Source organism: Caballeronia sp. GAWG1-5s-s (assembly GCF_023631445.1).
Lineage (GTDB): Bacteria > Pseudomonadota > Gammaproteobacteria > Burkholderiales > Burkholderiaceae > Caballeronia.
Window position 1 is genome coordinate 1 of the sequence record NZ_JALQDC010000045.1, and the last position, 57671, is coordinate 57671.

Below are 57671 nucleotides of genomic sequence, written 5' to 3' on the forward strand. Positions count from 1 at the left end.
ACTTCGCGATCTGTCCAAGCCCGATGTTCCGGTACTCGGGCCTTGGTTTTTTTACGGCTTCAGCCATGCTAGACCCCTTCTTTCTCTGAATCCCGATGAACGCAGACGCTGCCCTCACGCGTGGGTCGCGATTCGTCGCGTGCCTCTCTGCGGGCCGGCTGACGATGTTCGCGGGCGCATGACGGGCGCGTAACAGACGCGCGGACTGCGCGACAGCGGTATTTTGTCGCGCGATTGTTATACTGTCCAATATCTATCTCCTCTATCTGAAATACGTTTGGCATATATCGAATGGAACTGCGTCATATCCGGTATTTCCTGGCCGTTGCGGAAGAGCGGAACGTCACGCGCGCAGCCGAACGCCTCGGCATCGGCCAGCCGCCGCTGAGCCAGCAGATTCACGCGCTCGAAGACGAAATCGGCGTGCGGCTTTTTCGCCGCACGGGGCACGGCGTCGTGCTCACGGAAGCTGGCGAAGCGTTCGCCACCGACGCGCGGCGCATTCTGGAAGATGCCCGCGCCGCCGTCGAGAACGCGCAAAGCGCGGGGCGCGGCGAGATGGGGCAACTGAACATCGGCTTCACGGGTTCGGCCGCGTTCAATCCGGTCGTGTCGAAGCTCATTCGCGCGTATCGCCAGTCGTATCCGAACGTCGTGTTGACGCTCGCCGAAGGCAACACGGCGCAGTTGCTCGCGTGGCTCGATGCAGGCACCGTCGACGTCGCGTTCGTGCGACTCGGCAGTCAGTCGCCAGCGGGCGTCGAGTTCAATCACATCGCCATCGAGCCGATGCGGGCCGTGCTGCCCAGCACGCACCCGCTCGCGCAGAAGAAAAAGATCGCGCTGTCCGCGCTCGCGGACGACCCGTTCGTGATGCTCCCGCGCGTGGCGAGTCCGACGCTGCATGACGTGATCGTCGGCGCATGCAGGGAGGCCGGGTTCGAGCCGATTGCGGGCCAGCAGGCGCCGCAGCTTTCGTCGGTCGTGAATCTGGTGGCGGCGGGCTTCGGCGTGTCGCTCGTGCCCGCGTCCGTCTGCCAGATTCAGGTGGAAGGCGTCGCGTACCGCGAGGTGTCGGGCAAGGTCATTTCGATCCGGCTCGCGCTGGCTTCGCGGATAGAAGCGACGCGCGCCAAGACCGCGAACTTCATCGAGACGGCGCGCGCGTTCGCTTCATCCGTCGATGCGCTCTAACGCGCTGCTGCGCTGCAATGGCATGCGCATTGCGGGCGTCAAAGGCAGTCAAGGGCAGTCGAACGGAGAACGCAGATGACGAACGTATCCAGAACACTGATCGCAGCCGCGATCGTGTCGCTTTCCAGCGCGGCATTCGCCGCAGGCAGCGCCGGCCTCGGCGGCATGGGCGACGCGAAACATACAGGCGGCGTCAGCGCGGGTGAATCGACGGGCGGCAACGGCGGAACCAGCGCCGCGGCCACTGGCGCGACAGGCGGCCCCGGCGGGACCACAGGCGGCGTCGGCGGAACGGGCAATAGCGGCGGAACGGGCGGCGGCCGAACCGCCGCGACGCCGGGCAGCGGCAATGGCGGCACGCCGACCGGCCGAGAGTCATCGACAGGATCGACGAGAAACGGCGGCACGGGCCAGTAGCAAAGCAGCGCATCGCACGAAGCCGCGCGATGCGCCGCTATGCCACGATCAGTCGTAAAGCACAGCCGCGATCTTCGGATCGCTCATGTTGCTCTTGTCGTACCAGTAGAAGCCGGTATCGATCTTCTTCGGCAGCTTCTCGCCCTTGAGCGCCTTCACCGCCGAATCGACCACGCATCTGCCGATGCCGATCGGGTTCTGCGTGATCGCGCCGTACATCAGCCCCGAAGTGATGTCCTCCTTCTGCTCCTTGCCCGAGTCGTAGCCGATCAGCACGAGCTTCTTTCCCGACTCCTTGATGCCGATGGCCGCGCCTGCCGCCGAGCCCTCGTTCGCGCCGAAAATGCCCTTGATGTTCGGGTTCGCCTGAATCATCGCCTTCGCGATTTCAGCCGACTTCAGGTGATCGCCGCCGCCGTACTGCACGGACACGATCTTGATGTTCGGGTGCTTCGACTTCATCTCGTTCAGAAAACCGTCTCGGCGGTCGATGCCCGTGCGGCTCGTCTGGTCGTGCACGATCACGCCGACTTCGCCGGAATTGCCGATGGCGTCGGCCATCTTGTCGGCGGCGAGCGCGGCGGCGGCGAGGTTATCGGTCGTGCAGGTCGTGAGCGGAATGTCGCTATCGACGCCCGAGTCGAATGCGATGACCGGAATCTTGTTGTTCTGCGCGCGCCTCAGCAGCGGAACGGACGCCTTGCTGTCCAGCGCCGCGATGCCGATAGCCTGCGGCTTCTTCGAAAGCGCGGCCGAGAGCATGTCGATCTGCTTGTCTACCATGGCTTCGGTTTCGGGGCCTTCGAACGTCACCCTGACGTTATGCTCCTTCGCCGACTGCTCCGCGCCCGACTTCACCGCTTGCCAGAACTGATGCTGAAACCCCTTGGAAATGAGCGGAATGTACGCTTCGTCCGCGTAGGCCGTGCTGGCCGCCGTGGCGATCGCGCCGAAACCGATCAGGACACCGATGATTCTTCTTTTGAACATGAAGGTTCTCCTCCTGGATAGACTGTCTCTTTGATTTGCTGTTACGTCTTCTTTGCGCGCCTGATGCTCAACGCTTCCTGCGACGCAGAATATCCCCATACACCGCGAGAATGATGATGAGTCCGGTCACGACGATCTGCCATTCCTGCGCGACCGACATGATGCGCAGACCGTTGGTCAGCACGCTCATGATGAACGCGCCGATGATGGTTCCGAGGATCGTGCCCGAGCCGCCGCTCAACGACGTGCCGCCGATCACGACGGCCGCGATGGCATCGAGCTCATAGCCTTGTCCGAGCGCAGGCTGCGCCGAGTTCAGACGCGAAGCGATCAGCAGGCCCGCGATGCCGCAAATTGCGCCGCCGAGCCCGTAGATGGCGATCTTCCAGCGATCCACATTCACGCCCGACAGACGCACCGCTTCCTCGTTGCTGCCGAGCGCGAACGTATAACGGCCGAGCGCCGTGCGGTTCAACGCGATGGAACTCACGATCGCCACGACGAACAGGATCAGCACCGCATTCGGAATCGGCACGCTCGGCAGAAAGTAGCCGATGAGCGAGTCCTGCGAGATCATGTAGAAGTTCTCGGTATCGGTGAAGTAGATCGGCTTGTCCGACGACACCACGAGCGAAAGACCTTTGAGCAGCATCATCATGCCGAGCGTCGCGATGAAGGGCGGAATCTTCATCTTGGCCGTGAGCGTGCCGGAAATAGTGCCGCACACCGCGCCCGTCACAATGGCCGCGATGATGCCTACCCACATCGGCATGTGCCAGTAGGTGAGGAACACGCCGCAGATCACGGCGGTAAATGTCATGAGCGTGCCTACGGACAAGTCGATGCCGCCCGTCACGATCACGAATGTCGATGCAATGGCGAGCACGCCGTTCACGGCCGTCGCCTGCAAGATGCCGAGGATGTTATCCATCTGCATGAAGGCGGGCGACGCGAAGCTGAAAAACACGAGCAGCACGATCAGGCTCGCGAATGCAAGGAGCTTCTGCAGCGCGGTCGGCGAGAACACGCGCGAGCGCAGGCCGTTGGCGGGTTTGTCGCTGGCGAGCGCGGCGGTATCGGTAGGCTGTGTCATCTTAAGTCCTTGGCGGCTCATGCCGCTTGTAGAGTCGGGCGTTGCGTCGCAAGCTGCATGATGCGTTCTTGCGTCGCTTCACTTGCGGAAAGTTCTCCCGTGATGCGCCCTTCGCACATCACGACGATGCGATCACTCATGCGCAGGACCTCGGGCAGCTCGGACGAGATCATGACGATGGCCTTGCCCTGTTCGGCGAGCGAGCGCAACAAGCGATAGATCTCGCTCTTCGCGCCGACGTCGATGCCGCGCGTGGGCTCGTCGAAGAACAGCACGTCGCAGTCGCGTTCGAGCCACTTCGCAATGACGATCTTCTGCTGGTTGCCGCCGGATAGCAGGCGCACGGGCTGCGTCGCGGAAGGCGTGCGAATGCCGAGCAGCTTGATGAAATGCGTTGCCGTCTTGCGGATCTTCGAGCGCCGCAGAAACACGCGCCCTGAAAGAAACTTGCCGAGATTGGACATGACGATGTTCGATTCCACGTCCATGCCCGTCGCGAGCCCGAACCGCTTGCGGTCTTCGGACAGATAGCCGATGCCGCGCGCCACTGCGTCGCTCGGCTTCTTGATGGTCGCCTTCGCGCCCTTCACGATGATCTCGCCGGACTCCACCGGGTCCGCGCCGAACACCGCGCGCGCCACTTCCGTGCGGCCCGCGCCCATGAGTCCCGCGAAGCCAAGTATCTCGCCCTTGCGCAGCGTGAAGCTCACGTCTCGCACGAGCGGCCCGGCGTTCAGATGCTGCACTTCTAGCGCCACTTCGCCCTGATGCGCGCCGCCGAGGAACGAGGTGAGGTCGGTCAGCGTTCTGCCGACCATCATGCCGATGATGCTCTCGACGCTCGTCTCCCGCGCGCTGACGGTGGCGACGTATTCGCCGTCGCGCAACACCGTGACGCGATCCGCGATCTGCTTGAGCTCGTCCATCTTGTGCGAGATATAGACGATGCCGACGCCGCGCTCCTTCAGCTGGCGAATGATGCGGAATAGCTCGGCGATCTCGGCGTCGTTCAGCGCCGACGTGGGCTCGTCCATGATGAGCACGCGCGATTCGAACGACAACGCCTTCGCGATTTCCACCATCTGCTGGCTCGCGACGGTCAGCGTATCGACCACCGCGCGCGGATCGAGCTTCACATGCATGCGATCGAGTATTTCGCGGGCTTGCGCGTTGAGCTTGTCTTCGTCGAGCAGCAGGCCCATGAGCTTGCGCGGCTCGCGTCCGATGAAGATGTTCTGCGCGACCGTCAGATGGTTCATCAGATGCAGTTCCTGATGAATGATGCCGATGCCGAGCGCCTGCGCCTCGCGCGGACTCGTGAATTCGACGGGCTTTCCATCGACGAGCATCTCGCCCGAATCGCGGTTATAGACGCCCGCGAGAATCTTCATGAGCGTGGACTTGCCTGCGCCGTTTTCGCCCATGAGCGCGTGGACTTCGCCCGGCATGAGTTCGAACTGCACTTCATGCAGCGCGCGTACACCGGGAAAACGCTTGCTGAGATTGCTGACGGAAATGAGCGGAGTCATGGAGTCGTCGTGGATGAGCGTTCATAGTGCGACCGGGGAGCCCACATGCGGGTCATGGCTCGAAGAGGTCCGGCCTGTCCTTCGCCGAGCGGTGCAATTCGGCGACGACCTGATCCAGATGGTCGTGCATCGCTTTGGCGGCGGCATCGGCCTTGCCTTTCTTGAGCGCGTCGAAGATGCGTTCGTGTTCGTCGAGCGTATGCACGAGGCGCTCGGGGCTCGCGAGCAACTGCCGCGCGCGGTCGAGCGCATTGCGCGACACCGCGACGATCTCTTTCACGCGCGGCAGCGCAATGGCGTCGAGCAGAATCTCGTGAAACGCCAGATCGAGTGCATGAAACGCGAGGCGCGCGCCGTTCACCATGGCTTCGCGTTGTTGCGTGAGGTTGGTTTCAAGCGCCTCGAGTATGGCGGGGTCATGCATGGCAGCGACGCCGCGCACGGTCTCCACTTCGAGCGCGCTGCGAATGAACAAATGCTGACGGATATCGCGCAGCGCGATGGGCTTCACGCGCGTGCCGCGCTGCGGCAAGACTTCGACGAGACCGGCGTGCTCCAGCCTCGCCAGCGCGGCCGATACGGGAAAACGCGAGACGCCCATGCGCTCGCAAACCGCTATCTTGTCGATCATCATTCCCGGTTCGAGCGCCAGCGTGACGATGGCTTCCCGCAATGCCTCTTCCACCGCGCCGGTCAGACTGCCGCGTTGGCCGGCGGCAATCTTGTGCAGCGCATCATACGGACTACTCACGATGACCGCATCGGATGAAGGGCTCACGGCGGGCTTGATTTCCGTTGAAGATGCTAGCATGCTAGAAAGCAGATTCGACGTTGTCAACGCGTGCAAACGCCTAAGAACGCACAAAGCTGCCTGCATCGCCTTGCTGCGTCGAAGCTCATCAGTGTTTTCCCGCAGAGCGTAGTCGATCGCACATTGCCCCGGAGGCATACCCATGACAACGATCACCAAGCTGTCCGTTCGGGACATCCGCTTTCCCACTTCGCGTTCGCTCGACGGTTCAGATGCAATGAACGCCGCGCCCGACTATTCCGCCACATACGTCACGCTCGACACCGATTCATCGGCCGGAACCAGCGGACACGGACTCACGTTCACCATCGGACGCGGCAACGAAATCTGCGTGGCCGCCGTCGAGGCGCTGAGTCATCTCGTCGTCGGCAAGAAGCTCGAAGACATCGCGGCGAACATGGGCGCGTTCTGGCGCGAGATCACCTCCGACAGTCAGCTACGCTGGATCGGTCCGGACAAGGGCGCGATTCATCTCGCGACGGCGGCCGTCGTGAATGCGGTATGGGACCTGTGGGCGAAGGCCGAAGGCAAGCCGGTGTGGAAGCTGCTCGTCGACATGACGCCGGAAGAACTCGTGCGTTGTCTCGACTTCCGTTATGTGACGGATGCAATCACGCCTCACGAAGCCATTGCGCTGCTGCGCCGCCACGCCAGCACGCGGAGCGAGCGCGAGAAGGAGATGCTCGCGCAAGGCTATCCGGCCTATACGACATCGGCAGGATGGCTCGGCTATGACGACGAGAAGATCCGCCGCCTGGCCCGGGAAGGCGTCGCGCAAGGGTGGACGCACTTCAAGCAGAAAGTGGGCGGCAATCTCGAAGAGGACGTGCGCCGCGCCCGCATTCTGCGCGAAGAAATCGGCGCAGACGCGAAGCTGATGATGGATGCGAATCAGGTATGGGAAGTCGATGAAGCCGTCGCGAACATGCGGCGTCTCGCCGAGTTCGACCCGTGGTGGATCGAGGAACCGACGAGCCCCGACGACATACTCGGGCACGCGGCCATTCGGCGCCGGCTCGGTTCCATCGGCGTGGCGACGGGCGAGCATTGCCAGAATCGCGTCATGTTCAAGCAGTTGCTGCAGGCGGAGGCCATCGACTTCTGTCAGATCGACAGTTGCCGTCTCGGTGGTCTCAACGAAGTGATCGTCGTGCTGTTGATGGCGGCGAAGTTCGGCGTGCCGGTGTGTCCGCATGCAGGCGGCGTCGGATTGTGCGAGTACGTGCAGCATATTTCGCTGTTCGACTACATCTGCGTATCGGCGTCGCTCGAAAATCGCGTGCTCGAATATGTGGATCACCTGCACGAGCATTTCATCGATCCGGTGGTGATCCGCAATGGCCGCTATATGCCGCCGCAGCGGCCGGGCTACAGCATCGAAATGCACGCGCCGTCGCTGGACAAGCATCACTTTCCGGACGGAGAAGCGTGGCGCACGAAGTGACTGACGCTGGAACGAAATCTGCGCGTTCGGGTGATTCGTTTAACGAGGAACCATCACCATGAACGCTTCCACGCAGTCTTCCCGCTTCGCTTCGAAAGTCGTCATCGTGACAGGCGCGGGCTCCGGCATCGGCGAAGGCACCGCGCGCCGCTTCGCGGCCGAGGGCGCCTCCGTGGTGCTCGCCGGCCGCACGCAGGACAAGCTCGAACGCGTGGCGCGCGATCTCGATGCCTCGCGCACGCTCGTCCACGCGTGCGACGTCTCGCGCTTCGAAGACGCGCAGCAGTTGATCGACGCCACCATCGCGCGCTTCGGGCGCATCGACGTGCTTGTGAACAATGCGGGCGTCGCGCCGACGGGCCGCATCGACGAGGCATCGCTCGATGACTGGCGCGCGATCATGTCGACCGATCTCGACGGCGTCTTCTATTGCTCCCGCGCCGCCATTCGCCATCTGATTCAGGCGAAAGGCTCGATCGTGAACGTGTCGTCGGTGTCGGGCCTCGGCGGCGACTGGGGCATGAGCTTCTACAACGCGGCGAAAGGCGCGGTGACGAACTTCACGCGCGCGCTCGCAATGGATCATGGCCGCGACGGCGTGCGCGTGAACGCGGTATGCCCGAGCCTGACCGCCTCGGAACTGACCGAAGACATGCTCGGCGACGAACAACTCATGGCCAAGTTTCGCGAGCGCATTCCGCTCGGCCGCGCCGCGCAACCGGACGACATCGCCGCCGTCATCGCGTTTCTCGCGAGCGACGATGCGCGCTTCGTGACGGGCGTGAATCTTCCCGTGGACGGTGGCTTGAGCGCATCCAACGGACAGCCGCCGCAGGCGTGATCCCCGCGTCTCCACCTGGCATCGCTCACTCTTTTACGCGCGGAATGTCGATTGCGCTACTGTCACGCGCACGCATTCCGCGCCCGCATTTTCCGAAGGATTTCCCCGTCGATGGACGCTCGCTTTTTTCGTCTTGCGCGCCTGCATTCGTTCATGCCGCTTGCCGGCGTCACGCTGATGCTGGGCGTCGCCATGTCTTTCACCGCGCCGTTTCTGTCGCTCTTCGGCGTGCAGGAGGCGGACATGACGCCGCTGCAACTCGGGCTCTTCATGACGCTCATCGCGGCAAGCGGCGTGCTCGCGAGCGCCTTCGCGGGCAAGTGGTCGGATAGGCACGGTCATCATCGCGTGTTGCTGATGGGCGCGCTGGCCGCGTCGGCGCTCGGCTTCGTGCTGTTGTGCGTGCTGCGCAGCTATGCGTCGCTCGTGACGGTGGGCATCGTGTTCCTCGGCGTGGGCAGCGCGGCCATGACGCTCGTGTTCTCCTTCGGCCGCGCGGCGCTGCCGGTCACCGACGACGCGGAGCGTTCCTTCGCGCTCGCCACGCTGCGCACCGTGCTCTCGATGGCGTGGGTCTTCGGTCCGTCCGTCGGCGCGCTGGTGCTGGCCGCCGCGGGCTTTCACGGCCTCTTTCTGTTCGCGGCGGCATCGTTCGCGGCGTGTGGCGCGATCGCCTGGCGCATCAAGGATAAGGAGAAGCCGATCGCGCCGAACGCCCACTATGCGGGCGATCCTGCCTCATTGCTCGAAGTCACGACGATGACGGAGCACGACGAACCGCACGATGCGGCGAAGCACGTGCCCGCGAGCCGCGCGCAGATCTGGCGCGCGACGATTGCGTTGACGCTCATCGGTCTCGCGGCCAACGCGACGATGATCGTGCTGCCGCTCTATGTCGTGCAGGGACTGCGTGGCACGCAGATAGAAGTATCGATCATGCTCGGGCTCGGCGCGTTCCTCGAAATCCCGATGATGCTCGCGCTCGGCGCGCGCGGCTCGAATCTCGACAAGCAACGCTGGCTCGCGGCATGCGCAGCCGTGCATATCGTCTATTTCGTGGCGGTCGCGTCCTCTCGCTCCATTCAGTTTCTCATTCCGATGCAGGCGTTCAACGCGTTCGTCGTCGCGGTGACCTCGTGCCTCGGCATGACCTATGTCCAAGACCTGATGCCGCGCAATCCCGGCGCGGCGACTGCGCTGTTCTTCAACGCATCGCGCGTCGGCTCCATTCTTTCCGGCGTGTTATCGGGCGCGCTCGTCGCAGCCATCGGCTATCGCGGCACGTTTCTCGTCTGCGGATGCCTCGCGCTCGGCGCGCTCGTGCTGTTCGCCAATCCACCGTTCAGGCTGATTGCGCGATACGTATGGGTCCGCGTGAACCAATGGCGCATGCCGGTACGCTGAGGGCGCAGACTTCGGTATGACGAGCCGTTCATTGCATGAGTCATACAAACGTCACTTCAATCCCGCAATAATGCGAGTCCGATCACTTCGCATGCCGGATGAAGGAGACATCGATGCTTCGAGCCCCCGCTGTTGCGCGTCATGTGACGTTGAGCCTCGCGCTGTGCGCCGCATGTTCATCGGCGTGGGCGAGCGTCGATCTCATCGCCATCGGCCAATTGAGCGGCAACAGCGTGGACCGCTCGCAGCAGACCGCCGCGCCGCTCGAAAACGGCGCGCCGGGCAATCTGCTCGGCGGACTCGGCTCGGGGCTCGCGTATGCGGGCTGCGATACCTTTGTCGCCGTGCCCGATCGCGGTCCGAACGCGATCTCGTATAACAAGGCGCTCGACGATACCGCTTCGTACATCAACCGCTTCCAGACGTTGAGTCTGAAGCTCGAAGCATCCGGCAAGAACGGAACGCTGCCCTACACGCTCACGCCCCGTCTGCTCGATACGACCTTGCTTCATACGCGCGATGCGCTCGTCTACGGCGACGGCGCTGCCGCTGGCGTCGGCAACGGCGCACCCGCGCTAAACGCGACGAACCACACGCATTACTTCACCGGCCGCTCGGATAACTTCACGCCGACGCAGCCCTCCACGTATCCGCTCGATGCGCGTTTCGATCCCGAAAGCATCCGCGTATCGCGCGATGGCGCGAGCGTCTTCATCTCGGACGAGTACGGCCCGTACATCTATCGCTTCGATCGGCGCACCGGCGATCGCACGGCGGTCGTGCGCGTGCCCTCATCGTTCGCGGTCACGACGCTCTCGCCCGTCGGCAGCGACGAGATCAGCAAGAACACGTCGGGACGCGTCGCGAACAAGGGCATGGAGGGCCTCGCCATTTCACCCGACGGCGAGACGCTTTTCGGCGCGATGCAAAGCCCGCTGCTGCAAGACGGCGGCACGAGCGGCGGCTACACGCGCATCCTGCGCATCGACTTGCGCACGGGCAAGACGACGCAATTCGCGTATCCGCTCAGCAACATCGGCACGACCGCGAAGCCGAACTATCCGACGATCAGCGATATCGTCGCCATCAACGATCATGAATTGCTGCTCGACGAACGCGACGGCAAAGGTCTGGGCGACGACTCGGCTGCGGTGTTCAAGCGCGTGTACAAGGTCGATCTCACGGGCGCGCAGGATGTGAGCCAGGCGAGCGGTGCCGCAGGACTCGCGCCGTTCGCGCTAAAGAAGACGCTCTTTCTGGATGTGGTCGCGGCGCTGTCCGCGCAAGGCTTCGCGGCCAACGACATTCCCGCGAAGCTGGAAAGCCTCGCGTTCGGCCCCGACGTGCGCATAAACGGCGCGCTCAAGCACACGCTCTTCATCGCGAACGACAACGACTTCATCGGCACGGTGACGGATACGCATCATCCGAACGGCATCGACAATCCGAACCGCTTCTTCGTCTTCGCGGTGGATGCATCCGATCTTCCGGCTTACGAAGCGCAGCGCCTGCCGCATCGCGGCGAGGCGTTCTGCCGGATCGACCGCGAAGATCACGACGACCACCATCACGCCCACTGACGCGCCCACGACACCGAGCCTCCCATGACGACACACGATTCGCACGACAGCGGGCGCGTTGCATCGCGCCGCGGTTTCTTGAAGCTCGCCGGCGCCTCGGGGCTCGCGACGGCCGCGAACGCCCTCAGCGGCGCGGCGAACGCGGCGGCGGCCTCGCCCGACGGCACGCCCGAACAGATCCACCTCACATGGGGCGAAGATCCCGCGCACGAAGTGGTCGTGAGCTGGGCGTCGCTTGCGCCGGCCGTCAAGCCGCGCGTTCGCCTTACCACGCACGATGGTCATGCGAGGCTCATGCACGCCGTGCAGCGCACCTATACCGACGGTCTCAATGGCGAAATCGTCTGCACATACCACGCGCGGCTCGACGGTCTGCATCCGGACACGACCTACCGCTACGAAGTAACGGCTGACAACGACAGCAGCGCGGCGCAGCCGTTCTGCGCGAGCTTTCGCACAGCGCCTCGCGGGCGTTGCAAATTCCGCTTCACGAGTTACGGCGATCTCGCGACGCCCAACACGGGATGGGTGCTGTCGTCGCCGCAAAGCGGCTTCGCCGTGCAGGCCGTCGAACGCTTTGAGCCGCTCTTTCATCTGCTGAACGGCGACCTCTGCTACGCGAATCTGAACCCGACGCATCAGCCGGACGTGTGGCGCGACTTCGGCAACAACGCGCAAGTCTCGGCCGCGAATCGCCCGTGGATGCCGTGTCCCGGTAACCATGAGATCGAGTTCAATAACGGCCCGCAGGGCTTCGATTCGTACCTGTCGCGTTACACATTGCCCGACAACGGCACGCGCTTTGGCGGCCGCTGGTACAGCTTTCGGGTGAGCTCCGTGCTCTTCATTTCGCTCGATGCGGACGATGTCGTGTATCAGGACGCCGCCGCGTTCGTCGCGGGACCGTCGCCGCTGGTGCCGGCGGCGAGCACCGGCCATCCCGCGATTCAACCGGGCACGTCGTTCTATGTGCGTGGCTATAGCGGCGGCGAACAAACACGCTGGCTGGAGAAGACCTTGCGCGAGGCGAAGCACGATGACGACATCGACTGGATCGTCGTGCAGATGCATCAGGACGCGCTCAGTTCGTCGAAGACGGGCAACGGCTCCGACAAGGGCATTCGCGAAGCATGGCTGCCGCTTTTCGACCGCTACGGCGTCGACCTCGTCTTGTGCGGCCACGATCACGACTACGAGCGCAGCCATCCCGTGCGCGGCTGCAACCATCACGCGGGCCGCGATGCCGTGACGGGCGAAAGCGTCGACACGTTGCAGCCGCGCCCGGTCACCACCACGCAGCGCGCCAACGATCCGATCGACACGACGCACGGAACCGTGCATCTGATACTCGGCGGCGGCGGCACGAGCGCGCCGCTCGACGTCTACGGCACCGATGCGGGCACGGGCAATCCGCAAGCGCAGGTCTTCACCAAGCCGAATCGGCCGGTGCCCGGCAAGACGGCGGGCACCTTCGTGCGCCCTGCCGCCGACGCGGTGGAGGACGCCATCTGGTCCGCGCAACGTGATACCGGCACGGGCTACGGCATCGCCGTGTTCGATCACGATCCGGGCGAACGCGGCGGAAAGACGTCGATCACGATGAACTATTACCACGCGCCGGGCGCGGACAAGACGCCCACCGCCGAGTACGAACTGTTCGAAACCATCGTCCTTCAGAAGCAACGCCGCCGTTGAATATGAAGCTCTTGTGACAAAGTCCCGGCGACGGACAAGGTTCGTACCGCATGGCTGATGCGGTATGAATCTTGCCTCGTAGATGCCGTTGCATCACACCGGGAAACGATCATGAAAAAGGACGACGAGAACGCCGACAATCGCCCGGCGACCGCTGAGACGAACTTTTCGACGTTCGCGGAGCCGCTCGTCGGTGAAGCCATCGCTCAGGCGTCCGCGCTGGAAAATGAAGGCGAGGCGGAACAACTGCACAAGCTGCGCGTGGCGCTACGACGCCTGCGCACGCTGCTGTGGGCGTACCGGCCCATTCTTCACGAAGACTTCGATACGCAGCAGCGCGCCATCTATAAATTTCTCGCGAACGCCGCAGGCAATACGCGCGACTGGGACATTCTCATCGGTCTCGTGGAAGCGACCGGCGACCGCGAACTGCTCGACGCATTCCGCCAGAGCCGCTCCGAAGCCTCGCGAAAGAGCCTCGAAACGCTCGCTCATGCGAGTGTTAAGCAAACGCTGCGTGAAGCGATGAGCGAAGCGAATCGCGAGTTGAACACGGCCGCGCAACGCACGCCGCTGACGAAATTTGCCAGACAGCGCGTCGTTGCAGCGCAAAAGCAGCTCAAGAAGCGCATGCGCGTGGCATCACGCAAGGGCCGCTCGGACTATGAGTCGTTTCATGAAGTCCGCAAGGCTGGGAAGAAGGTTCGCTATCTGCTGGAATTCTTCGAGCCGCTTCTGGGCAAGAAGCAGCGCAAGGGCCTGAAGAACCTGAAGCGCGTGCAAAAGCGCTTCGGTGAACTGAACGATGTGGTCGCGAGCCGCGTTCTGCTGCTCGAGCACCGCGCGGCATTGCCCGACGGCGCGGCGGACCGCGCGTTGCGGGTGCTGGAGAAAGAACAAAAACGCAGATTCAAGGCCGCCGCCAAGCTGCTTTAGCCGCTGCCTGTCCTGTGATGAGGATGCGCGGCGACCCGGTCGCCGCTGCGCTCAGTTCAACGCGACGGCAGCCGCCGCGCCGACAGGCGACCCTTCTATCGCGATAGACCGCTTGCCGTCGGGTCCAACGGGCACATCGCCGACGAGCGTCGTGCGATAGAGCTGACGGTCGAAGTCGAGATCGAAGATGTCCGTCGGCGCAAGGTGGGCCGTCGTGCGGTTGTCCCAGAACGCGATGCTGCCTGGCTCCCACTTGAAGCGGACCGTAAACTCCGGTCGCGTCACGTGTTCCCATAGCAATTCGAGCAGCGCCTGACTCTCGCGCGGCGTCAGGCCGACGATCGACTTCAGAAAGCCCGGGCTCACATACAACGCGCGCTCTCCGGTCTCCGGATGCACGCGCACGAGCGGATGTTCGCTGACGAGCGTGTGTTCGTTGACCGCCTTCGCGAAGGCATCCGTGCCGCTCGCGCCTTGCGGGGGCGCGAAGCGATGTATGCCGCGCAATCCGTCGACGAATGCGCGCAGCGTCGGGGACAACTTCTCGTAAGCGATGACGAGGTTGGTCCACTGCGTATCGCCGCCATACGGCGGGACCGTCACGCCGCGAAGAATCGATGCGAACGGCGGATTGACCGCTGCCGTCACATCCGTATGCCATCCGGTCCATGGCCGCAACAGCGCCTGACCTTCGAAGCGCGTCGCCTTGCGAAACTTCGAGATCGAGTACAGCTCGGGATGGCCTTCCACATGACCGAACACCGGATGCCCGACCGTCAATTCGCCGAACTGCGCCGAAAACGCGACATGCTGTTCATGCGTGAGAAATTGCTCGCGGAAAAACACGACGCGCCACTTCAGCAATGCCGCGCGAATCGCCGCGACCTGGGCAGGTTGCATCGCGCGCGTCAGGTCGACGCCGCTAATCTCTGCGCCGATGTGCGCCGACAAAGGACGCACTTCGATGTCGTGTTCGGTTGCCTGGTGTGCGATGACAGCTGCGTTCATGGGCGAATCTCCGCTTTGAGTGTTGGTCTGTTTCTGCGAGCGACCCGACGACGTTAGCTGCCATGCGCGTCGGGATCGTCGGTGAAGAAGTAGTCGCGCCACGACTTCGGCTCGTGACGAATAACGCCGACCTTGAACAGGAAAGCGCCGAGTGCGAGTGTGTTTTCAGGGGTCGTGGAGAAACTCACGTCCTTGTCATTCAGAATGCGTTCGACGAATGTCGCAGAGAGTTTCGATGCGTCCTGTCGGATATAGATGGCCGCAGCCTCGGGCTTGTTGGATGCAACGAGCCGCGCCGCATCGACGAGCGCCGCGCGTACGGCCGCATAAGTGCGGGGGTTGTCCTTGCGCCATTTGTCGGATGTGACGGCAACGCTGCTCGTCGCCGGGCCGCCCAGTATGTCCGTCGAACTGATGACCTTGTGAATCTTCGGGTCGTCGAGTTCCTGATACTGATAAGGCGCGTTCGAGAAGTGAAGGTTGATGACCGAGCTGCCTGCGAGCATCGCCGTCGTCGCATCCGCGTGCGGCATGTTCACTTCGAAGCGGTCCAGACGCGCGTACTCGGCATCGCCGAATGTCTTGGCCGAAGCCATCTGCAACAGCCGCCCCTGCTGCGAGACGGCGACCGACACCACCGCGATGCGGTCCTTCTCGCCGATATCCGCGATGCTGCGAATGCGCGCATCGTTCGACACGAGATACACCGGCACTGCGCTTTGCGCCGACATCGCGCGGAAATCCTGATGGCCGCGCGTGCGGTCCCATATCGTCATCAGCGGACCGATGCCGAGCGTGGCGATATCGGCGGCGCCCGAGAGCAAGGCTTCATTGACCGCCGCGCCGCCGGACAGCGTGGTCCATTGCACGTCGATATGCAGTCCCGCGCGCGCGCCTTCCTTCTCGATCAGCTTCTGGTCCTTCGCCACTTTGAGCAGCAAGGAGCCGATGCCATATTGATCGACGATGCGCACCGTTCCTTCCGCGTGCGCCGCGCTTAGTGCAACACACGACGCAACGAGCATAACGAGCACAAGCAGTCGATTGAATGCGGAAGATGCCCTCATGCGCTGAACGTCCGAGCGAAGTGTCAGGAGCGTTCACTGTACAAGCGCGGCGCTTGCGCACAAACGAAGGAAGAATGCTACGAATATGCCTCTGCGCGATATGCGAAACGCGCGGCTGTGGTCGGAATCAATGTGGCGGCAAATCGGCGGGCGTGCTGAACGCGTCCACCGTATAGCCCATGTTGAAATAGCCCGCGCGCGCGTAGAGCGCGATCTGTTCGAGCCGCTCCGGGCCGCTTGCCTGCTCGTCGCGCTGCGTCGGTTTGCTTGCGGCCGAGCATCCGCACGCTCGCATCGCCCGCTCGTATGCGCGTTGCCGCCAGCGTTGTCGCGCCCGTCCCACGGGGACCAATAACGCTTGCCAGTATTGCGTCAGGATCTGTGACATGGCCGGCTCCGACAGTGCGTGAATGATTCCAATCTAGCGCGCCGATAAGGGATCGGCAAACAAGACTTCGTGAAATGCATTGCAGGCGCCCGCCTGCGGCTCTCAATGACCGAAGCCCGGACGTTGGAACACCAGTTGGAGTCGTCGCGCCTGATCCAGGTGAAGCGTGAATGCCGGCCTCACTCGCACGAGCAGGACTTTCACATCCGCGCTATGCGTGGATCGGATGAATTCATCGACGGTATTCACGAGCCGCCCGAGAAAATCGACCTCGCGTTCGAGATAGGCTTGCGCGAATGCATATTCGTCTTGCTCGCCGAGCATGTCGGTATCGTCCCGGCTTTGACGCGCGAGCGCGTCGCTCATGCTGCTCGGCTGCGCGTTCGCGCCGAGCCTTCGCAACATGTCGTTCGCCTCCTGCGCGATCTGCGCGTTTTCATCGACGATGCGCGTGGCGAAACTCCGCAGGCTGGTGGACCGTGTTCTGCGCAACGCAATCTGCGCTGCTGCGATCTCCGCCTGATTCGCGGTCAGCAGAACGCCGACCATCTGCGCGTCCGAGAGCGACCGGCCCTGCGCACGCGCGCCGACGGAAAGCGCCATGAGGAGCAGGCAGCCGCACGCGATTCTCCGTCTCTCATTCATTCGCGCTCGCGCCTATCTATTGGATCGGTGTCGCGGGTTGACCTTGAAGAGGCGGCCCCATTCGTAGTCGACGTGATCCGGACGTATCGGAAAAACTCCCGCACCCGGCGTGAACGTTAGTTCCCCGAAGTAGACGTTTCCGTTGGTTTCGTAAAGGTCGACTCTCACGTATTCGAACTCTTTCGCCAGCACGCCGGCGATTTCGAGCAACGAATCGAGCGATGCAGGCGGCGGCGCAGGCGTGTCGCTCCGATGGTAGTGACCGAACCAGATGTCCTGCAACCGCCACGCGGCGTCATACGTATCGCCGCGAGGATGATCGGTGAAGCGGCCCGATATCACCGTGATAAAAACCGTCTGCTGGCCGGATGGCGAGTTGAAGACGTGGAACTTCAGGTCCGCAGGAACCTCGCCATCTTCGGCGAGCAGCAGCGTTTCGAAGAAGATGCGCGGCTCGATCATGCGGTAATGGCGTTCCCGCGCCACTCTGTAGAAGGGCGTGGACAGCCATTGTTCGGAGAGCGCCGCGAGCTCTTCGAACGACACGCGGCTTTTGTCTTTCACCACCTCCACGAAACCGCTGCCGTGATTCGCCTTCATCACGAACGACGAAGGCAAAGCATCGAAGACTTCTTTCGTGAAAGCGCCGGGCTCTGCGAGCAAAGGGATGAGATGTCGCGGACCGATCTTGTTCGCCACATACTCGCGAACCTTCAGCTTGTCGGTCAGATCCATGTAACGCGGGTCGGGATAGAGACACCGATGCAGGATCTTCTCGTTGAACGTTCTGGGATTCCACATGTTCGGGAATCGTCCGACGTTATGACGGTGCGAAATGCTTAAGAACACCGAGTCCGGCAGCCACGCCTTCGCGCCGTCGATGAGTGTCTTGGCAAACATCCGGAAGCCCTCATGCCTCGGGGGAAGACAATGGAACGATCTTGTGCTCGTTATGGCTCGTTCCACCGGGAATAATTACAGCGAGAGATTCTTGCAAACGAAAGACTCAATCGAATGTGCGAATGACCACATTGGCACTCGGAGCCGCGCATCTTCAATGTGCATCTCCGCGCCCTTTGTTGGTGGCCGCCGTGCCCGCCGGCAATAAAGCGCGAAGGCGCGAACGCAGGGTGTCGTGCGAGTCCGGAACGCTGCCCGGCTTCCAGCTTCCGGTAGATGTCATCGCGGGATCGCCGGCCGGCGCGAGGGCGCCTACGCCTGGCGCATCAAAGGCATCGGATTCGCCGCGTGCCGCTGTTGACGCACGCTGCGCGTTACGGACGCGCGGATGAGTCTTGTCGACCTTCTTTGCATGGCCAGCCGAGCGCAGCGCGTGCTGCGCGTGAGTCGTCCTTTCGTGGGCATGCGCGCGAGGGCGCGTCGATGCGTGTCGCGCGCTTGCCGATGTATGTTCGACCCGACCATGAGTTGGCGTCGCGGCCTTCGTGTTTGCGGGCGAGGTCATCGTCACAGAAGACGCGATTGAATGAGGCGCTTCAGAAATATGTGACGCTTGCGTTGCAGCCAGGCTGTCGCATACAGGCACCGAAGCGAGCCAAGCAGGCCCCGCCGTGATGCCGCATGACGCGATGTCAGCGGAAGCGGGCAAGCCGAACGTGGCGCGGCCGGACGTACCCGCCATTGCGACAAAGTTTTCTTGAGCGAGCGAGACTGCTTCGGCGGGCGCGGAGCGTCCGGTCGCATCGTGGCGATCCGAAGGAGCGGCGGGTGCAACCGCCGCGAGTTTATGAACAGTACCGGCGGCACTCACGCGGTTTTCATGCGCCTCGTGAGCAGCCGGTCTGTGCGAGATTCGCACCCACGCATAGAGCGCAATCAGCAAGCACACGCCGACGACCAGCAGAACGATCGAGCCCGGCTTGAGGGCGAACGAGCTCGGCAACGAAAGCAACGCTGCCGATTGATCCGCGCTGCCTGATGGCGTTGCATCGTTCGTCTGATTGCGTCGCATCTCGCCGACTTGCGACGAAGCGGCGCGTACCATTGCGCGCGCCGCCTCGTCGAATTCGAAGAGAGATGCCCGAGTTCGCGTGAGCACCGCGCCGTGTCGGTCTGCGCCGCAGTAAGGACACGATAGGTCATCTGCCGGCGATACGCTTTCGCAACGAGGACACACGACGCAGTAAAGCGATCGCCACTCTTCCCGCTGGTTCATGGTCACATATCGGTTTGAGCGCCGTCTGCGACGCGTTGATGCATCGGTCAAGAAGACGATGTTTCGAACGGCGCAACGAGCGCACATCGGAAACGAACTGACCTTAGCACACCTATTTACGGTTAGGTAGCGGGAATGCTCGCTCGACACAACGCGTTCGATCGTTGTTCGACGTTTTAATTTCGGCAGACACCGACTGCCGTTTTCCTTACACTGAGCAGCGTAGCCGGCATGCAACACAGATTGCAGGTACCATGCGGTTCCGTTGCAAGCCGCCAGGAAAAGGCGTGGCCTGATCGATGCTTCGCGTTCAAGTCATGCGAATCGCTTCGGACATCGTGCTAATCGCTTTCTACATACAAACGGCGTGTGACGCATCAGTAAGGCTGACATGCGCCTGACGGTGAGTGGCATTCTGATCGCGCGCCACTGCTAATAATTCATTCCTTTTTTGCCTAAGCTACTTTGAGACGGAATGCAGGTGGCGTTTTCGACTCCTGACGCATAGACGTGCTCGACGCTGTCGGCGGCAAGGCCATGAAGAAGCGCGAGGACGCGCACAAAAAGGGAGAATGCCGTGAAGGTTGGGATCTACTGCGATTCGGGCATCAACGGCGGGCACGAGGAGATGCTCAAGCGTTTCATGATGGCGCTGGTCGTGAATGCGCAGATTGAAACCTTGCATATCCTGGCGCCCCGACAAAACATCGCACTGTTCGGTTTCGTGGAAGACCTCGCTCGCTCGCATCCGAAAGTGCAGACGATTGGCCTGTCATATACAGCTGAGTCGATACGCGGGAATCCGTTCGCGCTGCTTCGCATGACGCGGTCGACTGCATCCGTTCTGCGCGGCCTTAACCTGACGCGCCTGCTCATCGCGCAAGGCACGATTGTTTCAGGACTCGCCGGGCTCTTCGCCGCACGGCTGACAGGCACGCGCTCAGTGAGCTATCTCCCACTCGTTGGCGACGGTCCAGACAGCGCTCGCCTGCTCGACCGGTTGAAGTGGCTCGTGAAGCGCGGCGTGTACCGCATGCCGGACGAATTCATCACGCTCAACGAACATCTACGCGCGAAGCTGCGCACGCTCGCACCCAACGCGCGCACGACGATACTCGCGAATTGCGTGGACGACCGCTTCGCACAGTCCACGCTCACGCGCTCCACGGCTCGCGCCATGCTCGGCCTGCCGGACGACGAGACCACCATCATCGCGCATATCGGGCGTATCGACTTCAGGCATAAGCGACAAGACTTCCTGCTCGAATCCATAGAGCGACACCCCGACGCGTTCGAGCGCGCGATCGTACTCATCGTGGGTGAAGGACCGGACGCGCAACGCACGACCGACTGGGTGCAAGCAAGCCCGGTCTTGTCCGCTCACGTTCGCATGGTGGGCGCGCAGGCCGACGTGCTGCCCTATATCGCGGCGAGTGATGCCCTGGTGTTGCCGTCTGCTTTCGAAGGCGTGCCGCTCGTCATGATCGAAGCCGTGCTCGCGGAGCGCCCGATCGTCGTATCGCGGGTGTCCGGCCTCGATGCTTACCTTCCGGAAACGTTGCTGTTCCCTCCCGGCGATCACGCTGCGTTCGTGCAACGCATCTTCGCGGCGCGCGAGGTTCCGATGGCTGCGCTTGCGGCCGAGTTCCGTCGCCGCTTCTCGCGCGAGACCTTCGAGGCACAGGCTCAACGTGCGATGACGCTACCGCTTCCATCGCGCGATGCATTCGACGCTGCTTCGCCTCCGCGCCCGGACGTGCTTGAAAAATGAAGTGGGATTGAGCGACGAGAGAAACGGCTACGCGAAGCGTAGCCGTCTTAGCCATGCGATGTGCCGCGCGCCGTTGCGGCGCGCGGGAGTTACGCTCCGGCGTGCAGCGGCCGGCGCGTCATTTGCAGAAGCCGGCCCCATTCATAGTCGACGCTTTCGGGAAGCATCCGCAGAACGCCTGCGCCCGGCGTGAACGTTAGTTCACCGAAGTAAATGTCATCGTTGCGCGAATACAGATCGACACGCACGTATTCGAAGTCCTTCGCGAGCGCGTTCGCGACTTCGAGCAGCGCGTCGAGGTTCTTCGGGCGAGGAACAGGCGTCTGGCTGCGGGCGTACGCGCCGAACGTGATGTCCTGCACGTTCCAGTTGACGTCGAAGATATCGCCGCGCGGGGTCTCTCCGAAGCGATCGGAAATCACCATTATGTAGATGGTCTGCTTGCCCGACTTCTCGTTGAACACGTGGAACTTCAGGTCGGCGGGCACGACGCCGTTGTCGTCGAGAAGCAGCGTTTCGAAGTACACGCGCGGCTTGATCGCGCGATAGTGCCGCTCCCGCGCGATCTTGTAGAAGTCGGTCGCGAGCCACTCTTGCGCGAGCGCCGCGAGTTCTTCGAACGTCGTGTCCTTCTTGTCGCGCACGACCTTCACGAAGCCGCTGCCGTGGTTCGCTTTCATCACGAACTCGTTGGGCAACTGGTCGAAGACGGTCCTGGTGAAGACGGCGGGTTCCGCGATCAACGGAATCAGATACTGCGGGCCGATCTTTCGGGCGATGAAGTCGCGCACTGCGAGCTTGTCGCTGAGATCCACGTAGCGCGGATCCGGGTGCAGGCAGCGGCTGAGGATCTGTTCGTTGAAGGTGAGCGGACGCTTGAGATTGGGAAATCGCCCGATCCTGCGGCGATGCACGAAGCTCAAGAAGACGTCGTCGGGCAGAAAGACTTTAGCGCTGTCAAGGAGCCTTTTCGAAAGCGACATCCGGTTATCCCCCTGTAAATGTCATGTAATGTTCAGGCGCGATTCGCGGCCCACGGTGGCGGGCGCCTCGGGCTTATCACCGGTTAGGTGTATCCCCGAAATCGTCCCAAAGGCAGCGGTCTGACCACCGTGCGGAAGCGTACACAGCACCCCAGAAACGGTTGCCTGCGGATTTTCCTTGTATTAGCCGTCAGAAAATGCCGTGTGACGCGCATTGACTTTTACGGGAGCGCAGGTGACCGCGTGTTTTCGCCGCAGCATGGAGCAAGAGCGATTCCTGATTAATGCGGCTTGCATCGAAGGACGCGAGAAAGAGGTTATGCGGAGGCTTCTGTTGTATCGCCTCATGCGGAGGAACGCCTTGCAACATAAGGCGCTCGCTGCGTATCAGCGTCGGCCATTTGTCTCGAGACAAGGCGCTCGAATTATCGCGTAGGTAATCTCGGGGCGGCTAAGTCATCGAGAAATTGCGCGTAATGCTTTTACGCTTCTTGATGCGAATGGCGGAATGTGCTAAGCGCTATTGCTGAACGCAAATCATTTCCGCTGGCCGATTTCACTTGCGCAAAATGAAAGCCGACGCGCTCAGTCACGCGTCTCATCAGACAAATTGCCGAATAGATCAGGCGTCGCTGCGGTTGAAAGCTGCCGCGCCTGCATGTTGCCGCCGCGCACCTCTTCGAGGACATCGGGCGGAAGCCAGAGATCTTCCATTGCGCCGATGCCGCTTTCGATCATCTGCTGCAAAAAGAATGATTGCTTGCGTCCCGTTACTTCCGCCAGTAGCCGCAATCTCTGCTCGATTGCCGGCTCGACTCGTACCGCGACCACCTTCAACTTGTTTTCGGCGGTCCTTCTCAACATCTGCTCCTTCGTGGCAACAACGAAACCGTGACACGCGCCGCACAGCCGCGAACGCAGCGGTGCTTCTACCATGAAGCAGCAGCGCGTCGCAATTCATTTCTTGCTGCAACCGGTCTACCCCTCACGAAAGCTCGCGCAAGGCCACGTTCCTGACAAACGCGCGCTGAGGGCGAGGTTCGTCGGTAATTTCAGCCCGTCTCCCACGCGGCTGTCCGGGCAGCGATTGTTATAAACCCTTAATTCTTGTGAAAGATCGCCGTTAATTGGCTGACAGCCGCCAGCGACGTTCGTCCGGTGGTTTTCTTAACGTCCATGTCACCGGTTTCACGTCCGCTTTGGGCAGGAAGTACCGGGACAAAACGGAGTCAGCGTCCCTTGACGGGGACAGTCGAAAAGACGGAGCGATTGAAACATGCGCATCACAAACCTCAGGATCGGAGTTCGCCTCGGCTGCGCGTTCGGCGTGGTCGTCGCGCTGATGATCGGCACGGCGGCACTCGGAACCAAGCATCTCGAAGCGAGCAACGAGAAGATGGACAGCGTCGTCAGCGAACATTATTCGCTCATTGCGCTGAGCAACACCATTAAGTCCAACGGCTACAAGGCCAATGGCATCTTGAGCAAGCTACTGCTTGCCTCTTCGGAGGATCAAGCAAAGCAGTTCATGGACGAATACGTGGCGATCCGCACCGCCAATGCACAAGCCTACGCGAAGCTGGAAAAACTTCTGTCGAGCGAGGAAGGCAAGGCGCTTTTCAAGGAGCAGATCGGCGCGCGCACGGTTTATGGCGCGAGCGTCCGTCAATTCTTCGATCTCGTCAAAGGCAATCAGCAGCAGGACGCCCGCGCGCTCTATCTCGGCGATCTCGCGCGTCAACAGGACGACTACTACCTGCTCGTCGACAAAATGGTCGACTATCAGGCCGCGCTGATGCAGGCAGCCGTGACCAAGGCAGCCGAAGACGGCCGCGACGCGCGCATCCAGATGGTGCTGCTCTCGCTCGGCGCGATACTGGCCGCAATCGGCACGGGCATCATCATCACGCGCAGCATTACCCGGCCTATTCACCAAGCCGTGGTCCTGGCCGAAGCGGTGGCGGACGGCGACCTGACGCATCGTCTCGAAGTCGCGTCGAGCGACGAAATCGGCAGACTGCAAGGCGCGCTCAAGCGAATGATCGAGAACCTGCACGGCATCGTCGGCAATGTGCGCATGGCGACGCAAACGATCACGCACGCGTCGCACGAAGTCGCGAGTGGCAACATGGACCTGTCGAGCCGCACCGAGCAGCAGGCGAGCGCGCTAGAAGAAACGGCAGCCGCGATGGAAGAGCTCACCTCCACGGTCCGGCAGAACGCGGACAACGCGCTCGAAGCCAACCGCGTCGCGTCGGATGCGTCTGTCATTGCAGGCCGAGGCGGGGAAGCGGTGAACCGGGTCGTGGATACGATGGGCGCGATCAACGCATCGTCGCGCGAGATCGTGAACATCATCGCGGTAATCGAAGGCATCGCGTTCCAGACGAACATCCTCGCGCTCAACGCCGCTGTCGAAGCTGCACGGGCCGGTGAACACGGACGCGGCTTCGCCGTCGTGGCGAGCGAAGTGCGCAGCCTCGCCCAGCGTAGCGCGGTAGCTGCCAAGGAAATCAAGACGCTCATCGACAACTCGGTCGGCCTCGCGGATACGGGCAGTCAGATCGTCGGCGAAGCGGGACAGACCATTCGTGAAGTGCTGAACAGCATTTCGCGCGTCACGAGCATCGTCGGCGAAATGAGCGTGTCGAGCCGCGAGCAGAGCGACGGCATCGAGCAGATCAATCAGGCCGTCACGCAGATGGACCAGGTCACGCAGGAGAACGCGGCGCTCGTGGAAGAAAGCGCGGCCGCCGCGCAGTCGTTGCGCGATCAGGCCGCTGAACTGACGCACCTCGTCGCCTCTTTCAAGCTCGACGGCACCACGCCGCCGAAGGTGACGCGCGCAGCGAGCCATGCGGACGCCGCGCCTGAATCCGCCATGCCGATGCTTGCAACGAGCTGATCGTAGTAGTGCCGTCACGCACCGGGCCGGAATGCCATTCCGGCCCAAAAAGGTCGAGGGCAGCGCAGAACCGGGCTCTTCCCGAGCGACTCGCGGTCTGTCGACCGCGCTTCTTCCCCAAGCCTTGCCTGAACACGTTTCTATCGGGCGCGGGGAGAACAGCGAAACACGAAAACCGTTATCCGATATCCCCCCCTAGCATGTATCAAAACCCTAACGACGAAGCTTTTGTTCTCGAACCCGCCACCGCGCGTTCAAGCAACGTTGAAGCTGCCGCGAAAGCAGCGGCGGCGCTGATCGACGCTTACCGCAATCACGGTCATCTCATTGCGACGCTCGATCCGCTCGGACTCTCCGCGCCGGGACAGGCGCCGGAGTTGTCGCCGCTGTATCACGGGCTCGGCTCGTCGCAGACGATCGCTGCCGGACCCGGTCCGTTCGCGACGGTCGGCGAACTCGAGGAACAGCTCAAGCGTGCTTACTGCGGCGCGCTGGCGCTCGACTGCAGCGGCGTGCGCAACGAGGCGCGTCGTGCATGGCTGTTTCAGCGGATGGAACGCGACGCGGCTCTCCCCGCGCCTACGCAGCAAGAACGTGAGGCGCTGCTCGCGCGTCTGCTGGACGCGGAAGCGTGGGAGCGCCTCGCCGCCGCGCGTCACGGAGATGCGAAGCGCTTCTCGCTCGAAGGCTGCGAGAGCTTCGTGCCGCTTCTCGATACGCTGATCGCCAGCGCGGCAAGCGATGGCACGCAGCAGTTGTTTCTCGGCATGCCGCATCGCGGACGCCTGAACACGCTCGTCAACGTGATGGAGTTTTCCGCGAAAGGAATGCTGGATCGCCTCGATCCTGAATCGGAGCTCGCGGCCGCTGCAACGGATCTGCCATACCATCTGGGCGGTAAGGTCACGAAGCGCACATCGCATGGCGACGTCGCCGTGCTGCTCGCGCACAATCCTTCGCATTTGCAGAGTGTGTATCCGGTTGTCAGCGGCATGGCGCGTGCATGGCAGGACGACCATCCGGGCGAAGACTGCGTGACCGTCGCGGTTCATGGGGACGCCGCTTTCGCCGGTCAGGGCGTCGTCATGGAAACGCTGAACATGACGCGCAAGGACGGCTATGATCTGCGCGGCACCATTCACGTCATCCTGAACAATCAGATCGGCTTCACCACGCCCAACAGGATGAACGTAAGCGACCACGCTTACTGTACCGATATCGCTCGCATGATCGATGCGCCGGTATTGCGCGTGAACGCGGATCACCCTGAGGAAGTCGTGCGCGCGGCACGGCTCGCGCATGACTATCGCAAGGAGCACGGCGCAGATATCGTGATCGACCTGATCGGCTATCGGCGGCTCGGGCATTCCGAGCATGATGTCCCGGCAGTGACGCAACCTCTGTTGCAAATGGCCATCGACATGCATCCGACCGTGACGGAGCGGTATTACATCGCGATCGGTGGCGGCACGGCGCTTCCTTCCTTGCGCGACGATGCGCTGCGCAGGCTCGAATCGAATGCGGCCGTCGCGGACGCCGTACCGCTCGTGTGGAACGAGACCAACGAGCCGGCCGTTCGGCCCGGCGCGCAAGTCTCGTTGAGCCGGCTGCGGGCACTCACTGCCGCGATCACGCGCGTGCCGGAGAACGTGCCGCTGCATCCGATTGTTTCTTCGATGCTCGCGAATTGGCGAGACACCGTCGCCGACGAGAATCGTCCGGCCGACTGGCGCTTTGCCGAAAACATGGCGTATGCCTCGTTGCTCGAAGCCGGGCATGACATCCGGCTATCGGGTCTCGACGTGGGGCGCGGCACGTTCATGCATCGCCACGCCGTCTGGCATGCGCAGGGCGCGCACGAGGTGCCGGGCCAGCGTCATGTGCCGCTCAGTGCGATCGCTGCGGAACAAGGCCGGTTCGACATCGTGAACTCGCCGCTCACCGAGGAGGCCGTGCTCGGATTCGAGTACGGCTACAGCGTGCAGACGAAGGCGACCATGACAATATGGGAAGCCCAATACGGCGATTTCGTCAACGGCGCGCAGGTCTTCATCGATCAGTACATCGCCGCCGGCGAGTTCAAATGGGGCTATGAGTCGGCGCTTGCCGTATTGCTGCCGCATGGTCACGAGGGCGTCGGTCCCGAGCATTCGAGCGGGTATCTCGGCCGCTTCCTTCAGCTCTGCGCCGATGAAAACATGCGGATCGTCGTGCCTTCGACCTCGGCGCAATGGTTTCATCTGCTTCGCCAGCAGGCGATGGCGGAGCGCCGGATTCCGCTCATCGTCATGTCGCCCAAGTCGAAGCTCTACGGTAACGTCGCGTCGCATGCGCCGCTGCGCGAGATGGTCGATGGCGCGTTCCAGTGCGTGCTCGATGACGACGGCATCGCCGATGCAACTGCTGTCGAGCGCGTCGTGCTATGCAGCGGAAAGTTCTTCTACGAGTTGCGCGAGGCGCGCGACGCCGCCCGTGACGAATCGACGGCGATCATCCGCATCGAGCAGCTTTACCCCTTCCCGCATGACGAGCTCAGGCGCGCGCTTGCCCGGTTCACCCACTTGCGCAGCGTCGTGTGGGCGCAGGAAGAGGACTGCAACCAGGGCGCATGGCGATTCGTCCGCGATGAGCTGGAGCGCGTGCTTCCGGCCAATTGCGCCTTACGCGACGTCTGCCGCACCGCGACGCCGGCGGGCGCGCATTCTTCCTTGTCGGCGCATCGTCGCGAACAGGAGCGGCTCGTCACGGCCGCACTGACGACTTCACACTGAACGGAGAGCATCGCCGCTCGCAACGCGCACCGCGTGCGGCGATGACTTTTCGTGGTCCAGCGTGCATTGCGGGCGTCGGGGCATAGTCGCCGACGAGCCTCGGAGGCATCGGAGAGCTCATTTCGACTACTGGGCTTCATTGACGCGCAAATCCGCGACGTAGCGCATCAGCCGCTCCGCGAAAACATTTCTTCCTGGTCAAAGCCATCGGCCGCGCGTTCGTAAGCGAACCAGACCTGAGCGTTTCCACGGGGGAGTTTCGTGCGAGCGCGTCATGCGCACAGTGGTGGACCGACTCGCGCGGTTTGCGCTATGAATAATTGCCGGTCGGCGTCGCTTCATCCCCGGTGGAGGAACTCGCGCCGACTGCACAAGACGGACGTCTGGCCGCTGGCCCGACCAGACGACGTCGCTATGACTGCTGCTCTGATTAGCGCGAAGTCGCGCGCAAAAGATCCCGCGCCGTGCCCAGCATGCCGTCGGCGATGGCCGCCGAGTCGATCTTGTAGCTACCGTCTTTCAATGCCGCCTTGATGGCTTCCACCTTGGCAGTATCGATATCCGAGGAGTGGGAAGCCAACGCCGCAGTCGACGACAGGCTGATGGTCGAGCCTTCCGTAGCGGCGGGCGCGACCGGCTGCGCGGTGCTCGCGCCCGGCTTCGTGCTGGTGCTCGCCGCGCGCTTCACGGTGATCTGGGTCGACGAATCTGCGTTTTTGATGGTCTGGATGTTCATGGTTTCGGTTCTCGCTGGCTTTAATGCTTAACGGTGCCTGCGTTGAAACCTTTACCATCCGGAGCGCCGCGCGGTCGCCGCAACGCCCCCGGATTCGCCGGAAAGCCTTATCTAACAAGGCTCCCGGCCAATTGCAACAGTTTGCAACAAAGTGTAAAAGACGCCGGTCACGCGTTCATGAAGACCGCGCCGAAGACGGACGCGCTGCGATCTGCCGGCGCGGTGGTCTGCTGAAGCGGCGCGATCTGGGCCAGCTTGTCGGCGAGCGCGGCCTCCGAAAACGGCTTCACGACGTAGCCGTTCGCGCCGGCGCGAATCGCCGCGATCACGTTTTCGCGCCGGGTCTCGGCGGTCACCATCAGAACCGGAACGTCGGCATGATGCTCGGACTTGCGAATCTCCTGCAGAAGCGTCAGCCCGTCCATATTCGGCATGTTCCAGTCGGTGATGACGAGATCGAACCGCTGCGTCTTGAGTTTTTCGAGGGCTGTCACGCCATCGACTGCTTCGTCGATCAGCGTATAGCCGATCGCCTTCAGCATCTTTCGAATCAAACTGCGCATGGTGGTCAAGTCGTCGACCACCAGCAAGCGCATTTCCGTTTTAACCATCTGTCAATCCTTTCTCTCTTTACTTTCCCGCGCATGGCCCACCGCACGCGGCCATGCGCAGCGCTAGCTCACTACGTGCTCGGGCAATGCGAGGTATCGCCCGGCGGACCGCCACTCGATCGAAGAAATTCGTCCAGCTCGAAGCAAGCTTTGACGACCGCCTCGATCGCCTCTTGTGCGATATCGTTTTCCATCGCCGCCAGCCGACGGCGAAGTTCATGCAGTTGCTTGACCATGTCACCTACCTCGTTCCGGACAAGAAACTCGCCCTGCGACTCTTCGTTGCAAGGCGAGATTGCGTGAGTCGGCGCGTCCGGATCCGCGCGCCGGTTTGTCAGCCGCATCGCGACACCTTTCGACTCAGAACGTCGCCCAGTCGCCGTCAGCGGCGGCCGCGGCCGCTACCGAAGGCGCGGCGACAGGCTTCGTCGCGCGCGTCACCGCCGGCGCTTTCCTGGGGAGCGACGGCCGCGTCGGCTTCTGTTCGTAGCTGCCGGTCGTCGGCGCGGTGAACGACTGCGCGGTGCGGAACACAGCAACCGCTGCGGTGAGATGCTTCGCCTGATCCTCCATCGACCCGGCGGCTGCAGCAGCCTCTTCGACGAGCGCCGCGTTTTGCTGCGTGACCTCGTCCATCTGCGAGATGGCCTGATTCACCTGCTCGATGCCGCGGCTCTGCTCGTTCGATGCAGATGCGATTTCGCCCATGATGTCCGTCACGCGCTTGATCGCGGTGCTCACGCGCTGCATCGTGTCGCCTGCTCTCGCCACCAGCTCGGTCCCGGCCTGCACGCGGCTGCCCGAAGTCTCGATCAGTTCCCTGATTTCCTTGGCCGCCGCCGACGACCGCTGCGCGAGGCTGCGCACTTCGCTTGCCACGACCGCGAAGCCCCGGCCCTGCTCGCCGGCTCGCGCGGCTTCGACCGCGGCATTGAGCGCGAGGATGTTCGTCTGGAACGCGATGCCTTCGATCATGCCGATGATCTCGGCGATTCTCGCGGAGCTGTCTTCGATGCCGGTCATCGTGTCCACGACCTGACTGACGATGGCGCTGCCCTCGTTCGCGACGGTGCTCGCGTTGTCCGCGAGGCCGCTCGCCTGCCGCGCGTTCTCGGCGTTCTGCTTGACCGTCGCGGTCAACTCTTCCATGCTGGCTGCGGTTTCTTCCAGCGAGGCGGCCTGCTGTTCCGTGCGTGACGACAAATCCGTGCTGCCCGCGGCGATCTCGCCCGACGCCGTTCGAATGACATCGACGGACTCCTTGATGCCCGTCGCGAGCGACGAGAGCTTGGCAAACGCGGCTCGCACCGCCAGCATCAAGGTCGCGAGTTCGTCACGGCCGGCCACTTCTACGCGATGCGTCAGATCGCCCTGTTCCAGCGCCTTCATGGCCGCGAGCGCGTCGCCCAAAGGCTTCGTCACCGAGCGCGTGATGATCAGCATCGCCGCGATCGCGACCAGCACCGCCGCTATGGTCGATGCAAAGGACAGCGCGACCGCGCGGTCATACGCGGCGTGTGCGTGACGCGCGGAGTCGTCGGCGAGTTCGTACTGGTACGCGACGAGCGCGTCCAGTGCCGCGAAATATTTGACCTGCGCGGATGCAACGGGTCCCGCGATTTGCGCGCGTGCTTCCTCGATCTGTCCCGCCGTCAAGAGCTTGACCGCTTCCTGACGCGCTGCGGTGTTCGTTCCGCGCGCCTCGACGAGCGCATTGAAAAGCTCGCGTCCGCGCGCCGACGTAATCATGCGGTCGACCTTTTCGAGCCGTTGCGACGTGGCTTTCGATGCTTCGAGCACGCCGGCTTGCATCGCGGCGACGTCCTCCGGCTTTCCGGTGATCGCCGCGCGCTGCAGCCGAAGCACGGTCTGGCTCGCCGAATCCTTCGCTTTGCTGACCTCCGAGGCCTTGACCATCCGGTCATCGGTGATGAGCGTGATCTCGGTATCGAGACCGCGCATATTGACGAAGTTGATCGTGGCGATGAGGACGAGCAACGCGACGACGATGCCGAAGCCGATGGTCAGCCGGGCGCCGACCTTGAAGTTGTGCAGGTTCATTTAGGATTCCGAGGACCGGTTATTCAGGACGTGTTTTGGGAAGGCGCTCGCTAACTGCTGCGTAGCGCGGCCGGTCGCCGGTTGCTGAGTTCCTGCAGGGATCGCCTGCAGGATCGAATCGCTCGTTACTGTCGCCTTCCTTTCTGAGTATCGGCAGAAAGCATGGAAGCTTTACGTGGAATTTCGGCGTCCGAAGCGGGTCAGGATTAATTACCGAATGCGTCGCTTGTCGCGATTGCGGTGCTGGAGGCGGGACGGTTTCGGATCAAGTGCCGGTGTCGTCTGCGCCTCGTCGGGACGAAGCAGAAGCACGTTCGTGCGAGAGCGGCCGGACAAAAGTGCTGCGGGAAATTTGAGCGAACGTCGCTACGCGCGCTTCCGGCGGAAGACGCGACGCGCCTGCGCCGACAGCGGCAAGACGCTGCGGCGTTGCACGCCCGTTGGCGCTCCTAAAAAAACCGATCTACGTATGACCGCGCGTCAAGCCGCCTGCAACGCCGCGCTTTGCGCGCGCGCCGCCTTGGCCTTGGTCTTGCCGGCGCGGGACGGCGGCTGGCAGATGCCGCACACCATGCCGTGCGTCGGTTCGTGCGCGTGCGCAACGAACTTGCCGCGGCAGCGCGTGCAGCCCGCGAGGCGCAGGATGCCGGCTTCCTTGAACCGCACGAACGTCCAGGCGCGCGTCAGATCCATCTGCAGTACTTCGCCGTTGAGCGTGAAGTGCTCGGCGTACAGCGCGTAGGCGCGGCTCAACAGATCGACGCGATCGAGGTTCACGCTGTTTTGCTCCAGAAACGCATACACGTTGGCGAACATCGATGCGTGAATGTTCGGCCCCCACGTCAGATACCAGTCTTCCGAGAACGGAAGCATGCCCTTCGGCGGCGATGCGCCCTTCACTTCCCGATAGAGACGAATCAGACGATCGTGCGAGAGCTTCGGGAATTCCGATTCGAGCACCTGCATGCGCGCGCCCAGTTTGATGAGCGTGATGGCGCGCAGGACCTGCGCGGCTTCCTCGGCGAGGCTCTTCGAAGTCGTGGTCGTGCTCATGGTCAGGCGGCAATGAGGGCTGCGTTGGACAGGGCCGAGACCGGCGCATCGTGGCTGCGGCTCGCGAGGCCGCCGAGCATTTCGTCCGCGCTTATGCGGAAGAAGCACAGCAGTTGCGACGACGATGCCAGCTTGTCCGCCTGCGCCGGCGACAGATTCAGAAGCGTGTCCGCGATTTCCGCCGACAGGCCCAAATGCGCCTGCGCCGCTTGGCGATCGGACGCCAATACACGCCGCGCGAGCGTCAAGTAGGACAGGTTCAACTCGCGGATGGACGAAAGGTCTGGGCTGGCGTGTGTCATGGCTGGCGTACCGAGGGAACTGTGACCGTGTTTGGCGTCTAGGGCGCCGTGACTCACAGCGCGAAGCAATTGTCTGGTTAAACGCAGCGATCTGCAACAAAAAGTTACAGTGGCAAACGTTCGCCAAGGTGCGTTTTTCGATTGCAAACGTTATGTGCTGATGATTTGTGTCACGGGGGACGTGGGTTCGACTGCCCAGTTATTCTTCTCTGTCAACGTTTTTCGAGTTTTTATTCGAACGAATGCTCCTACACAAGAACGTAATTTCACTTCTCAGGCGATCGAGCAGGGCGGCAATACTTTCCGCGTAACACTTTTACCGCGGCTATTACACGACAGTGTTACCACCGCTTACGTTTTTTGTAACGATGTGCTGGACTTGGATAGCCAGTCGCGGCGCCCGACGCCGTTGCTGCCTGACGCGCCGAAACTTGCGCTCGGCCGTTACCGTCCGAACACCGAGAACTTGGCGTTCCGCTCGTCGCATGGCATTGATCCGCCGCGCCACGTAGCGAATTCATCGCGGTGCGACGCTGTCAGGCGGAACAGTGCTTGCTTAGGCGTCAAGAGAAACAGGAGACGACCATGTCGGACCCGCGCGACCGGGGCGAGATCAACGGAACAGACGGTGCCATGACTCTTTGCGAACGCTCTACCTCAGCCCTAAAGGACAACGGAGCGCAGAAACAAGCTCACGCATTCCGACACAACCTATGAACCGAGGCGCGGCGACTAGCCGGCCGGATAAGCATCATGCGCGAGATTCGGATCAAGACTTCGTTGGCATCGGCGGCGCTTCTCGTGCTTGCCGGGTGCGTCGCGGGCGGGATGCCGCCGCCGGGCAGGCATCTGACGGACCTGGAATGCCGCGATCTCGCCGCGCTCCGAGCGAACGCGAGCCCCACTACGATGGCACAGCATCAAGTGGAACTCGGGGCGCTGCGCAAGGCCGGCTACGACCCGTCTCCGTTCTACGACGACCCCTACTACCCGGACGATTTGCAGCAGGCACAGCGCCTCGTCGACTACTGGTTTCAGACGGAATGCCTGCCTGTTCTGGCGCAATGACAACGGCGGCCCGACTTAGCTCTCGCAATTCCATGAAAGCCGATGCCTGCGGAGATTCGAAAGCGCCGCAGCAACTGGAGAACGTATGGCGCAGCAGGACAACGACAATGGCGTAGGCAAGCGCCCACGCATCGCACTGGCGCTGCAAGGCGGCGGCGCGATCGGCGCGTTCCAGGCGGGCGTGCTCGAGGTTTTGCACGATGCGAACGTCGAGATCGACGCGTGCTGCGGATCGTCGATCGGCGCCATCAACGCCGCGATCTTCTTCGGCAACGCGCCGGAGCATCGCGTTGATCGGCTCAGGCAGTTCTATCATCGCGTGTCGGTTCCCGGCACGACGCTGCGCGACCGCATGGCCTCGTTGATCGGGGGACTGGCATTCGCGAACGACGACTTTCGCCGCATGCTGGCCGAGGCCGATCAAAGTTACGCGATCAGCGCGGGTCTGCCGGGATTCTTCACGCGACGGCTTGCCGTGCCGTGGACCACCGGCAGCGAAGCGCCCGAGCTCGCCAGCATCATGGACATGCGCCCGCTCTATCAGACGCTCGCGAGCCTCTGCGATTTCGACGAACTCAACCGCAGCGCGACGCACGTCAGCGTCATCGCAGCGAATGTCGCGACCGGCGAACCGCATTACTTCGATAATCGCGGCGGCCGTCTCGAAGCACCGATGATCGTCGCGTCGGGCTCGCTGCCGCCGTGGTTCGCCGCCGTGCACATCGGCGACGCGTGGTACTGGGACGGCTCGCTGGTATCGGCCGCGCCGCTGCAGCGTATCGTCGAGACGGCGCCCGCGGACGTCGAGACGATCATCCTGCGTGCCGACCTGTGGACGCCCGAAGGCCAGGTGCCCGACAATCTGACCGACGCCGAGATCCGGCAGAAGAACATCGAGCATGGCAGTCGCGCGGCGGCCTACCATCAGACGTTCGACGAATCGCAGCGCCTAAGGGCGCTTCTCGCTCACGCGCTCGATTGCATTCCGGCAGCGCAACGTCAATCCGATCCGCAACTGATGAATGCCGCGGCGCTCGCTGGCGCGCGGCCGGTCCGCATCGTGCCGGTCGACTACGCGTTTTCCCAGCGCGAATCGCACTTCAAGGACGGACAGTTCACCGCTGCGGCGATCGACACGCACTGGGCTCACGGTCGAGAGGCAGCGCAAGCGGCGCTTGCTCGTATCGATGAGCGTGAGTGAACTCGCCTTATGCGGCACGAACGGTCGTTGAGGGTCGTCTGAACAGCGCCTGCGGGCGGGCTTCTTAACGGCCTACTGCGCGCAATTCACTAAAGACCCGCGAGGAACCGTTCGCGGTCTGCTACCGCGCCTTTATGCGTGCACGCGGAACGGCGGCAGCGGCATCTCGTCGCCTTCGATGAAGGCGGTCGCGCACCGAACGGCGAAATTGATGGCGCCCTCTTCGTTGGCGAACATGCCCAGCTTTCCGAGCGATGTCGCGTGGCCGTCTTCTTCGAGCACTGCCACAGAAGCCACGAAGCTGTTGCCAGCCTGGGTGATTCTCGGCTCGAAGGCCGCGCCGCGGTGATAGATGATCATGGTCGTCTCTCTCAGGTTCGGTTCAGCCAGTCGACGGCTTTCCTCGAAGAAGCCATCGCGTTTCCTGTCTAAACGTTTTGTATTGGAGCTCAGTGGAGCGCGGGCGCACGGCCGGCCGTCCAAGCTTTGTCAAACCGTGAGAAGAATAATGAACCGTCGCGTCGACCGCATCCGATTTAACAAACAGTAACGTATCTGCAATAAGTTCTTAAGATAGATGAATCCCGCGGCGATTCTCGAACGTTCGCCCTTTTCGTTACCAAAAGACGAAGCCCCGGCCAACATCCGATGGCCGGGGCTTGCGTTTGCAACGGTACACAATCGACAACGACTGCTGGAATAGCTTCCGCCTTCGGACTGCGCTCGCGATACCGCGCGGGTCCTGCAACCGCTCACGCGACAACCGCTGGTCCGGAAAAAATAAGGTTGGCCGGCTTGCTCGGTGACGTTCGTTTCGCGATTCATGGCGCTTGATTGCTCGCCATGAGAAGCAGTGTATGCGGCATCGGACACGAGGTATCTAATGAAAAAGCGGTGGAAACGCTGTCTTCCCGGCCGAATGCTTTTTCTGCTGCCGCCGATAAGAACGGCGGTCGGCACGACGACTTGAGCGGCTACAGATCGCGGCGAAAGCAGCGCCAAACACGTCACCGCACGCGCGTCGCGCAATCAGCGATTTTCGCGGCGCCGTCACAAATCTCCGCTCTAATACGGCCCGTCGCTGTCTCGTTAGAGGGTGGACCGTCGATTGCGAGGCTCTAGGGCCGCGACGGCATCGGACACTGCGCGATGCCGTCCGATCCGAGCCGGTCAACCAAGGACAACAGAAGCAATGAACATTGCAACGAAGTGCATAGTAACGACAGCCCTCGCGTGGGGCCTATCCACCGCCGCGCTCGCTCAGGGCAATGCCGGCGGCGTACCCGGCGGCAACGGCGCGGGCCGCGGCGGCGTCGGCGTGGGCACGCCGAACGGCAACGGCGAAACCGGCTCGCCTGCCGGTCCGTCCGGCAAACACTCGACGCTTCATTTGAAGCACCATCATCACAAGCACAAGCAGCCGAGCTGATCCGCTGACGGCTGTTTGCCGCTTCGCCCACTCGACGCTGGTGTGAAGCGGCACCGTTGGGGGCTGCACGACGCTTATGTAATGCGCTCGTGCCGCCGTGCATGGTCCATGTCTCAGCGAGGCCGGCGGCGCGCATGATCAATACGACGCGACGGTGCTTGCTCTCTCGGTGTTGCGCTCGCCGAAGCATGCATCGGTTGTCGAGCCGCCCGCGCCCGGCAGACCGCTATCGCTCGACATCACCCCTTCCCCGCACGCACTGAATATCGGCTAGCTCACGATCAGCTCTGCAAGAGCCGCTTCCGCTCGGTGAACCGCTTCTACGCTCCTCGCCAGACCACGCACGATCTCTGCTTCTCCAAAAGCGGAGGTGTCTCATGCGCGACATTGTCTTATTCGATCTGGACGGGACCATCGGACTGATTCAACACCGGGTGCACCACATCAGCGGAAAACAGCGCAACTGGCAGGCGTTCTTCGCCGCGTGTGGCGACGATCTCCCGAACGCGCCGGTGATCGAAACGCTGCATACGCACGCGGCGCGGCATCGCATCTGGATTGCATCGGGCCGCAGCGACGAGGTGCGCGCCGAGACCGAAGCGTGGCTCGATCTTTACGTGGGCATGCATCACATCGACAGGCTGCTGATGCGCCGCGCCGGAGACCGGCAGGCCGACGACCGGCTCAAGCGCGGATGGTTGCGCAACGGCTCGATCCCGCGCGAGAGGATCTTGTGCGTCTACGATGATCGCCAGCGAGTGGTCGATATGTGGCGATCCGAGGGCCTCGCATGCTTTCAGGTCGCGCCGGGAGACTTCTGATCACAACGACGCTGCCGACGCGCGGGATGTTCTGCCTATGCAGGAGCGTCTCACTCAAGATTCGCCGATAGCTGCCGTATTCCACTTGTCGCTCGGCGTCGGTGCCGGCCCAGACCGAGGATCCGCAGTGCAAAAATCGCTTATTCACCTGCCATCGACGTCGAAGGACCGCGTCGCAGCGGCTGTCACCGCCGCCATCGCGTTGATCGGCGCTTTCATCGTGTGGCCGCACGCGAAGCAGCCCGGCCCGGTCATCGTCCCTTTCCTGCCGATCTTCGCTACGTGGGTCACTCTCACGGAAGGTCTCACTGCGTTTCTGTTGTGGACTCAGTACCGCATTTCCGGGCGTCTTCTCTTCGCGACGCTCAGCGGCGCGTACGCGTTCGTGAGCCTGATTGCGGCCATCCAGTTGCTGGTTTTTCCCGGCGTGTTTTCACCGGGCGGCCTGCTCGGCGCCGGCCCGCAAACCGCCGTCTGGATATGGGTGTTCTGGCATGGCGGATTCCCTGCGCTCGTCACCGTGTCGCTGGTTGCGCGATCCTGGGCTCCGAGCGTGCGCAATCACGCGCCTGGACACGCGGCGCTCTTCGGCGCGCTCTCGCTCGCCTCCGGTTGCTCGGCGTTGGCGATCATGGGCAAAGACATTCTTCCGGTCATGGTGGCGTCGGGCGGCTCGTATTCGGGCCTGTCGAGCAGTCCGGCCGCGTTGATCGTCGAGGCCACCTGTCTCGCGGCGCTCGGCCTGCACATCTCGACCACGCGGCTGCGCTCGCTAATGGACCTGTGGCTCGCCGTCGCGTTGCTGGCGGCGCTGATCGACGTGACGCTCACGCTGTCCGCGGGCGCCCGCTACAGCGTCGGCTGGTATGCCGCGCGGGTCGCCTCGATGCTGTCGTCGAGCGCGGTTCTCGGCATGCTGATCTACGAGACGAGCGGGCTGTATCGCAAGCTCACCGACGCGCATGTGAAGCTGCTCGAGAGTTCGGCGCGCGATGGACTGACGGGCGTCTTCAACCGCGCCTATTTCGACGAGCGATACGGCCACGAGCACACGCTCGCCGCCTCCTCCGGCTATTCGCTTTGCGTGCTGCTGATCGACGTGGACAACTTCAAGGCGTACAACGACACCTTCGGCCACCTGGCCGGCGACGATTGCTTGAGAAAGGTCGCGCAGGCGCTGACCGGGACGCTGACGCGAAAGGGCGACTTCGTCGCGCGGTACGGCGGCGAAGAATTCGTCGTCGTGCTTCCGGCGTGTGACGCGCTAGCGGGCCTCGCGGTGGCCGAGAAGCTGCGCGCAGCCGTCGAGAAGGCGGCGTTGCCCGCGCCGAGGTCCGGCGCTGTCGTCACCATCTCCGTCGGCCATGCTTGCCGGGACGCCGCCTCGCGGCAGACGGCGAAGGCGCTGCTCGAATCCGCTGACGCAGCACTGTACTCGGCCAAGGCAGGGGGCAGGAATCGCGTCGCCAGCGCGCGCCTCGACAAGCCGAGTGGCGGTCTTGTTCGACAGACTTCGGCGTCCTGAGCGGGAAGCGCGTTCTGTCGATTTCTGAGGAAGCGTCGTCGTCCGTCGAGTCATCGAACGACACGCCGGGTATCAGCCGTCCGCTAGGCGCTCGCGCGCTGCGAGATCTTCCGGCGCGGTCCAAGACGAAGCGCGACACCGGCTGCTTGGCGATCGCGAGCATCCGGCGGAGCTTCTCCTCGGGCATTTCCATGCGCTCGGCGAGCACCGACGAATGCGCTTCCTAACCAGCCTGCTGCCGAATCTCGGCGCGGCATCTTCGTCGATGCTCCCGCGCCCTTCAACACTCGCAGTCCCTCTCCGGCGCGAAGACACGTTCTACTAACCCGCAGTGACAGCACTCTCGATTGCGAGATTGAGTTGCGCCACGTCCACCGGCTTCGTGAAGTGATAGTCGAATCCGGCGTCTGCGGTGCGCGCGCGGTCCTGAGGCTGCCCCCAGCCGGTGATGGCGATGAGCGTGACATTCGCCGTCGACGGTCTCGACCTGATGCGGTGCGCGACCTCGATCCCGCTCATGCCCGGCAAGCCGAGGTCGAGCAAGATCACTTCGGGCGTGTAGTGGCTCAGAATGTCGACCGCCTCCTCGCCCGAGTAGACCGTGCGCACTTCGTGTCCTTCGAGTTCGAGGAGCGCGGTGAGCGCGTCGGCCGCATCGACGTTGTCATCCACGACGAGAATGCGATGCTTCTCCATCTCGACCGGAACGGCGGGCGTGTCGCGCGCCGGAGCGGGCGGCGGCACCACGCGGCATTGCGCCGGAAGGTGCACGGAGAAGCAGCTTCCCTGGTCCTTTCCGGCGCTCGATGCGGTCAGCCGGCCGCCATGCAGCTCGATCAGCGACTTCGACAGCGCGAGTCCGATGCCGAGCCCGCCTTGTCGATGATGATCGCGATGTACTTGCGAGAACATCGAGAAGATGGCCGACAGCTTGTCGGGATCGATACCGATGCCGTTATCCGCGACCGACACCACGATCTCGGCGTCGTCTGCCTTCGCCGTCAGTTCGATGCGACCGCCGGACGGCGTGTATTTCGCGGCGTTCGTCAACAGATTCGCCAATACCTGCGCGATCCGCAGGCGGTCCGCCTCGATGTGCAACGGCCGCGTGGGCAGCTTCACGATGAGGTCGTGACCTTTGCCCTCCAGCATCGGCCGCGCGGTCTCCACCGCGTCCTCGACGACATCGCGCAACGCCACGGCTTCCTTGCGAAGCGTCAGCGCGCCCCGCGTTATGCGTGACACGTCGAGCAGGTCGTCTAGCAAGAGCGCCATCGCGGCCGACTGTCGGCGCAGCACCGTGATGCACCACTTGCGGCGCTCGTCGGTCAGGTGAGGCTGTTCCAGGATCTCCGCGACCTGCCGGATCGGGGCGAGCGGGTTGCGCAACTCGTGCGCAAGGGTCGCGAGAAATTCGTCCTTGCGCCGGTCCGCTTCGGAAAGCGCCTGCTCGGCGCGCACGCGCGGCGTCACGTCGCCGAACCAGGCGACCACCGAACCGTTCAGCGACGCAGCGACGACATGGAACCACTGCTCGCCGTGCTCTCCCTGAACGCTTATGTCGAACGCATCGCGGCCCTCGCCTTCCGCCAGCGGCGCGAGCCGCTCCAGGAGCACGTCGGCGTCCCAGCCGTGCGGGCGCACATACGTGGTCGAGCTGCCGATGACCACCGCCGTCGCCCGATTGAACAAGTGCGCCGCGGCATCGTTGAGATAGTCCCACCGAAGCTCGGTCACGCGGCCGTTGCGCACCACCGGCGTGAGGATGAAGAACGGCACGCCCGCGCTGTTCAGCGCCACGTCGAACCGGTGCCGCGCCTCGCGCTCGAGTTGCAACAGGCGCTCGGCCGTCTCCTGCGAAGCGGCTTCGGCCCTGCCGGCCCGTCTTGCAACCTTGGCTAGCTGCTGGCCCGCCGCCACGAGAAGCGCGCCGACTACGACAAACGCCAGCAATACGACCCGGTCGCCGTGCCCCTCGACGGTCAGACTGCCGACAGGCGGCATCCACAATGCGCCGTACACGAAACCCACTGCCAGAAGGAGCACGCCCGACCAGCCGCCGAACAGCACCGTAATCAAGGGAAGCGATGCGCTGACGAGAAGAAACGTCAGCCGCCCGTGGGCCACCACGGTCAGGACCTGCTGCGCCACAAGAACGGCGGCGGTGGACGCGACTCCGAACACCAGGCGCTTGCCCGGCGGGTATTGAGCGATTCGAACAATCATGGTCGGAAACTCGTCTGATTGATTACGCCTTTCGCCTGCATTATGCATTCCTCCTATGGTTTGCGAATGCGAATCTTTCCGCCTCGCGCGGCGGTCACGCATGCGTCGACATTCGTGCCCAACTCGCGCGTACGCGGTTTGCTGACGTCCGTTCACCGACTCATCCGACTCATCCGCTCACGAGGAGTGCACATGAAATTGCAAGGAAAAACGGCGCTGGTCACCGGAAGCGACTCCGGCATCGGTCAGGCCATCGCGACGCTGTTCGCGGAGCAAGGCGCGGACGTCGCGGTGATCTATCACACCGACCGCGCGGGCGCCGAGCAGACGGCAGCCAAGATCGCCTCCTTCGGCCGGCGCGCGGTCGTGCTGCAAGGCGACGTGGGCGACCCCGCGTCGGTCAAGCGCATCTTCGGTGAAGTCACGGCGCAGTTGGGACGCCTCGACATTCTGGTGAACGATGCAGGCGTGGGCGCCGGCGGCGCGGAAGTGGCCGAGCTCGACGACGCCCAACTGGAAACCGTCATCCGGACCGATCTCTTCGGGCCGCTCTACTGTTGCCGCGAGTTCGTGAAGCTGCGGCGCGAGGCCGGCGGCGGCGGGCGCATCGTCACGATTTCGTCGGTCGCGCAGCATTTGCCGACGCCGGAAAGCGCGCCGTACGGCATGGCCAAGGCCGCGCTCGGCTCGCTCACGCGCAGCCTGTCGCGCGAAGTCGCCAACGACAAGATCAACGTGAACAACATCGCGCCCGGGCTCATCCAGACGCCGATGACGCAAGAGCGCCTCGACGACCCCGACGCTCGCGAGAAGTCGATGTCAGTGATTCCGTGGCATCGTCCGGGGCAACCGGAGGAGATCGCGCGTCTCGCGCTCTTTCTCGCCTCCGACGACGGCGATTACGTGACCGGACAGACGTGGACCATCGACGGCGGCTTGTCGATGCAGTGGGGCGGCGCATGAAGAAGGAGGACGTGCTCGCGCTTTTCGGAAAGCTCAGGGACGACACCGACGCCTTCTTCGCGCACGTCGCCAATGACGTCGACTGGACCGTGATGGGCACGCATCCGCTCGCCGGGCGCTATCGCGGCAAGGAGGCGTTCCTTGAAAATACGTTCGCGCGCCTCGCGAAGGCGCTGCCCGACGGCGCGAAGCTGACCGTCACGCACGCGCTCGTCGATGGCGACACGGCGGCGGTCGAGTTGCATTCGGACGTGCGCGCGGCGAACGGCATGCACTTCGACAATCGCTACTGCTGGGTGTGCCGTTTCGAGGAAGGCTCGATCGTCGAGGTGCGCGCGTATCTCGACAGCGCGATGGTGGCCGAACTGCTGCGGCAAAATCCGGCCTGAGCGATGCCCCGCGCGGCTTTACGCGTCGACGGTCTCCCGTTCGTGAACGGGCGCGGCGCGACGCGCATCGCCGGACCAGCACGCCGTTTTAACTCCGATTTCTTCCGATACGAACGCGCCGCCGCCCGTCGCGCGATAGTGCGCGAGCGCCTTATAGACGAGCGCTTGCCCGAGCAGAACGATCGGCACGTTGAGCAGCACCATCACGATGTTCATCAGGTCCGAGAGCGCCCAGAGGTTCGGCAGTTCGAGCCCGGCCAGCACGGTCAACGCGCCGAACGGCACGAACACCAGCGAGCCGACCACGCGAATACCGGCGATGAACGCGCGGCGGCGCGAGATGAAGTTCGCCGAGATTTCGGCGAACGAGATCATGCCGAGCAGCGTCGTGAAAGCGAAAAGCCCGTAGCACACGCACATGATGATCTTGATCGCATGCGCGGCCCAGAGCGGCACGAGGGCCTGCACCGAAGCGAGATAGACCGTGATCTTCGAGGCGCGCACGGCTTCCCATGCCTGCCCGTCGACGGTTCCGGTCCACACGTGCGCCATCACGACGATGAAGCCGGTCATCGTGCAGATCACCATCGTGTCGAAGAACACGCCGAGGCTCTGCACGAAGCCTTGTTCGCACGGATGCGCGTTGTCGGCGATGGCCGCCGCCATCGTGATGGTGCCCTGCCCGGCCTCGTTCGACATGAGGCCGCGCTTCACGCCCTGCGCGAGCGCCGTGCCGATCGCGCCGCCGAAGAGCGCGTGTGGCGCGAACGCGCCGACGATGACCTCGCGAAAGAAGTAAGGCACGAGCGGCAGGTTGATCAGGATGATGACGAGCGACATCGCGCAGAAGAGCGCGGCCTTGATCGGCACCAGCACGTCCGTGTAAGCCGTGACGCGCCTGATACCGCCCATGATGATGAACGCGCACGCGAAGACGAGCGTCGCCGCGATGCCGTAGTACGCCGTGGATTGCCGCGCGAGGTGTTCGCCTGCGACGGTATCGGCAATGGTGCCCATCGCGGTGAACACGTTGAACGTTTGCGGCGGCACGTTGAATAAGGCATAGACGATGAAGACGAGCGACAGGAACGTGCCCACGATGCGCCGTCCGCCGAGCACGCGCCGTCCGTAGAAGGGCAAGCCGCCGACGAACTCGTCGCCGTTCTTCTCCTTGAACAGCTGCGCGAGCACGGATTCCATGAAGGCCGTCGCCATGCCGAAGAAGGCGGCGACCCACATCCAGAACAACGCGCCGGGACCGCCGACCGAAATGGCGCCCGTAATGCCGACGATATTGCCCGGCCCGGCGCGCATCGCCAGTCCGAGCATGAATGAAGCCATCGCGCTCACGCCCGTTCTGGACGACTGCCTGCGCTGCATGATGCGCACGATCTTGCGCATGTTCATCGTCTGGACGAAGCGCGTGCGGATGCTGAAGTGGATGCCTACGCCGACCAGCAGCAGAATCGCGAACGGAAACCGGCCGAGCACGGGAATGCGCGAATAGGCCGCGAAGTTGGTCGGAAAATCCCAAAGAAAATCGGAAATGGGCGCGATGAACGCAAAGAACGCGTTTACGGATTGGAAAAGGTCTTCCACGCGGGCTTTCCTTCTGTTTTCTGATGCTTCGAGCTGTTTAAGGCGGAAGTTCGATTGATTGAACCGGATTCGCTGGGATCAGGCGCTGTCGCAGGCGCGCGCGCACCCGCGCCCGCCGTGGCGGGCGGCCATTATACGGTGCCGGCTGGCGGCGCTTTGCGCCCATCGCGGAGAGGACTGCGCGCCGCCCCTGCGCGGCGCGGCGATGGCGGCTTCGGGTTCTAGCGCGTGTTCAGTCGGTGGTACGCGTCCGAGTGCGCGCCTCGCGCCAGCCCACCTTGCGGTGAAAGTCGCCGCCTTTTCGGCCGGCGCGAGAACCATTCAGAAATCCTTCGATACCGCCTGCAGGAAATCGAAGTCACAGCCCGCATCGGCCTGCAGCACATGCTCCTGATACAGCTTCTGATAGCCGCGCAGCACGCGCTTCGGCGGCTTGACATCGGCTGCGCGGCGCGCGAGTTCGGCTTCATCGACGAGCAGTTCGATACGCCGATCGCGCACGGAAAGCCGAATGCGGTCGCCGTTGCGCACGAGCCCGATGGGCCCCGCGAGCGCGGCTTCCGGCGTGACGTGCAGCACGATGGTTCCATACGCCGTGCCGCTCATGCGCGCATCCGAGATGCGCAGCATGTCCTTCACGCCCTTCTGCGCGAGCTTCTTCGGAATCGGCAGATAGCCCGCTTCGGGCATGCCCGTGCCGCTCGCGGGACCGGCGTTTTGCAGCACGAGAATGTCGTCGGCCTCGACATCGAGCGCGGGATCGTCTATGCGCGCGGCCAGGTCTTCGAGCGATTCGAAGACCACGGCGCGGCCCTCTTTCTCGAAGAGCGACTTGTCGGCGGCGGAGCGCTTGAGAATCGCGCCGCGCGGCGCAAGCGAGCCGAACAACGCGACGAGCCCGCCTTGCGATTCGACCGGGTCCGACAGCTCGCGCACGATGCAATGATCGACCCACGCCTCGCGCTCCGCCGCGATGCGTTCGCCGAGCGTTTCGCCGGTGACGGTCATCGCGTCGAGATGCAGCTTCGGCGCGAGTTCGCGCAGCACCGCCGTCATGCCGCCCGCGGCGAAGAAGTCTTCCATGTAGTGCTCGCCGGTCGGCTTCAGGTTGACGAGCACCGGCGTGTCGTCGGAGAGCACGTTCAGCCGTTCGAGCGACACCGGAATGCCGAGCCGCCCCGCGACGGCGGTCAAGTGGATGATCGCGTTGGTCGACCCGCCGATGGCCAGCAGCACGCGCAGCGCGTTCTCGACGGACTTCTCCGTGATGATCTGGCTCGGGCGCAGCGGCGCGTGAATGAGCTGCACGGCGCGCGCGCCGCTCGCTTCGGCGGCGCGAATGCGGTCGGCATGGACTGCGGGAATCGCGGCGGTGCCCGGCAGCGACATGCCGAGCGTCTCAGCGATGCACGCCATGGTGCTCGCCGTGCCCATCACCGCGCAGGTGCCGGCGGTGGTCGCGAGCCGCCCTTCGATCTGGTCGATCTTCTGCTCGCCGATTTCGCCCGCGCGGAACTTGCCCCAAAAGCGGCGGCAGTCGGTGCACGCGCCGAGGCGCTCGCCTTGATGACGGCCCGTCATCATCGGTCCGACGACGAGTTGCACGGCGGGGATATCGGCGGCGGCGGCGCCCATCAGTTGCGCGGGCACGGTCTTGTCGCAGCCACCGATCAGTACCACGGAGTCCATCGGCTGCGCGCGCAGCATTTCCTCGACGTCCATACTCATGAGGTTGCGGAACATCATCGAGGTCGGATTGAGGAACACTTCACCGAGCGAGATGGTCGGAAAGTCGATGGGCAAGCCGCCCGCTGCGAGCACGCCGCGCTTGACTGCTTCGACGAGCTCCGGCATGCCGCGATGGCAATTGTTGAAGCCCGAGCCGCTCGATGCGATGCCGACGATCGGCTTGGTCAGCATGTCGGAGGTGTAGCCCATCGAGCGGGCGAACGAGCGGCGCAGGTAGAGGGCGAAGCCGCGGTCACCGTAGTTGGTCAGGCCTTTGGACAGGCCTTCAGTCTTTGGTTCTGGCATTTGTTTGAGTGTCTCCTGGTTTTTTCTGTCTGCTCTTGGGGGCGGTTGCATTGTGATTCTATGGAACTTGCTCTGGTGTCGGTCTATTGGCGTTGCCCCTCCCCGGGGCGGGGGTCACTTTCTTGGCTGTCGACCAGAGTAGGCGCTTTAGCGCCGTACTCTGGTCCCATGCAAAGAAAGTAACCAAAGAAAGCAGCTTTTTTTGGCCCGCAGCACTCGTGGAGGGGCCACTCCGCAGTCAGTCCGTGGCACTCAACTTATAAACAGCCCTGGAGCACCTTCCACGCCCACTATCACCACGTCCTCCGAGCCCCTTGGCTCGATAAAACCGTCGGGAATAGCGCTCATGTCATGGCTGCCGCGGCCCCATGAATTTGGCGTTCATCCAAAGCTTCAAGAAGAGCGTCAGCGAACGCAAAGCGGCGACGCTCATCAACTCGAACACCGCGCCATCAAGAACCGTCGTCGATCGATGCGCTCTCCTCCACCCAACGAAACCAGCCGCGCCCCTCTCATCGATGTGGTAGCCTTCGCCGACCATCGAACGAATGCTCTGAGGCGGCCGCCTGCCGCAGCCACGCCCGCGCGAACCGCGCCGCCGCCTCCGCCATCCGCCTGCCGCGCTACGACGACGAGCCCGGCCTGCTTCTTGCAGTCCCCGTAGCGGACATCGCCCATCTCGTCGATCATCAGAAGCAATCACATGCCAGACAACATCTCCGCGCCACAACGGGGGCGCATTCAATCCGGGATCGAAGGAATCGACGATATCCTGGGCGGCGGGCTCACGCCGCACCGCATGTATCTGGTCGAAGGCGCGCCCGGCGCAGGTAAAACCACCCTCGCCTTGCAGTTTTTACTCAAAGGCGCCGAGGTCGGCGAGCCGGGGCTGTACATCACGCTGTCCGAAACGCGGGACGAACTCGTCGCCGTCGCCGAAAGCCACGGCTGGGACACAGGCCGCTTCACCATCATCGAACTATTGTCCGACGAAGGGCTCGATCCCGCGTACGAGCAGACCGTGCTGCATCCCGCCGAAGTCGAACTCGGCGAGACCGTGCGCGACGTGATCGCCAAAGTCGATGAACTGAAGCCCGCCCGGCTCGTCTTCGACAGCCTCTCCGAACTGCGCATGTTGTCGCAGAATTCGCTGCGCTATCGACGCCAGATTCTGGCGCTCAAGCGCTATTTCGCCACGCGCGCCTGCACCGTCATGCTGCTCGACGACAACACGTCCGAAACCGGCGACTTGCAGTTGCACAGCATCGCGCACGGCGTCATCAGCCTAGACAACCTCGTGCACGACTACGGCGGCGAGCGCCGGCGCATACGCATTGCGAAAATGCGCGGCATCCGGTTCCGCGAAGGCTTTCACGACATGACGCTGAAGACGGGCGGCATCGAGGTGTATCCGCGGCTCGTCGCGGCCGAGCATCACGCGGAGTTTCCTTCGGATTCGCTCAGCACGGGAACCCGCGAACTCGATGCGCTCATGGGCGGCGGCCTCGTGCCGGGCACCAACACGTTGATCGTCGGTCCGTCGGGCGTCGGCAAAACGACGACGGTCGCCTCGTGCCTGCTCGCCGCGCTCAACCGCGGTCAGCCGTGCGTCTACTATCTCTTCGACGAGACGCTGATGACGCTCGTGCGCCGCTCGACCAGCCTCGGCATCGACCTCAGACCGCATCTCGACAGCGGCCTCTTGACGCTGCGCCAGATCGATCCCGCTGAGATCTCGCCCGGCGAATTCACGAGCGACGTGCGCAAGAGCGTGGAGCAGGACGGCGCGCGCTTCGTCGCCATCGACAGCCTGAACGCGTATCTGCAGGCCATGCCCGGCGAGCGTTATCTGCTGCTTCAGATGCACGAACTGCTCACGTATCTGAACCAGCGCGGCGTCATCACCATGCTCGTGCTGGGCCAACACGGGATCATCGGCGAAATACAGAGCGATATCGACATCAGCTATCTCAGCGACGTCGTGCTGCTCTTTCGCTATTTCGAACGCCAGGGCGAAGTGCTCACCGCCGTGACCGCCGTCAAGAGCCGCACCAACGGCCACGAACGCTCGATCCGGCAGTTCCGGCTCGGCAGCAAGGGCTTGAACGTCGGCGAGGCGCTGCGCGATTTCGAAGGCGTGCTGAGCGGCCTGCCGACTTACCGGGGCGATACCGCCATGCTCGCGTCACCGGAGGGCGAGCCGGCCTCGCCACGGGAATAACGCGATGGAACATCGCGTACTGATCGTTGCGCCTTTCGGCCGCGACGCCGAGGTCATCGTCGATGTTCTCAAGACGGAGGGCCGCGAGTGCTTCGTCTGCGCCGACTCGCGCGTGCTCGTGACCGAACTGGACCGCGGCGCGGCCGTCGCCATCATCACCGAAGAATCGCTGCTGGACGACAGCGCGATGGCGCTTGCGGCATGGATCGAACAGCAGCCCGCATGGTCGGATTTCCCGATCGTGCTGCTGTCCGGGCGGCTGGCGGGCAGGCGCTCCGCCAAGAGCATCGAGATGCTGGAGCGGCTCGGCAACGTGCTGGTGCTGGAACGGCCGCTCAACTCCGAGACCTTGCGCCGCGCCGTGGCGTCGTCGTTGCGGGCGCGTGCCCGGCAATACGATGCGCGCAGGCACCTCGCCGAGTCGGAGCAGCATCTCATCGACCGGGTCAAGGCGCAGGAAGCGCTCCAACGGCTCAACGAATCGCTCGAAAGCCGCATCGCGGAACGCACGCACGAACTCGCGTCGGCCAACAACCGCCTGATGCGGGAGATTCACGAGCGCGCCAAGGTGCAGGCCGTGCTCGTGCAGTCGCAGAAGATGGAAGCGCTCGGGCAGTTGACCGGCGGCATCGCGCACGACTTCAACAACCTGCTGAGCGTGATCATGGCCAACGCGGAACTGCTCGCGCGCATCAGCAAGGACGAGCGCGTGCTCAAGATGGCCGCGACCACCAAGCGCGCGACCGAGCGGGGCGCGAAGCTGACCGCGCAGTTGCTGACGTTTTCGCGCACGAGCAATCTGGATCTGAAAGCGGTGAACGTGGCCGCGCTGTTGCACGGCATCCGCGACATCATTTCCATCTCGCTCGGCTCGACCATCGCGCTGTCGATCACGACTGCGTCCGACGATCTCTGGACGCAAGCCGACGCGAACCAGCTGGAACTGGCGATACTCAATCTCGCGATCAACGCTCGCGACGCGATGCCGAACGGCGGCCGCCTGGCCATTCACGCCGAAGAACGGCCGAGCGTCGACGAAACGCTCGCGCCTGGCCGCTACATCGTCATCAGCGTGACCGATTCGGGCTCGGGCATCGAGCCGGGCGTGCTCTCGCGCGTGTTCGATCCCTTCTTCACGACCAAGCCGGTCGGCAAGGGAACCGGCCTGGGTCTGAGTCAGGTGTACGGCATTGCGCGGCAAGCGGGCGGCGTCGCGCGCATCGAAAGCGAGGTGGGCAAGGGCACCACCGTGCAGGTCTGGCTGCCGTTCGGCGCGCAGGATCCGTCGGAAGGCGCGTCAGGCGCGGACCCACGCGACGATACGGCGACGCCGGGCCGCATTCTCGTTATCGAGGACGACGAGGACGTGCGCACGATGATCGTCGATTGTCTCGAAGCGCTCGGCTATCAGGTCACGCAGGCGCCGGACGGGCCAAGCGGCCTCGCGCGTCTCGATGCCGACAAGCCGGACGTGATGATGGTCGATTACGCGATGCCGGGCATGAACGGCATACAGGTGCTCGCGACCGCCCGCGAATCGCGCCCCGACCTGCCGGTCATCCTCGCGACCGGCTACGCGGACGTCGATGTCACGACCATCACCGACCGGCGCTTCACCGCGCTTCGCAAGCCGTTCCAGCTCGAAGACCTTGCGCGCGCCGTGCGTCTCGCGCTGAAAAGCGCCGAGAAGGCGTGAGCAGCGCGGGCATTTTCAAATCGGCCCAGTCGTATCGCGTCGCACGAGCTGGATCGGCAGCACGTCATGCGTCGGCGCGCCCATGCCGCCGGCGCGAATTCGTTCCACGAGCCGCCGCGCGGCGGTCCGCGCCAGCGCTTCGACCGGCTGCCGGATCGACGTCAGTCCGACGAGCGGCGAACCCGCGAGCGGCATGTCGTCGAAGCCGATGATGGAAAGCTGCTCCGGCACGCGGATGCCGCGCCGCCTCGCGGCCTCCAGCACGCCGAGCGCGATCGTGTCGTTGCCGGCGACGATGGCGGTGACCGGTTGCGGCTCGCTCAGCATCGCGATCGCGCAGGAGTAGCCCGCCTCGGTCGTGTAGTCGCACCAGACAACGGGGACGGCCTCGGCGGCCAGGCCCGCGTCGTTCAGCCAGCCGAGCGCGCCCTTCGCGCGGTCGCGGCCGGTCGACGTGTTCTCCGGGCCCATGACGAGGCCGATTCTCCGGTGCCCGAGCTGATACAGATGCTCGGCGGCGAGCGCGCCGGCGTGGACGTTATCGACTTCCACCGTATCGACCTGCACGTCGTCCACCGACCTCACGACCAGCACCAGCGGAATGCCGCGCCGCTGCATCTCGGCCACGACCGGCGAATCGAGCGTCGCGGTGGCGAAGATCAGGCCGTCCAGATAGCCGTCGATCAGCGGCCGGAACGCCAGCAGATTCTCGTAATCGTTCATCGAATCGATCATCAGCGTCAGCTGATAGCCGAGCTCCTGCAGCGCATCGTGCAGATGGGTCAGCAGCATCGTCATGAAGCGGTTGTGCAGCGCGCCGACGACCACGCCGATCAGCCGCGTCGCCGATTTCTTGGGCCGCCGCCCCTGCGCGGGGATGCGGTATCCCAGTTCCGCGGCCGCCGCTTGCACGGCCTGCCGCGTCTCGGCGCTGATCGCCGGATGACCCGCCAGCGACCGCGAAACTGTCGATACCGACACACCGAGCTTGAGAGCGACGTCTTCCAGGCGTACCTTCGCGGGAAGTCGGTTTGCATTCTTTTGCATAACTGGGCGGTTGCTTATTTGTGACGAAGTGTCGCAGAAACCGACCGTTTCGGGGACTTAGGCGAGCACTGTCAGGGAAAGTGTGGAGCGTTTGCAGACTTTTTTGCACGGCCATTTGCGCTACATTCGCTTCGTTCAATGCGCGCGGCCTGCTGGGAGCGGTCGAAGGTTCCGCACGCCGGATACCGACAGCGCAACTCGACTACCCCTGATTACGTGAGGAACGAAGATGGCAATCTGGCTCAAACGTGGCGCGGAAGCGGAAGTCCTGAAAGCAGCGGCGCGGGAAGTGCGCGAGACGGTCGAAACGACGCTCGCCGATATCGAAGCGCGCGGCGACGCGGCGGTGCGCGAGCTTTCCGTGCGCTTCGACAAGCTGGATCGCGAGGACTATCGTCTGTCGCAAAGCGAGATCGATCAATGTCTCGCGCAGCTGTCGGCCCGCGATATTGCCGACATCGAGTTCGCGCAGAAACAGGTGCAGAACTTCGCGCGCCATCAGCGCGAAGCGATCCGCGATATCGAAGTCGAAACGCTGCCCGGCGTCGTGCTCGGGCACAAGAATCTGCCGGTGAACGCGGCGGGCTGTTACGTGCCGGGCGGCAAGTATCCGCTGCTTGCTTCGGCGCATATGTCCGTCATCACCGCGAAGGTGGCGGGCGTGCCGCGCGTCGTGACCTGCGCGCCGCCGTTTCATGGCAAGCCGGCGCCGGCCATCGTCGCGGCGCAGCACATGGCGGGCGCGGACGAGATCTACTGCCTCGGCGGCATTCAGGCGATCGGCGCAATGGCGCTCGGCACGCAAAGCATCGCGCCCGTCGACATGCTGGTCGGCCCGGGCAATGCGTTCGTGGCCGAAGCCAAGCGGCAACTGTACGGCCGCGTGGGTATCGACCTGTTCGCGGGACCGACCGAAACGCTCGTGATCGCCGATGAAACCGTGGACGGCGAAATGTGCGCCACCGATCTGCTCGGACAAGCTGAGCACGGCCCGGATTCGCCTGCCATTCTGCTCACGAACTCGGAGAAGCTCGCGCGCGAGACCATGGCGGAGGTCGAACGGCTGCTCACGATTCTTCCGACCGCTGACATCGCCCGCAAGTCGTGGGAGAAGTACGGCGAAGTGATCGTCGCCGAAAGCGAAGAAGAGATGGTACGCATTGCCGACGAAATCGCGTTCGAGCACGTTCAGGTCATGACGCGCGACCCGGACTATTTCCTCGCCAACATGACGAACTACGGCGCGCTGTTCCTCGGCCCGCGGACGAACGTCTCGTTCGGCGACAAGGTGATCGGCACGAATCACACGCTGCCCACGCGCAAGGCCGCGCGCTATACCGGCGGCCTGTGGGTCGGCAAGTTCCTGAAGACGTGCACGTATCAGCGCGTGCTCACCGACGAGGCCTCGGCGATGATCGGCGAATACTGTTCGCGTCTGTGCGCGCTGGAAGGCTTCGCCGGACACGGCGAACAGGCCAATCTCCGCGTGCGCCGTTACGGACACAAGGACGTGCCGTACGCGGGCATCGCCGTCTGATCTAGAGGAAAGCACACTGCGCACGCAGATTCATGCGTGCCGATCTGCGAGGAGGAGACAAAAAATGAAAATCTATCGATCGATCGCGCGGCTCGGCTCGGCCGCCCGCGTGCTGCTCGCCGCCCGCGTGCTGCTCGCCGCCTGCGTGGCGTTCTCGGCGGGCGGGCAGGCGTGGGCGGCGACGGGTACGACGGGCGCGCGTCCGAACATCGTCGTCGTGATGACCGACGACGTGGGCTGGGGCGATCTCGGCAGCTACGACGGCGGCGCCATGCGCGGCGCGCCCACGCCCAATCTCGACCGCATGGCCGCCGAAGGAGAGCGGTTCCTCAACTACTACGGGCAGGCGAGCTGCACGGCAGGACGCGCGTCGTTCATCACCGGGCGCTTGCCGATTCGCACGTCGCTGTCGTCGGTGCTCGTGCCGGGCGACCCGAACGGCCTGACGAAGCAGACGCCGACCATCGCGCAATTTCTGAAGAAGGCGGGCTACACGACCGTACAACTCGGCAAGTGGCATCTCGGCGACAAGCCGCAGAACTATCCGACCGCGAACGGCTTCGACGAGATGTACAACGAGCTCGCGTATTACGCCGGCGTGTATGCGTACGAGAATCGCGAGTTGCATCCAAACTGGCCCGCGCACGACGCCGACTTCCAGAAGGCGTGGGATCGCGTGAATGTGTCGATGCTGGAGCAGAAGGCCGGTCAGCCGGTCCGCGTGGTCAAGCCAAAGTTCAGCTACGACGACCTCGCGACGGCCGACGACGACATGCGCGCCACCGCCGTGAACTGGATCAAGGCGCACGCGAAGGACGATCACCCGTTCTTCATGTACCTGAACTTTCTGAAGGTGCATAACCCGAACAACCCGTCGCCGCGCTGGAAGGGCAAGTCGCCGGGCGGCGGCAACTATCTCGATTCGCTGATGGAGCTGGACGACAACAGCGGTCAGATCTTGCAGGCCATTCGCGACGCCGGCATCGCCGAGAACACGCTCGTCGTCTGGACCACCGACAACGGCGCGTGGGTCGAAGCGTGGCCCGACGCCGGCTATACGCCGTTTCGCGGCGAGAAGGGCACGCCGTTCGAGGGCGGTTTTCGCGTGCCGGCCATCGCGTGGTGGCCGGGGCATATCAAGCCGGGCTCGGTGAACACCGACATGTTCTCGCACATGGACTGGTGGCCGACGTTCGCCGCGCTGGCGGGCGAACAGCCGCCGGCGTACGAATCGAAGGACAACGAAGGCAAGCCGATCATCTTCGACGGCATGGATTTGAGCGATTCGCTGCTCGGCAACGGACCGGGCAAGCGGACGAGCTTCGTCTACTTCTCGGGGCAGACGTTCGGGGGCGTGCGCGTGAAAAACTTCAAGGCGCTGTACACCGCGCAGGACACGTGGCTCGGCCCGCAACGCCCGATGAAGGCGCCCGCCATCTACGATCTTCAGTGGGACCCGCGCGAGCAGTTCGACATCGCCTTCAATGGCGCGATGCCCACGGGCGGCAATCAGACGTCGCCGGGCCGCTACAGCGGGCAGGACAACGGCTGGATCGGGCTGTTCTTCGTGCCGGTCATGACGCGCTTCTTCTCCGAGCTGAAGACGCATCCGAACGTGCCGTATATCCCGTTCGGCGAAGGGCGGTATCTCGCCATTCCCGAAGAATTCCGGTAACGGCATCGGCGCTGGCCCGCGCGAGGTATCGCGGGCCATCCTCTCACCCCACAGGATGATTCCATGAGCAAACCCGCACTGCGCGGGCGCGATGCGTATCGTCACTTCCTGACGATTCCGACCCGCTGGATGGACAACGACGTATATGGCCACGTCAATAACGTCGTGTATTACAGCTACTTCGACACGGTGGTCAACGAGTACCTGCTGCGTCAGGGCGTGCTGGATTTCGGCGCGAGCGATGTAATCGGCCTCGTGGTGGAGACGCAGTGCAACTACTTCGAATCCATCGCGTTTCCGGATCGCGTCGAGGCGGGCTTGCGCGTGTCGAAGGTCGGCACGTCGAGCGTGCGCTACGAGATCGGGCTCTTTCGCGAGGGCAGCGATTCACCGGCGGCGCAAGGGCATTTCGTGCACGTCTATGTGGATCGCGAGACGCGGCGGCCCAAGCCGCTTTCGCAGGCATGGCGCTCGGCGTTGAGCGCGCTGGAACCGGTAGCGGCGTAAGACGCGGCGCGAAGCGGCTACGCTTCGCCGCCTTCCGCGAGCCGCGCCGCTTCCAGCTCTCTGCGCACGCGCGCCAGTTCTTCGGCGAGCACCGCCTCGTCCGGCAGCATCATGTGGTATTCGGCGGCGAGCACCTTGTTGGGCAGGCCGTCGAGCGCGTATTTCGCGACCGCCGCATTGGTCCGCGCGCACAGGATCAGGCCGACCGGCGGGTTCTCGCCCGGCAGCATCCAGTGCTCTTTCGCGTAATTGCAGTACATGTGCATCTGCCCGACATCGGCGTGATTGAGCTCGGTCAGCTTCAGATCGATGATGACGAGACACCGCAGCCGCCGGTGAAAGAACAGCAGATCCACGCGATACCAGCTATCGCCGATGCGCAGGCGCCGCTGCCGCCCGACGAACGTGAAGTCGCCGCCCAGTTCCAGCAGAAAGTCCTCGAGCCGATGAATCAGGGCGTCCTCGAGCTGGCTCTCCGAGTACTCGTCCTTCAGATCGAGAAATTCGAGCACGTACGGGTCCTTGATGGCTTCCTCGGGCGTCACGATGTCGCGCGTCTCGGCGATGGCGCCTTTGTCCAGCATCGCCCGCTTGTCGCGCGACATCAGCGTGCGCGAATAGAACTGACTGCCGATCTGCCTGTCGAGTTGCCGCACGCTCCAGCCGCCGCGCAGCGCTTCGGCTTCGTAGAAACGCCGTTCGTCGTCGGAACGGGTGCGCCGCATCAGGTGGACGTAATGCGTCCATGAGAGCGGGAACCGCTCGGCCAGTTGCGCGAGCGTCGAAATCCGAATCGCCGGTTCGGATTTTCCCGCGGACGCGGACGCCGCCGAATTCCGAATCGGCGATTCGGAAATCCCGGCGCTCGCGTACGACTGGTAAAAGAGGCGCATCAGCTCCAGATTGTCGACGCCGAAGCCGCGGCCGAAGCGCTTCGTCAGATCGGCCGAGAGCCGCTGCAACAGCGCCTGTCCGTACGCCGCGCGGCCCGCGCCACCCTGCTCGAATTCGACGATCCGGTGCCCGATGCGCCAGTACGTCGCCGTCATCAGCGCATTGATGCTGCGCGCCGCCGCCTGACGGCCCTGTTCGAGCAACCTCAGCACGTCGCCGAGCGTCGCGTCGTAGTCGTCCTCGGGCAGCATCACGTCGTTCATCGTCGTTTTTCCTTTCCCCTGCGCACACGGCGCCTTCGAGCGAAGTGTCGCATACGCGCGTGTGTCGCCGAGCGCACATTATTGTCCGATGAATCGCCCTACGCTGTGGCCCTCCAGGCGGATCAGCGTTCGGCGGTCAATGACTCGATATTTCACCTCAAGGCAAGGCGCCATCAAGCGTCTGATGGAACTCAAGCGGGAACTCGCGCGGATGAATCGCGCGGCACCGGCTATCGACGGATGCAGGACGGACGGCATCGAAATAGCCGGCCTCGATCAGGTGTTGCTCGACGTGCGCGCGGGGCGCGTGTGCTGGTACCGGCACTCGGCGGCGCACGAAGACCAGCTCGTGTTCATTAGCTGAAGCGCGCGGCTCACGGTCTCGGTTTGTGCGGCGTCGTCGCGGGCTCGTCGGGATCGACGCGTCGAGGTCGCCCGGTTCACGCAGCGAAAGCCAGCGCGCTCACGCCGCAGCCGCAAGAAGCGGCGTTGCGGAAGGCGGCAGTAAAGGGCGTGTAAGGTCCCGAAACTCGCATACCGGCAGCAAGCGATGCGCGCAGCCGCGCATCGCCTTCTATGTGCGGTGCCGCACAATCCGGCGCGATTCGTCACGTTAGTCTCGACGGCGGTCCACCGCCGTTTCATCGCGAGGCCCCTTCCAACGGTGCTGCATACCGCCCTTCCCCCGGCCACCCGTGAGAGCCTGCATGCCTACACCGAAAGTCAGCATCCTTCTGCCGATGTACGACGTGGAAGGATGCATCGCCGAGTGCGTCCGCTCGATTCTCGCGCAGACGCGCACCGACTTCGAGATCATCGCCGTCGACGATTGCAGTCCCGACCGCTCCGGCGAAGTCGCGCGTGCGCTGCTCGAAGCGCAGGACGTCATTCCGTGGAAGCTCGTGCGCAACGAGAAGAACGTCGGCATTGCCGAGACGCGGCGCATCGCGGTGAGTCACGCGAGCGGCGAGTATGTGCTGTGCGTGGACAGCGACGATTTCGTCGCGCCGAACGTGGTGGAAGTGGTGTGCCGCGAAGCCGACCAGCACGGCGCGGACGTAGTGATCTTCGCGGCGAAGTGCATCGACCCGCAGGGACGCGAGGTCTATCGCGTCAAGACCGGCAACGAGACCATCACCGGACTTCAGGCCGTGGGCCGCATCATGGACCTGAGCCTGCAGGCGTACTGCTGGAACAAGCTCTTCAAGCGCGAACTGTTCGCCTCGGTCGAGCATCCGGCCGGGCTCATCTACGAAGACATTCTCGTTTGCGTGCAGGCGCTTTCGCGCGCGCGCGTGGTGCGGCTGATTCCCGACGAACTGTACTTCTACGTCAAGCGCGGCAACGGGCTTTCGGTGCGCTTCAATCCGCGTATCGTGGACCTGTTCGAAATCATGGACCGCGTGGAGCGCGACACGCGCGGGCTGCCCATCGACAATGGCAGCAAGCTTTTTTTCCGGCTCAAGTACGTGTATGCGTACCGGAACATCGCGTTCGAAGCCGCGCGCCTCGCGCCCGATTACGCGACGGCCGCGCCGATACTCGACAGCGTGGCGAGCAAGCTGCGCTTCACGCATGTCGGCAAGATCTACGCGGACAAGCGGCCTAAGTTATCCGTCGCGATGTGTCTTCTGAAGATCCATCCGCGTATCTTTTTTCGCTTCGTGCGCCGCTTCAACTGACATCGCTCCCGATGCGCGCGCGATTCGCCTCCGCGACGCCCGCGCGCACGCGCCGGATCGCCGTCACGAGCGACAAGCCGATCAACGCGCGCCACAGTCCCACGCCGGCCGCGCCGACTGCGCCGACTGCGCCGACCCAGAGCGCAAACGCGCCGAGCACGAAGGCGCGGTCGCTCTTGCCGAACGGTCCGTCATAACGCCGGCTCGCGCCCGCGAGCGGCCCGGCGAGCCCCGCGCATTCCACGATTACCGCCAGGAGCGCGAAGAGCCAGACATCGGCCGCGCAGAATGCACGCTCCGCGAGAAACGGCAGCGTGAGCGCGACGTCGGAGACCACATCGCCCAGTTCGTTCAGGTACGCGCCGAGCGCGCTCTTCTGGCCGTGCTCGCGCGCCAGCATGCCGTCCATGGCATTGAGCGCCATGCGGATGAAAAGCCAAAGGGGAATCAGCAGGAACAGGAAATGGCGCGGCGAGCCGAATG

50 protein-coding genes (1 of these 50 running past the window's edge) are annotated in these 57671 nt (G+C 63.5%); 25 read left to right on the top strand and 25 right to left on the bottom strand.

The features are described from left to right. The first annotated feature begins 291 nt into the window (after positions 1-291). Positions 292-1194, top strand: a complete 903-nt coding sequence (locus NCR34_RS26730; protein ID WP_206469874.1) for a LysR family transcriptional regulator — start codon at positions 292-294, stop codon at positions 1192-1194. 75 nt (positions 1195-1269) lie between these two features. Next, the gene (locus tag NCR34_RS26735) at positions 1270-1611 is read left to right on the top strand and encodes a hypothetical protein (protein ID WP_248323708.1); all 342 of its coding nucleotides are present in this window, start codon (positions 1270-1272) and stop codon (positions 1609-1611) included. A 48-nt stretch (positions 1612-1659) separates the two neighbouring features. On the opposite strand, the gene NCR34_RS26740 is transcribed toward NCR34_RS26735, so the two are convergent. From NCR34_RS26740 to NCR34_RS26755, 4 genes are all read right to left on the bottom strand, one after another. Continuing rightward, on the bottom strand, positions 1660-2601 hold the full coding sequence (locus NCR34_RS26740; protein WP_175943916.1) for an ABC transporter substrate-binding protein: 942 nt from the start codon (positions 2599-2601) through the stop codon (positions 1660-1662). Between the two features lie 67 nt (positions 2602-2668). Then, positions 2669-3694: an ABC transporter permease gene (locus NCR34_RS26745; protein WP_248323707.1), complete on the bottom strand. Its 1026-nt coding sequence runs from the start codon at positions 3692-3694 to the stop codon at positions 2669-2671. Between the two features lie 17 nt (positions 3695-3711). Continuing rightward, on the bottom strand, positions 3712-5223 hold the full coding sequence (locus tag NCR34_RS26750; RefSeq protein ID WP_248323706.1) for a sugar ABC transporter ATP-binding protein: 1512 nt from the start codon (positions 5221-5223) through the stop codon (positions 3712-3714). Between the two features lie 52 nt (positions 5224-5275). Continuing rightward, complete coding sequence (locus NCR34_RS26755; RefSeq protein WP_248323705.1) at positions 5276-6034, bottom strand: GntR family transcriptional regulator; 759 nt, start codon at positions 6032-6034, stop codon at positions 5276-5278. Positions 6035-6176: 142 nt separating this feature from the next. Here NCR34_RS26755 and NCR34_RS26760 point away from each other — a divergent pair, with 142 nt between their 5' ends. The 6 genes from NCR34_RS26760 to NCR34_RS26785 all read left to right on the top strand — a co-directional run bounded on the left by NCR34_RS26760 (position 6177) and on the right by NCR34_RS26785 (position 13934). Next, entirely contained in the window at positions 6177-7478 is a 1302-nt protein-coding gene (locus tag NCR34_RS26760) for an L-fuconate dehydratase (RefSeq protein WP_248323704.1), read from the top strand. Positions 7479-7536: 58 nt separating this feature from the next. Continuing rightward, on the top strand, positions 7537-8319 hold the full coding sequence (gene budC, locus NCR34_RS26765) for a meso-2,3-butanediol dehydrogenase (RefSeq protein WP_248323703.1): 783 nt from the start codon (positions 7537-7539) through the stop codon (positions 8317-8319). 111 nt (positions 8320-8430) lie between these two features. Next, positions 8431-9723 carry a sugar efflux transporter gene (locus NCR34_RS26770; RefSeq protein ID WP_248323702.1) on the top strand — a complete coding sequence of 431 codons (1293 nt, stop codon included), beginning with the start codon at positions 8431-8433 and terminating at the stop codon, positions 9721-9723. 113 nt (positions 9724-9836) lie between these two features. Next, complete coding sequence (locus NCR34_RS26775; RefSeq protein ID WP_248323701.1) at positions 9837-11303, top strand: esterase-like activity of phytase family protein; 1467 nt, start codon at positions 9837-9839, stop codon at positions 11301-11303. A 24-nt stretch (positions 11304-11327) separates the two neighbouring features. Further along, a complete protein-coding gene (locus tag NCR34_RS26780; protein ID WP_250501315.1) occupies positions 11328-12998 on the top strand; it encodes a purple acid phosphatase family protein in 1671 nt (556 codons plus the stop codon). Positions 12999-13109: 111 nt separating this feature from the next. After that, positions 13110-13934: a CHAD domain-containing protein gene (locus tag NCR34_RS26785; protein ID WP_250501316.1), complete on the top strand. Its 825-nt coding sequence runs from the start codon at positions 13110-13112 to the stop codon at positions 13932-13934. A 51-nt stretch (positions 13935-13985) separates the two neighbouring features. Here NCR34_RS26785 and NCR34_RS26790 read toward each other — a convergent pair whose 3' ends face one another. From NCR34_RS26790 to NCR34_RS26815, 6 genes are all read right to left on the bottom strand, one after another. After that, complete coding sequence (locus NCR34_RS26790; RefSeq protein ID WP_248323698.1) at positions 13986-14942, bottom strand: TauD/TfdA dioxygenase family protein; 957 nt, start codon at positions 14940-14942, stop codon at positions 13986-13988. 53 nt (positions 14943-14995) lie between these two features. Then, entirely contained in the window at positions 14996-15967 is a 972-nt protein-coding gene (locus tag NCR34_RS26795) for an ABC transporter substrate-binding protein (protein WP_502800132.1), read from the bottom strand. 169 nt (positions 15968-16136) lie between these two features. Further along, positions 16137-16397 (bottom strand): hypothetical protein, encoded by a 261-nt coding sequence (locus NCR34_RS26800; RefSeq protein ID WP_248323696.1) that lies wholly within the window; start codon positions 16395-16397, stop codon positions 16137-16139. 102 nt (positions 16398-16499) lie between these two features. After that, complete coding sequence (locus NCR34_RS26805; protein WP_248323695.1) at positions 16500-17042, bottom strand: DUF4142 domain-containing protein; 543 nt, start codon at positions 17040-17042, stop codon at positions 16500-16502. 12 nt (positions 17043-17054) lie between these two features. Further along, a complete protein-coding gene (locus tag NCR34_RS26810; protein ID WP_248323694.1) occupies positions 17055-17942 on the bottom strand; it encodes an ATP-grasp fold amidoligase family protein in 888 nt (295 codons plus the stop codon). Positions 17943-18096: 154 nt separating this feature from the next. Further along, positions 18097-19455, bottom strand: coding sequence for a hypothetical protein (locus NCR34_RS26815; RefSeq protein ID WP_248323693.1), 1359 nt, complete (start codon positions 19453-19455; stop codon positions 18097-18099). A gap of 340 nt (positions 19456-19795) precedes the next feature. On the opposite strand from NCR34_RS26815, the gene NCR34_RS26820 reads away from it, so the two are divergent. Continuing rightward, a complete protein-coding gene (locus tag NCR34_RS26820; protein WP_248323692.1) occupies positions 19796-20989 on the top strand; it encodes a glycosyltransferase family 4 protein in 1194 nt (397 codons plus the stop codon). Positions 20990-21078: 89 nt separating this feature from the next. On the opposite strand, the gene NCR34_RS26825 is transcribed toward NCR34_RS26820, so the two are convergent. After that, the gene (locus NCR34_RS26825) at positions 21079-21903 is read right to left on the bottom strand and encodes an ATP-grasp fold amidoligase family protein (protein ID WP_350029470.1); all 825 of its coding nucleotides are present in this window, start codon (positions 21901-21903) and stop codon (positions 21079-21081) included. A 654-nt stretch (positions 21904-22557) separates the two neighbouring features. Then, positions 22558-22833: a YlcI/YnfO family protein gene (locus NCR34_RS26830; RefSeq protein ID WP_248324218.1), complete on the bottom strand. Its 276-nt coding sequence runs from the start codon at positions 22831-22833 to the stop codon at positions 22558-22560. A 415-nt stretch (positions 22834-23248) separates the two neighbouring features. Here NCR34_RS26830 and NCR34_RS26835 point away from each other — a divergent pair, with 415 nt between their 5' ends. Beyond that, positions 23249-24877, top strand: coding sequence for a methyl-accepting chemotaxis protein (locus NCR34_RS26835; protein WP_248323690.1), 1629 nt, complete (start codon positions 23249-23251; stop codon positions 24875-24877). A 200-nt stretch (positions 24878-25077) separates the two neighbouring features. Continuing rightward, on the top strand, positions 25078-27648 hold the full coding sequence (locus NCR34_RS26840) for a 2-oxoglutarate dehydrogenase E1 component (RefSeq protein ID WP_250501318.1): 2571 nt from the start codon (positions 25078-25080) through the stop codon (positions 27646-27648). Between the two features lie 430 nt (positions 27649-28078). On the opposite strand, the gene flgM is transcribed toward NCR34_RS26840, so the two are convergent. The 6 genes from flgM to NCR34_RS26875 form a co-directional block, all read right to left on the bottom strand. After that, a complete protein-coding gene (flgM, locus tag NCR34_RS26845) occupies positions 28079-28384 on the bottom strand; it encodes a flagellar biosynthesis anti-sigma factor FlgM (RefSeq protein ID WP_250501319.1) in 306 nt (101 codons plus the stop codon). 167 nt (positions 28385-28551) lie between these two features. Next, positions 28552-28995 (bottom strand): response regulator, encoded by a 444-nt coding sequence (locus NCR34_RS26850; protein WP_248323687.1) that lies wholly within the window; start codon positions 28993-28995, stop codon positions 28552-28554. Between the two features lie 71 nt (positions 28996-29066). After that, entirely contained in the window at positions 29067-29231 is a 165-nt protein-coding gene (locus tag NCR34_RS26855) for a hypothetical protein (protein ID WP_250501320.1), read from the bottom strand. Between the two features lie 124 nt (positions 29232-29355). Then, positions 29356-31056, bottom strand: a complete 1701-nt coding sequence (locus NCR34_RS28125) for a methyl-accepting chemotaxis protein (RefSeq protein ID WP_284506718.1) — start codon at positions 31054-31056, stop codon at positions 29356-29358. A gap of 480 nt (positions 31057-31536) precedes the next feature. After that, entirely contained in the window at positions 31537-32109 is a 573-nt protein-coding gene (gene flhC, locus NCR34_RS26870) for a flagellar transcriptional regulator FlhC (RefSeq protein WP_250501321.1), read from the bottom strand. Between the two features lie 2 nt (positions 32110-32111). Continuing rightward, positions 32112-32411 (bottom strand): flagellar transcriptional regulator FlhD, encoded by a 300-nt coding sequence (locus tag NCR34_RS26875; protein ID WP_250501322.1) that lies wholly within the window; start codon positions 32409-32411, stop codon positions 32112-32114. 753 nt (positions 32412-33164) lie between these two features. Here NCR34_RS26875 and NCR34_RS26880 point away from each other — a divergent pair. Further along, the gene (locus tag NCR34_RS26880; protein ID WP_250501323.1) at positions 33165-33479 is read left to right on the top strand and encodes a DUF4148 domain-containing protein; all 315 of its coding nucleotides are present in this window, start codon (positions 33165-33167) and stop codon (positions 33477-33479) included. A gap of 85 nt (positions 33480-33564) precedes the next feature. Then, a complete protein-coding gene (locus tag NCR34_RS26885) occupies positions 33565-34680 on the top strand; it encodes a patatin-like phospholipase family protein (protein ID WP_250501324.1) in 1116 nt (371 codons plus the stop codon). Positions 34681-34812: 132 nt separating this feature from the next. Here NCR34_RS26885 and NCR34_RS28300 read toward each other — a convergent pair whose 3' ends face one another. Continuing rightward, positions 34813-35163: a hypothetical protein gene (locus NCR34_RS28300; protein ID WP_350029468.1), complete on the bottom strand. Its 351-nt coding sequence runs from the start codon at positions 35161-35163 to the stop codon at positions 34813-34815. A 709-nt stretch (positions 35164-35872) separates the two neighbouring features. Between NCR34_RS28300 and NCR34_RS26895 the strand changes: the two genes are divergently transcribed. From NCR34_RS26895 to NCR34_RS26905, 3 genes are all read left to right on the top strand, one after another. Next, entirely contained in the window at positions 35873-36109 is a 237-nt protein-coding gene (locus NCR34_RS26895) for a hypothetical protein (RefSeq protein WP_250501325.1), read from the top strand. A gap of 377 nt (positions 36110-36486) precedes the next feature. After that, the gene (locus tag NCR34_RS26900) at positions 36487-36930 is read left to right on the top strand and encodes a phosphatase domain-containing protein (RefSeq protein ID WP_250501326.1); all 444 of its coding nucleotides are present in this window, start codon (positions 36487-36489) and stop codon (positions 36928-36930) included. Positions 36931-37057: 127 nt separating this feature from the next. Next, on the top strand, positions 37058-38455 hold the full coding sequence (locus NCR34_RS26905; protein ID WP_250501327.1) for a sensor domain-containing diguanylate cyclase: 1398 nt from the start codon (positions 37058-37060) through the stop codon (positions 38453-38455). Positions 38456-38776: 321 nt separating this feature from the next. On the opposite strand, the gene NCR34_RS26910 is transcribed toward NCR34_RS26905, so the two are convergent. Next, positions 38777-40681, bottom strand: a complete 1905-nt coding sequence (locus NCR34_RS26910) for a hybrid sensor histidine kinase/response regulator (protein ID WP_250501328.1) — start codon at positions 40679-40681, stop codon at positions 38777-38779. A 192-nt stretch (positions 40682-40873) separates the two neighbouring features. Here NCR34_RS26910 and NCR34_RS26915 point away from each other — a divergent pair, with 192 nt between their 5' ends. Next, entirely contained in the window at positions 40874-41644 is a 771-nt protein-coding gene (locus NCR34_RS26915; RefSeq protein ID WP_250501329.1) for an SDR family NAD(P)-dependent oxidoreductase, read from the top strand. Beyond that, on the top strand, positions 41641-42033 hold the full coding sequence (locus NCR34_RS26920; RefSeq protein WP_250501330.1) for a nuclear transport factor 2 family protein: 393 nt from the start codon (positions 41641-41643) through the stop codon (positions 42031-42033). Before NCR34_RS26915 ends, NCR34_RS26920 begins: the two co-directional genes overlap by 4 nt. A gap of 18 nt (positions 42034-42051) precedes the next feature. On the opposite strand, the gene NCR34_RS26925 is transcribed toward NCR34_RS26920, so the two are convergent. Continuing rightward, on the bottom strand, positions 42052-43632 hold the full coding sequence (locus NCR34_RS26925; protein WP_250501331.1) for an alanine/glycine:cation symporter family protein: 1581 nt from the start codon (positions 43630-43632) through the stop codon (positions 42052-42054). Positions 43633-43953: 321 nt separating this feature from the next. After that, the gene (locus tag NCR34_RS26930; protein ID WP_250501332.1) at positions 43954-45666 is read right to left on the bottom strand and encodes an IlvD/Edd family dehydratase; all 1713 of its coding nucleotides are present in this window, start codon (positions 45664-45666) and stop codon (positions 43954-43956) included. A gap of 703 nt (positions 45667-46369) precedes the next feature. Between NCR34_RS26930 and NCR34_RS26935 the strand changes: the two genes are divergently transcribed. Further along, positions 46370-47887: an ATPase domain-containing protein gene (locus NCR34_RS26935; protein ID WP_250501333.1), complete on the top strand. Its 1518-nt coding sequence runs from the start codon at positions 46370-46372 to the stop codon at positions 47885-47887. Between the two features lie 4 nt (positions 47888-47891). Next, entirely contained in the window at positions 47892-49583 is a 1692-nt protein-coding gene (locus NCR34_RS26940) for a response regulator (RefSeq protein ID WP_250501334.1), read from the top strand. Between the two features lie 15 nt (positions 49584-49598). On the opposite strand, the gene NCR34_RS26945 is transcribed toward NCR34_RS26940, so the two are convergent. Then, positions 49599-50630 (bottom strand): LacI family DNA-binding transcriptional regulator, encoded by a 1032-nt coding sequence (locus tag NCR34_RS26945; protein ID WP_248323669.1) that lies wholly within the window; start codon positions 50628-50630, stop codon positions 49599-49601. Between the two features lie 229 nt (positions 50631-50859). On the opposite strand from NCR34_RS26945, the gene hisD reads away from it, so the two are divergent. The 3 genes from hisD (at position 50860) to NCR34_RS26960 (ending at position 54349) form a co-directional block, all read left to right on the top strand. Next, entirely contained in the window at positions 50860-52167 is a 1308-nt protein-coding gene (hisD, locus tag NCR34_RS26950) for a histidinol dehydrogenase (protein WP_250501335.1), read from the top strand. Positions 52168-52231: 64 nt separating this feature from the next. Beyond that, a complete protein-coding gene (locus NCR34_RS26955) occupies positions 52232-53842 on the top strand; it encodes an arylsulfatase (RefSeq protein ID WP_250501336.1) in 1611 nt (536 codons plus the stop codon). 63 nt (positions 53843-53905) lie between these two features. Next, positions 53906-54349: an acyl-CoA thioesterase gene (locus NCR34_RS26960; RefSeq protein ID WP_250501337.1), complete on the top strand. Its 444-nt coding sequence runs from the start codon at positions 53906-53908 to the stop codon at positions 54347-54349. Positions 54350-54366: 17 nt separating this feature from the next. Here the strand turns inward: NCR34_RS26960 and NCR34_RS26965 are convergent, their stop codons facing one another. Beyond that, complete coding sequence (locus NCR34_RS26965; RefSeq protein ID WP_250501338.1) at positions 54367-55506, bottom strand: PDDEXK nuclease domain-containing protein; 1140 nt, start codon at positions 55504-55506, stop codon at positions 54367-54369. Between the two features lie 139 nt (positions 55507-55645). Here NCR34_RS26965 and NCR34_RS26970 point away from each other — a divergent pair, with 139 nt between their 5' ends. Both NCR34_RS26970 and NCR34_RS26975 read left to right on the top strand, forming a co-directional pair. After that, positions 55646-55870: a hypothetical protein gene (locus NCR34_RS26970; RefSeq protein ID WP_175943806.1), complete on the top strand. Its 225-nt coding sequence runs from the start codon at positions 55646-55648 to the stop codon at positions 55868-55870. Positions 55871-56213: 343 nt separating this feature from the next. Continuing rightward, positions 56214-57188: a glycosyltransferase family 2 protein gene (locus tag NCR34_RS26975; protein WP_250501339.1), complete on the top strand. Its 975-nt coding sequence runs from the start codon at positions 56214-56216 to the stop codon at positions 57186-57188. On the opposite strand, the gene NCR34_RS26980 is transcribed toward NCR34_RS26975, so the two are convergent. Beyond that, positions 57181-57671, bottom strand: the 3' portion of a protein-coding gene (locus NCR34_RS26980; RefSeq protein WP_250501340.1) for a CDP-alcohol phosphatidyltransferase family protein. It continues 139 nt past the right edge of the window; only the last 491 of its 630 coding nucleotides appear in the window; its start codon lies beyond the right edge, outside the window — the gene reads right to left on this strand; the stop codon is at positions 57181-57183. The two genes, NCR34_RS26975 and NCR34_RS26980, sit on opposite strands and share 8 nt — an antisense overlap.

Coding starts and splice junctions, on each gene's coding strand:
- NCR34_RS26730 (WP_206469874.1), top strand. CDS start 292: ATGGAACTGCGTCATATCCGGTATTTCCTGGCCGTTGCGGAAGAGCGG.
- NCR34_RS26735 (WP_248323708.1), top strand. CDS start 1,270: ATGACGAACGTATCCAGAACACTGATCGCAGCCGCGATCGTGTCGCTT.
- NCR34_RS26740 (WP_175943916.1), bottom strand. CDS start 2,601: ATGTTCAAAAGAAGAATCATCGGTGTCCTGATCGGTTTCGGCGCGATC.
- NCR34_RS26745 (WP_248323707.1), bottom strand. CDS start 3,694: ATGACACAGCCTACCGATACCGCCGCGCTCGCCAGCGACAAACCCGCC.
- NCR34_RS26750 (WP_248323706.1), bottom strand. CDS start 5,223: ATGACTCCGCTCATTTCCGTCAGCAATCTCAGCAAGCGTTTTCCCGGT.
- NCR34_RS26755 (WP_248323705.1), bottom strand. CDS start 6,034: ATGCTAGCATCTTCAACGGAAATCAAGCCCGCCGTGAGCCCTTCATCC.
- NCR34_RS26760 (WP_248323704.1), top strand. CDS start 6,177: ATGACAACGATCACCAAGCTGTCCGTTCGGGACATCCGCTTTCCCACT.
- budC (WP_248323703.1), top strand. CDS start 7,537: ATGAACGCTTCCACGCAGTCTTCCCGCTTCGCTTCGAAAGTCGTCATC.
- NCR34_RS26770 (WP_248323702.1), top strand. CDS start 8,431: ATGGACGCTCGCTTTTTTCGTCTTGCGCGCCTGCATTCGTTCATGCCG.
- NCR34_RS26775 (WP_248323701.1), top strand. CDS start 9,837: ATGCTTCGAGCCCCCGCTGTTGCGCGTCATGTGACGTTGAGCCTCGCG.
- NCR34_RS26780 (WP_250501315.1), top strand. CDS start 11,328: ATGACGACACACGATTCGCACGACAGCGGGCGCGTTGCATCGCGCCGC.
- NCR34_RS26785 (WP_250501316.1), top strand. CDS start 13,110: ATGAAAAAGGACGACGAGAACGCCGACAATCGCCCGGCGACCGCTGAG.
- NCR34_RS26790 (WP_248323698.1), bottom strand. CDS start 14,942: ATGAACGCAGCTGTCATCGCACACCAGGCAACCGAACACGACATCGAA.
- NCR34_RS26795 (WP_502800132.1), bottom strand. CDS start 15,967: ATGCTCGTTGCGTCGTGTGTTGCACTAAGCGCGGCGCACGCGGAAGGA.
- NCR34_RS26800 (WP_248323696.1), bottom strand. CDS start 16,397: ATGTCACAGATCCTGACGCAATACTGGCAAGCGTTATTGGTCCCCGTG.
- NCR34_RS26805 (WP_248323695.1), bottom strand. CDS start 17,042: ATGAATGAGAGACGGAGAATCGCGTGCGGCTGCCTGCTCCTCATGGCG.
- NCR34_RS26810 (WP_248323694.1), bottom strand. CDS start 17,942: ATGTTTGCCAAGACACTCATCGACGGCGCGAAGGCGTGGCTGCCGGAC.
- NCR34_RS26835 (WP_248323690.1), top strand. CDS start 23,249: ATGCGCATCACAAACCTCAGGATCGGAGTTCGCCTCGGCTGCGCGTTC.
- NCR34_RS26840 (WP_250501318.1), top strand. CDS start 25,078: ATGTATCAAAACCCTAACGACGAAGCTTTTGTTCTCGAACCCGCCACC.
- flgM (WP_250501319.1), bottom strand. CDS start 28,384: ATGAACATCCAGACCATCAAAAACGCAGATTCGTCGACCCAGATCACC.
- NCR34_RS26850 (WP_248323687.1), bottom strand. CDS start 28,995: ATGGTTAAAACGGAAATGCGCTTGCTGGTGGTCGACGACTTGACCACC.
- NCR34_RS26855 (WP_250501320.1), bottom strand. CDS start 29,231: ATGGTCAAGCAACTGCATGAACTTCGCCGTCGGCTGGCGGCGATGGAA.
- NCR34_RS28125 (WP_284506718.1), bottom strand. CDS start 31,056: ATGAACCTGCACAACTTCAAGGTCGGCGCCCGGCTGACCATCGGCTTC.
- flhC (WP_250501321.1), bottom strand. CDS start 32,109: ATGAGCACGACCACGACTTCGAAGAGCCTCGCCGAGGAAGCCGCGCAG.
- NCR34_RS26875 (WP_250501322.1), bottom strand. CDS start 32,411: ATGACACACGCCAGCCCAGACCTTTCGTCCATCCGCGAGTTGAACCTG.
- NCR34_RS26880 (WP_250501323.1), top strand. CDS start 33,165: ATGCGCGAGATTCGGATCAAGACTTCGTTGGCATCGGCGGCGCTTCTC.
- NCR34_RS26885 (WP_250501324.1), top strand. CDS start 33,565: ATGGCGCAGCAGGACAACGACAATGGCGTAGGCAAGCGCCCACGCATC.
- NCR34_RS26895 (WP_250501325.1), top strand. CDS start 35,873: ATGAACATTGCAACGAAGTGCATAGTAACGACAGCCCTCGCGTGGGGC.
- NCR34_RS26900 (WP_250501326.1), top strand. CDS start 36,487: ATGCGCGACATTGTCTTATTCGATCTGGACGGGACCATCGGACTGATT.
- NCR34_RS26910 (WP_250501328.1), bottom strand. CDS start 40,681: ATGATTGTTCGAATCGCTCAATACCCGCCGGGCAAGCGCCTGGTGTTC.
- NCR34_RS26915 (WP_250501329.1), top strand. CDS start 40,874: ATGAAATTGCAAGGAAAAACGGCGCTGGTCACCGGAAGCGACTCCGGC.
- NCR34_RS26920 (WP_250501330.1), top strand. CDS start 41,641: ATGAAGAAGGAGGACGTGCTCGCGCTTTTCGGAAAGCTCAGGGACGAC.
- NCR34_RS26930 (WP_250501332.1), bottom strand. CDS start 45,666: ATGCCAGAACCAAAGACTGAAGGCCTGTCCAAAGGCCTGACCAACTAC.
- NCR34_RS26935 (WP_250501333.1), top strand. CDS start 46,370: ATGCCAGACAACATCTCCGCGCCACAACGGGGGCGCATTCAATCCGGG.
- NCR34_RS26940 (WP_250501334.1), top strand. CDS start 47,892: ATGGAACATCGCGTACTGATCGTTGCGCCTTTCGGCCGCGACGCCGAG.
- NCR34_RS26945 (WP_248323669.1), bottom strand. CDS start 50,630: ATGCAAAAGAATGCAAACCGACTTCCCGCGAAGGTACGCCTGGAAGAC.
- hisD (WP_250501335.1), top strand. CDS start 50,860: ATGGCAATCTGGCTCAAACGTGGCGCGGAAGCGGAAGTCCTGAAAGCA.
- NCR34_RS26955 (WP_250501336.1), top strand. CDS start 52,232: ATGAAAATCTATCGATCGATCGCGCGGCTCGGCTCGGCCGCCCGCGTG.
- NCR34_RS26960 (WP_250501337.1), top strand. CDS start 53,906: ATGAGCAAACCCGCACTGCGCGGGCGCGATGCGTATCGTCACTTCCTG.
- NCR34_RS26965 (WP_250501338.1), bottom strand. CDS start 55,506: ATGAACGACGTGATGCTGCCCGAGGACGACTACGACGCGACGCTCGGC.
- NCR34_RS26970 (WP_175943806.1), top strand. CDS start 55,646: ATGACTCGATATTTCACCTCAAGGCAAGGCGCCATCAAGCGTCTGATG.
- NCR34_RS26975 (WP_250501339.1), top strand. CDS start 56,214: ATGCCTACACCGAAAGTCAGCATCCTTCTGCCGATGTACGACGTGGAA.